Genomic DNA, 57,288 nt, shown 5'->3' with positions numbered 1-57,288 from the left:
AGGGGAATGAGTCACCACCGCCCTATCTGGATGCCTTGCCAGGCCTGGCCGAGGAGTTGTTTCATCAAGCGGGCATCGCCGGCCGGTGGCTGCATGCGCAGGGGTATCGCGGCACGGCGAGCGTGGACTTCCTCGTGGCGGTGCTTGATGAACCGGGCGCGTTTCGGGCGCATGTTTGTGAAATCAATGCACGGCTGACGGGTGCCACCTATCCTTCGATGCTGGCGCGGCATTTCCTTCCACGTGGTGCGTGGCTGATGCGCAATCTGCTGATGAAACGACCCGTGCCGGGCAGTGTCGTGCTGCAGTTGCTGGCGAAGAGCGGCGACTTGTTTCACCCTGGAATGGAGCGCGGCGTGGTGCCGCTGAATTTCAATCTCAGCGAACCCGGCCTCGTCGAAAAAGGCCAGTTCCTCTGCATCGGCCCGGTTCTCCAAGACTGCGAAGAACTGCTGCGACGCACGGAACAGCATCTGCCCATCGACTGGGATTACATTCAGGAATGATCCTCCCGTTTTACGACTTTCATGCCTTCCTCACCTCCGATCGACCGCCTCGTCACCCTCACACGTGATCTCATTGTCATTCCCAGCACCGAGAGCCGGCCGGAGGAACGGGCGCGCTGCTTCACGCTGCTGCGCAATCACCTCGAGTCACTGCCGGGCATCCAGATTCGCGAGTATCAAAGCGAGGGATTTGTCTCGATGACGGTGATGCCGCAGGGCGTTGAAAGGCCGGGCATCCTCATGGTGGCGCATCTCGATGTCATCGAGCATCCACATCCCGAAGCCTACACCTCACGCTTGGCGGACGGTCGTATCTACGGCCCGGGTTCCGGCGACATGAAGGGACAGGGCGCGATCATGCTGGAATTGTTTCGCGATCTGCAACGCCGTCATCCGGGGCTGTCGGTCGGACTTGCCTACACCTCGGATGAGGAACGTGGCGGCGAGAACGGCGTGCGTCATCTGTTTGAAGACATTGGTCTGCGCTGCGGACTCGCCATCGTGCCGGACGGCGGATCGATTCACGACGTGACCGTGGCGGAAAAGGGCATCCTGCATCTCAAGCTCAGCGCGCAAGGACGAGAGAGCCATGCCGCGCGCCCCTGGCTGGCGGCCAATGCGCTCACCACGCTTGTTCGAGGGATTCAGCGACTGTGCGATCACTTCGAAACGCTCAAGACGACCGACAGCAACGATCACTGGTATCCTACCTGCGTGCCGACGATCCTTCAGACGGCGAACCAGACCATCAACTGCATTCCCGGCGAGGCGGAGGCGTTCATTGATCTGCGCTTCCCACCACCGCATACGCGTGAATCGCTGCTGGCGCTGGTTCGCGAGGTTGCTGGGCCGGAGATTCATGTTGAGTGCACCATGGGCGCCGAGTCCACTCACCTCGCCCCGGATCCGCTCTACCTGCAGGTGACCGAGGACCTCACCGGCGAAGCCGTGCGGCTCGTGCGCGCTTCCGGCGGCAGCGACGCGCGCTTCATCGCGCAGTTTGGCATTCCGGTCGTGCTTTCCCGTCCGCTGGTGGGGAATCTGCACGGACTCGACGAATGGATCGATATCGAGTCGATGGGTCTGTACTACCGCATCTGCGAGGAGTTCATCTTGCGGAAGCTGGGAGTCGCAGGTTAGGCGAAGGCTATTTAGCGAGCGACGCGCATACGATTTCTTCATCGTTGCGCATGAAGACACACTGGTTCGCGAAGGCAGGATGCGACCACACGACGGCACGGCGCGGATCGGTGGTGGTGGGTTTGAGAATACTTGCGCGACTGATCTCTTCGTAGCCTTTCGGTGACAGCCTGGCGATGATGAGATCGCCCTGCTCGTTGGCGAGAAAGAAGCGGCCTTCGTGTTTGATGATGAAGGCGTTCGCCCAGCGCACGGGTTTGTCACCGGTTGTGGCGGCAAAGGTTTCCCACACGCGTTCGCCGGTGTCGAGCTTCAGGCAGCGAAGCTGGCCATAGCTGCACACACCGTAGATGTGACCGTCCTCGATGAAGGGCGTGCTGATGAGGCTGTGCAGCGTGTCGGTGTTCTTTTCGCTGAAGCTTTTGCCCTCCCATTGCAGTTCGGCGGTCGGCTTCGTGGTGTTCAGCTTGAAGCATTTCGAACTCGTGTAGAACGAACTGAAAAGCAGCAAGTCGCCTGACAGACGCGGGGTGGCCACCGTGAGTCCGGCGCGCACGTCCCATGGACAGGACCAGAAAATTTTGCCGGTGGCGGGATCGAGCGAGTTCACGGACTGCGGATGCCAGAGGATGAGCTGCTTCGTGCCGCCATGCTCGATCATCGTCGGTGGACAGTAGCCTGGCTCGCGGGCGTCGAGCGATCGCCAGAGTTCTTTGCCGCTGTCCTTGTCAAAGGCCATGGCCACACATCCCGGACCGCCGACGAGGCAGATCAGGCGCTGACCATCGAGCAGCGGATGACCGGCGAAGCCCCACATCGGTGTGCGGGCGCCGTAGTCGGCCTTGTAGTCGTGTGACCACAGCACCTTGCCGTTTTCGGCATCGAGGCAGAACAGATTTCCTTCCGCGCCGACCGTCCACACCTTGCCATCGCTCACCAGCGGTGTGCAGCGCGGGCCGGTCGAGTAACTCATGGTGTAGGTGCAGTCGTAGCGATGTTCCCACTGCAGCGCACCGGTTTTCTCTTCGAGGCAAAGCACGCGCTCCGTGCCGGCAATGAGACCACGGGAAAACGCATTGCCTGGTGCCCGTGTGTTCACCGCCACCTGACGGTCCATGAGATAGACTTTGCCGTTCGCGACTGCCGGTCCGGTGTAACCACCGCCGATCTTGACGCGCCAGAGCACCTTCGGTCCACCGTCAGGAAAAGTGCCGATAATGCCAGACTCACGCCAGACACTGTCACGATTCGGACCGAGCCACTGCGGCCAGTCATCGGCATGGAGAGAGGCGCAGGCAAAGAGGAGAAGCAGGGAGCGCATGCCTGAATCAAACAGAACAACCATCGACATGTTGCAGGTGATCTGAGCCGGCTGTGGGTCAGCGCTTCACTTTCAGCAGCGGCGTCGGCAGATGTTCGCTGGTGAGCCAGAGCGTGATGTTGTCGGCGTCGTAGCAGACGCCTTCGACCTGCCTCAGCAGCTCGGGTTCTATGCGCACAGGAGGCTGCTTCAGGGCTACAGCCAGCGGTTTGCCTTCCGGCAATATCCATTCATAGAGGCTGCTGTAGGTGCAGACGACCATGCGTGAACCGTCCGGAGCGAAGCTCGCACCACTGGCCATGCAATTGTCATGGGGGCGCTTGCCGGCGCGGATCAGTTCAGGAAACTGAATGTCGACGATCTTCTCCAGAACCATGCTCTCTTTGGGCTTCAACGGCTGAGGAAACGCATACAACGCGCTTTTGCCTTCTTCGCTCTTGGTCAAAATGTAGAGCCGGTTGGTTCGCGGATGAACCAGCAAGCTCTCGGCGTTGTGCCTTCCATCGGGGTAGTTCGCACGCCAAAGCTGTGGTGCTGCTGTTTCGGTTTCCGCAACAGTTTTGCCAGGCACATTGATCTCCGGTTCGGGGATCTGATAAACTTGGACCGAAGGTCGCAGAAGAAGATTGTCGCCGATGTCGCCAATGAAGAGCGCCGGAGCCCCCTTCTCATCCTTGCCCATCGCGAGCCCCTCCCAGTCAAAATTTGCAGCGTCACGCACCCGCACCTTCGCGCGGGTCTTGCCGCTGCGGTCGATGGCGAAGACACAGGGCTCGCCCCCGGAATCGTTCATCGTCCAGAAGATCGAGCGATCACGGCTGCCAAGCGCGAGGCCGGAACTTTCGTTGATACGTTTGTCGTCGAGGATCGCCACACGCTCGCTGACGCTGGGCACCGGCTTTTCGGGCCACGCGACAGCGCTCTGACCCCACACCGCCGACACGACAGTGAGCACGAGTGCGAACTGGAGAACTGCGCGTTTCATGGCTCACCCAAGTGGTGTGGCAGGTCCTGGCAACATGCGGCTGTAATGAAAATTGACGCGGTTGAGGAACCACTGCCATGTGTGGCCCGGACGTCCGCGCTCCAGCAGGAAGTGCGGACAGTCCTTGTGTGCCGGGCTTACCCCGGCGCGCGGCCAGTGGTAGTGCGGAACCACATGGCTGAGCGGAATGTCATACGCACGCATGAGATACGCGGCTAGACGCGCGGTGCGGTCGATGGTCATAGCGAGGTCGTTGCCATTGTGCTCGCACATCTCGATGCCGATGCTGTAATTGTTGCCGGGGCCGTCGAAGTCGGCGTGCTCGCCTTGCTCCCGGCAGGGCAGATGCTGGATGGCGATGTCATCCTGCACGGTGAAGTGCCAGGTGAGATAGCCGATGCGATTGCCCCCCTTGCGCTTCGGAGCGCGCAAGGCGCCACGTTTCAACGCGAGCGCATGATTGTACGCGTTGCCCGTGTAGTTCTGCGTGCTGTGGATGGTGATGTAGCGCGGCTTCATCGGCCGATAGTAGCGACGGCCCACCGTGCCGGAGGGAATGATGTCGAGCTTCACCCGTGCCTCGGCGAGCAGCTGATCCGGCGTCATGGCACCGGGAGACACTGGGCGAAATCGCGCCTCCCAACGTGCGATGCGCGAGCCGTCATAGGTGGCGCAGGCCACAACGACGAAGGCGAGAATCAACGGCAGGAATAATACGACGTTTCTGCGCATGCGTCTGTTTACTGCCTCACTGCCAAAGTTCAATGTTCAAGCTTCAAAGTTTCAGCCGCAGGGTATGGCGACCGCCCAGTTTTTCGGCCGTCAACGCCGCCTGGCGGCCGGCGACCGCCGCGCATTGTTCCACGGCATCGCCTTTGAGCCAGCCATGCAGAAACCATCCGTGGAAAACATCGCCACAACCCGTCGTGTCGGTCACAAGGCATGCGCAGGCCGGCTGATGGAAATGAGCCCCCTTCGAAGTCCAAACGTGACTGCCCCCCGAGCCGACGGTGATTACCACGATCTGCGCAGGCGGCTGCAGCAACGCCGCAGCCATCTCCTGCAAATCACTCGCTCCCGTGCATCGTTCCGCGAATTCACGAGCCACGATGCGGATATGGCTCGCATCGACGAGATCACGCAAAGATTCCCGCCATCGGCCCGCGCCACCGTCAAAGGAGATGGACACCCCGTGCTGCTGAGCGAGCCCCGCCGCATGACGTGCGGCAGCTTCGTGGCGGCCGTTGAGATGAAGCAGTCGCGCGTGAGTGAATAGCGATGCATCCACCTCATCGGGCGCAGGCTCACCCGCCGTGGACGGCACATAGACAATCTGGCGGGCTCCATCACTCTGACGCACCAGAATGCTCGCGCTCGCAGAGCGTGCTCCCGGCATCACGCGCACATGAGAGGCGTCCACTCCGAATTCCTCCAGGCCAGCACGGATTCTCCGTCCCGTCACATCGTCACCGCAGCGATCAATCAACACACAACGATGTCCGCCTGCTGCGAGCACGCACAACGCCGTTGCCACGGGACCGCCGCCTTCCTCGACGTGTGCAAGCGCCTGCGTCACGTGCTCGTCCGCGCGGAACTCAGGGACAATCGAGAGCGCATCGAGCGTGGCCGCACCGATGCCGATAACATTGAAAGAAGCGGCTGCCATGACACGGGCATGATTAACGTGATTTCGTGATTGTCATCTCCCGCCATGTCATTCAACATCCGCGCTTCTCATGAGCACTCCGACCATTCCCGACTCGAACGCGCCTTGGTACAAACAGATGAACGGCTACCATTGGTTTGTTCTGATTGTGGCCTCTGCTGCATGGTTTTTTGACTGCCTCGATCAGCGTCTGTTTTCGCTCGCACGCGTGCCCGCGCTCGTCGAACTGATGAAACTGCCTCCGACAAGCCCTGACCTGCAGGCATTCGGCAAAATCGTGACGGCCTGCTTCCTCATCGGCTGGGGCGTGGGTGGTCTGACCTTCGGTGCACTGGGAGACAAATATGGCCGGGCCAGGATGCTGACCCTGACGATTTTGATCTATTCCGCTTTCACCGGCCTGAGCTATTTCAGCCGCACTCAAACGGACTTCACCATCTTCCGCTTCCTGACGGGCGTGGGTGTGGGCGGCGTGTTCGGTCTCGCAGTGTCCTTGATCGCGGAAACCGTTCCGAATGGCGCACGCACCCAGTGTCTGGGGCTGCTGCAGATTCTCTCCACCATCGGCAACCTCGCCGCGGGCTTCGCCAAAATCGGCATCGACTCCCTTGAAGCCAGCGGCACGATTCATGCCGGATCCGGCTGGCGCTGGATGTTCCTCATCGGAGCGGCACCTGCGCTGATGATCATCTTCACCCGGAAATACCTGAAGGAACCTGACGCGTGGCAACACCTGAAAGACACCGACCAGCTTCCGAAGGGCAGCATCTTTGCACCGTATGCCGGCCTTCTCGCCAGCGCGCACTGGCGGAAGAACCTCCTCGTCGGCGCTGTCATCGCCAGCACGGGTGTCATTGGTCTCTGGGCCATCGGCGAGTACGCCGTGGACCTGCAGAAGGTCGTCTTCCGGCAGCACTTTGAAAAAGCCGGCATCGCGGCCGACCAAATCGCCGCCGAGGTCAATCATGCGATCTCCGTGGCCTATCTTTGGAACATGCTGGGAGCCGCTGTCGGCATGACCTTGTTTACCAATGTGGCCAAAATGGGCCGCCGCCTCGCTTTCTTCCTCGGCTTCAGCGCCGCGCTTGTCGTGACCTTCCTCGTCTATTGGAAGATGAGCGACCCGATCGCCGCACGCTGGATGATGTTCTTCATGGGCGCCGTGCAGCTGAGCGTGTTCGCCGGTTTCGCCATCTACCTGCCGGAGCTCTTCCCCAGCAAGCTGCGCAGCACGGGCACCAGCTTCTGCTACAATCTTGGACGCTTTGCCGCGGCCGGCGGCAGCTTCTTCTCCGCCACGCTCACCGCAGGCATCTACGGCAAGTTTGCCACACAGGATCCGGCGCTGCCGCTGCGCTACGCCGCCATGACCATGTGCGTCATCTTCCTCATGGGCATCTGCATTCTGCCGTTTGCTCCTGAGACCAAGGGCAAACCGCTGCCTGAGGATGATTGACCGGCTTCGCCGGAATGACGAACGTGGAATGCCTTCGTCATTCTAAAATCGCCCTCGTCATTTTGCCATGTCCCCCGCCGAACTCCAGGCTCTCAAAGATCCCTCGGGCCTCTCGCCCGAGGCCCACGCTCTCTGGCATGTAAAAAATGGCGACTGGGATTCCGCGCACAACATCGCACAGGACATCCACACCAAGATGGGCTCGTGGATTCATGCCCTGCTGCATGTGATCGAGGGAGATCAATGGAACGCGGACTACTGGTTCTCGAAAGCCGGCAAGCCGTCGCATGGGCCGAAGGAGATCGACAAACTTTGGGATGAGATCGCCGCAGTTGTGCTATCTTGATAGCTACGACCTTGAACAACGACCCCACCAAACCCCAGCAACGCTTCGAAGATTTGCGCGGCATCCTGCGCTACGTGCCGCAGTTCCGGCAGCGTGTTTTCGTGATCGCCTTTGATGGCGCGCTCATGACGCAGCCCGGCTTCGCCAGCATTCTCCAGGACGTGGCGGTGCTGCAGTCGCTGAACATCGAGGTCGTGCTCGTGTTCGGCGCACGCGCCCAGGTTCGTGCGCTTGCGGCCAAACGCGGCATCACGCTCTACAATGATGACGGCATGGGGCTCACCGATTCCGCGGGCATCGAGATCGCCGTGGACGCGATCATGCACCAGTGCAGCGATCTCATCGCCGATCTGACCGCGCTGGAGATGCCCGTGGCCGTTTCCAACGCGCTCGCCGTTCACCCAGCCGGGGTCATCGACGGCGTGGATCAGCAGTTCACGGGCCGCATCGAACGTGTCGATGAAGAATCGCTGCGCTCGCTGCTGAAGGCGGACATCATTCCCATTCTTCCCCCGCTCGGCTATGACGGCAAAGGCACCACGCTGCGGCTGAACTCCGACGCCGTTGCCGTCGAGGTCGCCATCGCGCTGCAGGCTGCGAAAGTCATCTTTGTCGCCGAATCCGGCCTTACGAACGCGGACGGCACGCGGCTGGCCCAGATCTCCGTGGCCGAGGCGCGGGAGATGTACAAGAAGAAGGATACGAAGCAGGATGTGAGCATGCTCTCGAAGCTGCGCTATGCCGCGCTGGCCTGCCAGGAAGGCGTGCCGCGCGTCCACATCGTCGACGGAACGCAGGACGAGGCGCTGCTGGCCGAGTTGTTCTCCAATGAAGGCGTCGGCACGATGATTCATGCCGACGACTACCAGCAGATCCGCAAGGCCCGTTCCTCCGACGTGCCCGAACTCCTCTCCATGATGCAGCAGAGCATGGATGAGGCGGCGCTCGTGCCGCGGTCACGCGATCAGATTCAGTCGAAGATCAAAGACTTCTTCGTGCTCGAGCTCGACGGCAACCCCATCGGTTCCGTGGCCGTGCACACCTACGAGGAGGACGGGCGGAAGATCGCCGAACTGGCCTGTCTGTTCGTCCGCCGCTCGCACAAGAACAAGAATCATGGCCGCAAGCTCGTGGCCTTTGCCGAGGAGACGGCGAAACAGCGCGGCTGCGAAGTCATCGTGGCTCTCAGTACACAGGCCTTCCGCTTTTTTGAGGAGAAGATGGGTTACACCGTGACCGATCCGAGCGCCCTGCCGCTCAGCCGCCGCGAAAAGTACGACAAGAGCGGCCGAAACTCGAAGGTGCTGGTCAAGGCGCTCAAGTAACGCCGGCTACTCGAGCCGCGGCACCTTGGAATAGAGCAGCGCGTTTTCGACGATCTCGATCGCCTTGTCCTGAACCTTTTCACCAATGAAACGCTGCTGGAAATCCACGCGGCACTTGCGGCCGTCCTTGGCGAAGGTCACCCAAAACTCGGTGGACTTGACGCGCTTCGAGGCGCCGGTGGCATCGGCCCACTCATAGTGAATCGTCTGTTCCTGCGTCGTCTCAGTGACTCCTTTGGCATTGACCGTCACGGAGTAGCCGAGAACCTGCCAGCCGATCCAGAGCGCGGCCACTCCGACCAGAAACAAGGCGGTCCCCAAGGTGATGAAAGGAGCGATCGCCCTGACGCGGCCGAAGAAACCACCATTGCCGTACTCGAGGGCGAAGAACTTCACCCGCGCATACATGATCTTCACCAGCATCAGGGCCGCCAGGATCAGCAACGGCCCGCCACCGAGAAGACCCCAGGAGTACATGTCACCGATCATGAGCGTGACGCCGTTGCCGGTGTCGCTGCCCTTGGTCAGGTAGGGGGAGAGGTCCAGCAGGCCGGTGACGTCGAAGGATAGGGGCAGCAGGTTCATGAGATGTCTTTATGGGATTAAACCAAGCCCCTGCCGAGAACGTCAAGGATTCGTTCCGTGACTTATGTGTTTCCGAATGAACGCCTGCACCTCGGCCACGTCAGCAGGAAGCGGCCAGGTTTGCAAAGGCTTCGACTTCAACGCTTCGAGTGTTGGATGCGTCGGCTCGCTGCCGGTGGCTTGTTTGACCACGTCGGGGAATTTCGCCGGGCTCGCCGTGGACAGCACCACGCTCACGCGATCCTGCGCCATGTCGGTGAAAGCGCAGGCGGTGTGCGGATCGAGCACATACTGCCAGTCCTGCCACATCTGCGCGATGACGCGCTCGATCTGCGCATCGTCCATGCGCGTGGAGCGCATCGAGGTTTTCGGCAGGTCGATCTTGAATGGTGCGCCCGATTTGATCTGCGTCATCACCTCGCGCACGCGCTGAGGATTCTGATCGAGGATGTAATAGAGGAAGCGCTCAAAGTTCGACGCCGCCTGGATGTCCATGCTCGGCGCATGGCTCGGATGCACGTCGCTCTGATGATAGTCACCCGAGGTGAAGAAGCGATGCAGGATGTCGTTCTGATTCGTCGCCACGCGGAAACCGCCCGCCGGCATGCCCGTCTGCTGCGCCAGCCAGCCGGCGAGCACGTTGCCGAAGTTACCGGTGGGCACGACGTATTCGGCCGTAGCCCTGACTTCTTCAGGCAGTTTCAACGACGCCCAGATGTAATAGACGCATTGCGCCAGCACGCGGGCGATGTTGATCGAGTTTACCGCGGAGAGGTTCACCGAGTTCGCGAAGGCGGTGTCGCCAAACGTGTCCTTCACCACTCGCTGCGCATCGTCGAACGTTCCGGGAACCGGAATGGCGAAGACATTGTCCGCGCCCGTGCAGGCCATCTGGCGCTCCTGCAGCGGCGCCACGCGTCCGTTGGGATACAGAATGAAAATGGTGATGCCGTCCTGCCCCATGCAGCCGTGAATCGCCGCAGAACCGGTGTCGCCGGACGTGGCACCGAGCACGGCGAGGCGTTTGCCGCTGTGCTCGACCTGACGCTTGTAAAGCAGGCCGAGCAATTGCAGCGCGAAGTCCTTGAAGGCGAGGGTCGGGCCGTGGAACAGCTCCAGCACATAAGTTTTGTCCGTGATCTTCTTCAGCGGCGCCACGTCCGGTGAATCGAAACGGCGGTAGGCCTCCGCCGTGAGCTGATGCCACTCCGCGTTGCTGATCTCCGGCGCGAACAGCGTGAAAAACTCCGCCGCGAGTTCAGGATACGTCAGCTTCGACCAGGCGGTCAGTTTGTCAGCAATGCTGGGCAGATTGTCCGGCAAAAACAGCCCGCCATCCGGCGCCAGTCCGGCTTCAACGGCTTCAGAAAACGTATGCGGCTTCGTCTGGCCGCGGGTGGAAATGTAATGCATGGGCGAAATCAATGGGGCGGACATTCATGCGTGGGATTTCGGGGGACTCAATTTGTTCTTCTGCCCTCCCAGCAACCTCACTCTTACACACGGAAAGCGACCAGGATGCAGCCGCCTCGTCTGAGGTCAGTGCAGGGCCACATTGCTGATGAGTCTGCCTGACGGTTTGAAGAGCATCTCCCTCCCCGTTCCGGGCACAAACAAAATGCAGCCGCAATTCGTGTGCCTGGGATCAATCTGGTGAACCTGCACCCGCCAAATACCATCGCTTTCCTTCGTCAGACGCGAGGCAAGCTGCGCTGACGATGGCAGATGTTTGCCGGCAATTCGTTTCGCAGCCGCCTCAATCTCAACTTCGGTGGCCCGTTGGTCGATTTGGCTGCAGGAGGCGATCACGCTCACGATGAACAGCAAACAGGTTTTCATCTCGATGGAAAAAGGCGTTTAGACGACAAAGCGGCGGACAGCCGACGGCAAAATCAAAGCTGCTTCTTCCTCGGAATAAACACATCCACCTGCTGCCCGACGTAGAGGTTTTGATCCTGCGGTTTGTCGAGCTTGTAGATGACCTGGAGCACGCGGGTGTCCACGCGTTCGGTACTCGCACCGGTGAGGGAGACCTTGGGGATGACGTAGGGCTCGATGCGGACGAACTGCACTTTAAACTTCTTCGAGGAATCGCTCTTGAGGGAAAAACTGGCATCAAGACCGGGGGCGACGCCCATGGCGTTTTGTTCATCGACATCGGCGCGCACGTGCAGCGTGGAAATGTCCCCGAGGACAAGCGCGGGCTGTTTGTTCTGCGGGGAAGCGTATTCGCCGGCGCGGATGTTCACCTGCAGGATCGTGCCGGACTTCGGGGCTTTGACGGTGAGGCGGTCGATGAGGAGCTGCGTCTGCTTCACATCCGCCTGTGCGGCGGCGAGCTGGGCCTCGGCAGCCTGCAACTGGGCCTTGGCCACCCGCTCGTCATTGGTGCGGTTGCGCAGGTCGTCCTGGCTGATCGCGCGCTGATCCGGGATGGACTTCAGGCGGTCGAGCATGTCCTGCATTTTGACCTGCTCAGCCTGCGCGACAGCCTTGTTGGCCTCGGCCACAACAACCGCGGCATTCAGCTTCAACAATGCCGCGCGCAGCTCGCGATCGTCGAGGATGAGCAGCGGATCCCCCTCCTTGACGACCTGATTGACGGCGACCTTGACCGCCTCGACCAGACCCGGAGCCGGCACGCCGATCTCGATGTTTTCATCCTTCGCTTCGAGAATGCCCGTGGCGGCGATGTTGTCAGGCGCGTCCTTCTGCGGCGGAGCGACCGGCGGCGGCGGGATGGCCGACTCCTGGCTGCGGATGGTCTGCAGCACGAACCCCATGGCAACCACGCCCGCGATGGCGAGGAGGTAGGTCGAGTAGCGGATGGCGTTGGAGACGAGGTTCATGGGCGGCAGATTAAATGACGAATCGCGAATGCGGAATGACGAATGTGCGGAGGTTTACGCCCGAAGCAGGAGCCGGGACTTCATGCTTCACCCAACGGAGCTCCGGCCTGATCCGCATCTTGCACGCGCGTGGGGGCGCTCTAGGCTGAAAGCATGGACCGACCCGCCGCCATTGCCCAGATCCGCGAATCCTGCAAAAACATCGCCCTTCAGTTCATGAAGATTCATCCCGCCGTGCCCGGACTGGCCGACGAGGAGACGCAGAAGGAATGCTTCCGCTGCGTGCATGAGATGACCGTTCTGCTGGAGACGATCAAAAAGAAGATCGGCCGCCTCGAGCGTACGGACGACAGCACACTTCTGTGACATTTGGCTTACTTGCCCGAACTTGGACCCCGCACGAGACTTTTTCATGAAACACGCCTTTTTCTGCCTCCTGTTGCTGGCCACCAGCCTGCATGCCGAGGTCAAACTGCCCACGATTTTCTCCGACGGCATGGTGCTCCAGCAGATGCAGCTCGTGCGAGTCTGGGGCACCGGCGAGGTCGGCGAAGACGTGAAGGTGACTTTCGGAGATCAAACCCACAGTTCCGTCACGGATCCCGCCGGCCAATGGTCCGTGACGCTCAACCCGATGAACGCCAACGCCACGCCCGCCGATCTCGTGGTGGCCGGTAAGAACACGATCACGATCAAGAACGTGCTCGTCGGCGAAGTGTGGATCTGCTCCGGCCAGTCAAACATGCAGTGGACGGTACAGCAGGCCGGCAAGGCCGAAGAGGAGATCGCCGCGGCCAATCATCCGCAAATCCGCATGTTCAATGTCGAACGCAGCCCGAGCATGACACCCCAGTCCGACTGCAAAGGCGCCTGGAAAGAGGCCACCAGTGCGAACGTGGGCGACTTCTCCGCCGTGGGTTACTTCTTTGGCCGCCACCTGCATCAGGTGCTGCACGTGCCCGTCGGCCTGATCAACACCTCCTGGGGCGGCACACGCATCGAGGCCTGGACGAGCCGCGAAGCACTGGAGGAGCGCCCCTGCGCCTCCGAAATGCTCGCTGACTGGAAGGACTACGTCGCGAAGTGGGACGGACCGAAGGAGCAGGCCGCATTTGAGAAGCGTCTGGCAGACTGGAAGGAGCTCGTGAAGAAAATCGATGCGGAAAATGCCAAGCTGCCCGCCGATAAAAAGAAGACGAAGCCCCAGGCTCCCCGCCCGTCTGACGATCCGACCAAGACACCGCATCATCCCAGCGTGCTGTTCAACGGCATGGTGGCCCCGCTCGTTCCCTACGGCGTCAAGGGTGTCATCTGGTATCAGGGCGAATCGAATCAGAAACGTGCTTTCCAATATCAGGAACTGCTGCCCACGATGATCAACGACTGGCGCAAGCAGTGGGTAGACGCGTTCTCATTCTACATCGTGCAGCTCGCCAGTTTTGGAAACGGCAGGCCGGCGACCACCGACGCCGGTGTCGCCGACACCTGGGCCGAACTTCAGGAAGCGCAGACGCTCACCGCACAGACGCTCGACAAATGCGGCATCGCCATCATCAATGACATCGGCGAGGAGAAGAACATCCACCCGAAGAACAAGCAGGAGGTCGGGCGTCGGCTCGCCTTGTGGGCGCTGGCGAAGGACTACGGGAAGAACGGCACCGAATTCTGCGGTCCGCTGTATCATTCCTCCGTCGTGGAAGGCGACAAGGTGCGCATCCAGTTCGAGCATGCCGGCAGCGGTTTGAAAACGCGCGACGGCGGTGAATTGAAGCACTTTCAAATCACGGGTGCCGACCAGAAGTGGGTCTGGGCCAAGGCGAAGATCGAGGGCAATGAAGTCGTCGTTTGGAACGAATTCGTGCCGCAGCCGGTCGGAGTGCGCTACGCCTGGGCGAGCTGGCCGGAAGGTGCGAATCTCGTGAACGCCGAGGGCCTCCCAGCCTCCTGCTTCCGCACCGACGACTTTCTGCCCTCCACCCTTGGAGTCGTGTCCCCTTTCAAGGAAAACGTGCCTGCGAAACCGTGACCGGCCAAGCCAAGCGTGCATCTCTTTCTCGCTGATCCCGACACTGCGCCCTTTCTCGCGGATGAACTGCGCCGTGCCGCACCCGGTTCAGCACTGCGCGACATCGACGGGCTCGGTTTCGCCGCAGATGTGAATCTCGACGGACTGCTGCTTGCCTTCGCACGTCAGACGCTCCCCGATGCCGTTGAAGTCCACGCTGCGTCGATCAATGCGTGGGCCGACCGCATCATCGAATCCGTCGCGGGCATCTTTCCCGATGACCAGCCGTGGCGTCTGCACCTCTGGCCTCAGTATGGCGAGGGAAAAGCAGGTCAAAACCGTTGTGAGTTGATTCGAGCAAGCCTGATGGAGCGGCTCAAAAAACGTCGCCGGCATATGCTGCGATCGCTGGTCGACACAGACGCTGTTTTTGATTGCCACACCTCGTTGGTGCAAGGGGTGCTCACGTCTCCCGAAACCGGCTGGCTCTCCGTAGCGCCCGCGCCGCGTGCTTATGCTTTGCGAAGTTTGATTTCGTCGTTCCCACGTGGCGAAGTACCGCTTGCTGATGACAAAAGCGCGCCTTCCCGTGCCTTCACGAAACTGGTCGAGTCCGAGCAGCGCCTCGGACGCCAGATCGAACGCGGCCAGACCTGTGTCGATCTCGGCGCATCTCCTGGAAGCTGGAGTTACGTCGCCATTCAGCGTGGCGCTTCGGTCATCGCCGTGGACCGCTCCGAACTGCGCGAGGACCTGATGCGCAACCCGCGCCTGCACTTTGAAACCGCCGACGCCTTTAAATACCGGCCGCCGCAGACCGTGGACTGGCTTGTCTGCGACGTCATCGCCGCCCCGCAGCGAAGCATCGATCTGCTGATCGAGTGGCTGCGCGAGAAGCGCATGCGGAATTTCATCGTGACGATCAAGTTCAAGGGACACGACGAGTATCCCCTGCTCGACGTGCTCAAACGCGAGGCCCAGCCTCTCTGCGCCGAGTTTCACCTCACACGCCTCTGCGCGAACAAGAACGAGGTCTGCGCGTTCGGAGTGGTTTGAAGCACGACCTACAGTAGCGCTTCGTGTGCGCGGCCGTCTTTGGCTTCGCAGTAGAGAATGAACGACTGGTTCACGACGGAGTAGCCACCGGGTGTCGGATAATCGCCGCTGAAATACCAGTCACCGTACTCGGCGCCCAAAGCGCTGTGCAGTCCGGGTATGGACTGGTAGATGACCTCGACAGTGCCGTGCCATGGCGTGTCCTCCGGACTGATCATCTGGGCGATGCGTTCGGAAATTTCCTCATCAGTGAACGGCGCATAAATCGCCTTCACCGCATTGCGCATCTGATCCTTGGGCTTCCTCATCTCAGCTTTGCAGGCCTGATAGGTCTCACGCACAATGTGGGACATGCCGCGGGAACGCAGGAGTGAAATGGCGGCCTGGAATGCGATGAACTTGCCCAGTTCGGCCATGTCGATGCCATAGCAGTCTGGATAACGGATCTGTGGCGCGGTGGAACAGACGATGATGCGCTTGGGATTGGTGCGCGCCAGGATGCGAAGCAGGCTCTTCTTCAACGTCGTGCCACGCACGATGGAGTCGTCGATGACGACGAGATTGTCCTTCTCCGTGACGACACCATAAGTGATGTCGTAGCTGCCGGAGACGAGCGCGTCACGGCCGTTTTCCTGGGCGATGAAGGTGCGCATCTTGATGTCCTTGAGTGCAATCTTCTCCGCGCGCGGCCAGTTGCGCAGCACGAGGTCGTCAAGCTTCGCCTCGTCTTCGGCGTTGAAGTGGCCTTCGCGCAGCATTTGAAGCAGCGCGTCCTTCACCACCACACGGCGGGCTTTCCGCAGGCCGTCGAGGAAGCCAAAGTACGCGGTTTCGGCGGTGTTCGGAATGAAGCTGAGAACCGTGTGCTCAAAGTCGTTGTCGATCGCCTTCACGACCTGCGGCACCAGCTGTTCGCCGAGAGCCTTGCGCTGCTGGTAAATGGCGGAGTCGTTGCCACGGGAGAAGTAGATGCACTCAAAGGAGCAGGGCTTGAACTCACGCGGTTCCGTGAACTTTTGGACGCTCATGCTGCCGTCGGCCTTGACCACGGCGACGTGGGCGGGAGGAAGCTCGCTGACGTCCTCCTCGTGCACGCCGAAAACGGACATCAGGGCGACGCGCTCGGAAGCGATGGCGAGGATCTCGTCGTTTTCGTAGTAGTGACAGGGGCGGATGCCGCTGGGGTCGCGCATCGCGAAGAGATCACCGTTGCCGATGACGCCAACGATGGCGTAACCGCCGTCCCAACGCTTCGCCGAGTCCTGGACGACCTTGGTCACATCGAGCTGTGCGCTGATGTGTGCGGGAATGTTTTCCCCCGACATGCCTGAGTCACGCAGGTCGTGATAAAGTCTGGTGTGCGCCTCGTCGAGCTGAAAGCCGATCTCCTCGAGCACGCTCTGCGTGTCCGTACCGAAGACGGGATGCTGCCCGCGCTTCATCATGATCTGGTTGAGCTCGCGGGTGTTAGTGAGGTTGAAATTCCCCATCACCATCAGCGTGCGAGTTGGCCAGGTGGTTCGGCGGATGTAGGGATGCAGGGCGCCCTTGCCAAAATCGCCGCTGGTTCCGTAGCGCAGGTGACCGATGTAAATCTCCCCCGCCATCTCGAACTCGCGTTTGATGGCCTCGGGGTCTTCCTCGAACGGCACAAACTCCTTGCCTTCCTGGTCACGCTCGTCCTTGCGCTGCTTGTCGATGCGACGGGCGATGCGCTTGAACTCCTTGCGTTCATCGTCAAAGACCTGGGCGATGCGTTCGACGCTCTCCGTGCTGCGCACGCGGAACATGTAGGGGAGGCCGGGGGCCATGTCGAGCTTGGTGCAGCCGATGCCAATGCCGTCCTGACCGCGGTTGCGCTGCTTGGTCATGATCGCCTGAAGGGCGTCAAAGCCGTAGAGGGCGTTGCCGTATTTTTGATAGAAGTATCCGAGCGGCTTTTTCAGCCGCACCACTGCTATGCCGCACTCGTGCCGGATTGGGTCGCTCATTCAGGAAGGAGCGCCCATCATTGGCATGTGGTGGGAGGAGTGCAACACGTGGAATCAGTTTATCTGGATAAGATTTTTGCGTCCTTTGTTATTCACAAAGCGTCAGCGCGTCCCTCGCTGCCACCAGCCAAGCATAAACCCGATCCCTGCCCCAAAACCAAGCCCGTGGAACAATCCCCACCCCAATTTAGCCACCATGGCGACCTGTGGCTTCGTCCAGCCCTCGATTCCAGTCCCCAAAACACCGTACATCCACTTTCCGCCGACAAAATAACCCAGCGTGTGCAGGGCAAAAAGTACCAGCGCCGCGCCCCAGAACCCCACAGGCTTTTTCAGCGCGATCCAGCACACCCATGAGAAAAACAACGTGCCCGCCGCCGCGCCGGTCCACTCACGCAATTTCATGCCCGGCGGATCTTTGATCAAAAACCACGCCAGGCTCCAGATCAGCGCATAGCCAAAGAATGCGGGCAAAAACATGCGGTAGAAGCGCCCGAGCTTGTTTTCTCCCTTCAACAACCCACACAATGCCAGACCGGCTCCACCGAGATAAACGAGAGCGATCAGCGCATACATGCCTATTTCACTGCCGGCCACGCGAGGTGCAAAGGCCCAGATCGAATAGGCTGCCACACTGACAGCGGCAAAACCCAGGCTGCCATGCAGCGTCGAGCGGATGAGAAAATTCATAGGGCGGATTAAACGCCGCATAAAGGCCGACATCTCAAGACGGCTGACTTTGACGAAACTGTGTCTCGAGCGAACTGGCGGCAGCGCTGTCTGCATGGCATGGTCCATGCGGTTCACGCAACCACCCCCAATGAAAAAAATCCCCTGTTCGAGACTCTGGCTGCCCGGCCTGACGCTGGCGGCCTTCTTTTGTGCTGACAGCTCCCGTTGTCACGCCGTTTCCGAAACCGAGGCACCGAAGGCCGTCACCGACGTGCCGGGCATCCCCCCTCTCGAAATTCCCGAGGACCAGATGCCGGGCCTCGTGCTTCGCAAGCTGGCCTTCGACCGTGAGTTTGACTCGCCGGTGATGCTGGCCACACGACCCGACGACAGCGGAGAACAGGTAGTCGCCATGCAGCGCGGTGAGTTCTGCGCCGTGCGGCTCGATGGCAGCGGCCACGGGCGGCCGTTCCTCGATTTCCGCGAAAAGATGAAGACGCTGCTGCTCTTCGAAGAAGGCGTTCATGGCATCGCCTTCCATCCGCGATTCGCCGAAAACGGTCTGTTCTATCTCAGCTACTCGCAGAACGATCCGAGACGGACGGTGATCAGCGAGATGCGCGTATCGAAATCCCCCAACCCCGTGGCGCTGCCCGAAACCGAGCGCGTAATTCTGGAGATTCCCCAGCCGCTGGCGGATCACTGGGGCGGTCACATCGCCTTTGGGCCAGACGGAATGCTCTACATCGCGCTGGGCGACGGTGGCCTGCGTGACGATCCCTACCGTCTGGCGCAGAACCCCTGGGTGTTGCACGGCAAGATCCTGCGGATCGACGTGAACAGCCGCAGCGGCGCACTGCCGTATGCGATCCCTGCGGACAATCCGTTCGCCAAAGAACAAACCGTGCGCGGAGAAATCTTCGCGCTCGGCTTTCGCAACCCATGGGGGCTCTCGTTCGACGCACGTTCCGGCCAGCTCTGGTGCGCCGATGTGGGTCAGGATCTGTGGGAGGAGATCAATCGGGTCGAACGCGGCGCGAACTACGGCTGGAGCGACCGCGACGGCCCGGCCAAAAGCTTTTTCCATGAGCATGGCTATCTGCCAAACCTGGTCACCACCGATCCCGTGCATGCCTACACTCGGATGCGGGGCGAAGGCATCTGCATCGTCGGCGGGCTGCTGTATCGCGGGAAAAAACTGCCGCAGCTCGACGGTTCGTTCGTGTTTGCCGACTGGGGTTTCGGCACCGTCTGGGCGCTGGGGATCGACGCCGCCAGCGGTCGTGCCAGCCGGCGCAGCGTGCTGTATCGCAAGAGCGCGGATCACAAATTCAATCCGACCTTGGTGGCTTCCGATCCCGAAGGTGAGCCGGTGCTGCTCTCCCAAGAGGGAACGATGTACCGGCTGGAGACGGAGGCCCCGTGAGTTGGGGTGCAAGACCCTCTTCATGACTCCGTTCAAGGCGGACCATGAAGCGCCTCCTTGCCTTTTGCCTCCTCGCCACCGCCGCTTTCGCTGCTGAATCGAAGCCGGACGTTCTGTTCATCGCCGTCGATGATTTGAACGACTGGACCAGCTACCTCGGCGGGCATCCGCAGGCGAGGACACCGAACATCGACCGCCTCGTGGCGCGCGGCACCGCCTTCACGAACTCACACTGCGCGGCGCCGGCCTGCAATCCCTCCCGTGCGGCGCTGATGAGCGGCCTGCGTCCATGGGAGACCGGTGTTTACACCAACAACGATCCGGCGCAGGGCGTGATGAAGAACATCGTCACGCTCAACCGTCACTTCCTCGCCAGCGGTTACAACACCCTCGGCGGCGGCAAGATTTACCACGGCTACGGCAGCGAGGGCCGCACGGACACCTGGACCGAGTGGGCGGGCCTTTTTCCCAGCATCAAGGAGCACGAGGAAAACATGAACGGCCTCAACCGCGGCCACTTCGACTGGGGTCCGGTCGATGCCAAACCGTCCGACATGGGTGACTACAAGGCCACCGATTGGGCAATCAACCATCTCAAGACCGCTCCGACCGACAAGCCGCTCTTCCTCGCCCTCGGTTACATCAAGCCGCACCTGCCATGGTATGTGCCGCGCGAATACTTCGACCGTTTTCCACTCGCCGACATCAAGCTCCCGGTCACCAAGGAGAACGACCTCGATGATGTGCCCGCACCCGGCAAAAGGATGGCCGCACCCGAGGGTGATCAGGCCGCGGTGGTCAAAGGCGACCAGTGGAAGAAGGGCGTGCAGGCCTATCTCGCGACCATTTCCTTCCTCGACGATCAGGTCGGCCGCCTGCTCGACGGTCTCGATCAAAGCCCGCGCAAGGACAAGACCATCATCGTGTGGTGGACGGACCACGGCTGGCATCTCGGTGAAAAGGACCACTGGCGCAAATTCACCCTCTGGGAGGAGGCCACACGCACCAGCATGGCCATCATCGCTCCCGGAATCACCAAGCCCGGCACCACATGCGCAGCACCCGTGGACTACGTGAACATGTATCCCACCCTCTGTGAACTCACCGGTCTTCCCGTGCCGGAACACGTCAAAGGCGCAAGCCTGATGCCGTTGCTCAAAGATCCCGCTGCGAAATGGGACGGCGTGGCCGTGTGCACCCACGGCAAAGGCAACCACGCCGTGCGCGACGCCAACTGGCGCTACATCCGATATGCCGATGGCAGCGAAGAACTCTACGATCACTCCAAGGACCCGTATGAGTGGACCAGTCTCGCCGGCGAAGTCGGCATGAGCGACATCAAGACCAAACTCGGCGCCGCAATTCCTCCTCCCGGATCCGAAGTTCCTTCAACCTCCGGAGCCGAGAAAAAGAAAAAAGGCGAAGGCAAAGCGAAGAAGAAAAAGAAGGCGGACGAATAATCCGGTCAGATGCCCTCCACCAAGCAAGGTGGAGATCACTGCCCTTCGCTTTCCACGTTGAAGTCCAGCCCCAGACTTTTCGCGGCTTCCGTCAGCAACGCGATGCTCCACCCCTGTGGAGCGGTCTTTTGCGCATCGACCTCCAAAGGAAGGAAATGAACAACAAGTTCTCCCTTCGCTTTGTCGATCACTTCCATTGTCACGGATTTTTTCCACCCTGCGAACAATCGGCCCACTTTCGCGGCATTCTTCGCATAACCCGGCATGCGCAGCTTCAGCGTGGCGAGGTAGGGCATGCCATGCAGCGGATAGGCCTCGCGCACCGCCTGGGCGATCTGCTGGTCGCTCACCGCTTTAGGATCAAAGGTCACATTGGCAATGGAGTCGATCAACTGCACCACCGTCACATCGGCAACACCCTTGGTCTCCGTCACCGACTGTTGCACCGCATACACGCAACTGCCGCACTCGACGCCCGAGACATAAAATGTGCGGGTCACCGGCTTCGGCTTGTCATCAGCATGAGCGAGGGACGAAAGGCAGGCAATGGTGGTGAGGATGAAGCGGAGAGGAGGCATGAGAATCAATCAAACAAGGCCGCGGATTGGCTGGCCACGAGTGAGGACATTGAGCAAGCCTGAAGGCAGGCCGTCGGTGACGCGGGCTTCGCCGACATCGACGAGCGTGTGCATGATGGTCGAGATCAAATCGGGGATCGTCACCGGTTCAGACGCCGGTTCGCCGCCATTGCGCGCCGACTGGCCGATGACGCGGCCCATTTTCAGGCCACCACCGTAAACCATGAGCGGAGCGAGGCCACCCCAATGATCGCGGCCGCCTTTTACGTTCAGCTTCGGCGAACGCCCCATCTCGCCGCAGCAGACGAGCATGATTTTCTCGCTCAGGCCGCGGGCTTCGATGTCCTCGATGAGCGCCGAAACCGCATGATCGAACGGGCGCCCGACATAGTCCATGCCTGTGCGCACCGGCACATTGTTGATGTCGGAGTGCATGTCCCACACGAAACTGGTCGTGACGGTGACAAAGCCGCAGCCGCGCTCGCACAGACGCCGCGCCATGAGCAGCAGCTTGCCGAGAGTCGCGGCGTTGTCGGCATAGTGCTCGCGGTTTCTCCACTGCGTGCTGATGCGATCCTTCGGCAGCAGCGGTGCCGTGTCGTAGCGGGCGATGAGACGTGGATCTTCTCGCGAGAGATCAAATGCATCGGAAACACCGCGTCGCAGCACATCGAAGGCCAGCGATTGAAACTCCGACATGCCTCCGACCGCTTCGCTTGCATCCATCTGCCGCTTCCACTGATCGAGCGAGGACAGCAGCATGCGCCGGTCATCGAGACGTGCTTGAGGCAGGCTCAGTGTCATGTCCGCCTGCGCACCGCCGCCGGCGCCGGGCACGAATGGCTGATAGGTCGATCCCATCTCTCCGCTGGCGGTGAAATCTCCGAATTGCTTGATGATCGGACCCGTCGTCGCATCCACGGACTGCGGAAACAGCGCCACGTTCGTCGGCATGGCGCTGCCTTTGCGCAGCGGACCGGCGATGCGCGAGTAGAGCGAGCCGAGATTCGCCTTCATCGTGTCCTTGCCGACGATGGTCTTGATGTCATGCACGGCGTCGCCGGTCACAAAGGAACGCACGATGCTGAACTTGTGCGCCAGTTTCGCCAGTCGCTCAAAGCTGCCGCCAAACGTGATGCCGGGCAGCGTGGTTTTGATCTCGCCCGTCACGCTGCGAATTTCCGAAGGCGCATCCATCTTCGGATCAAAGGTCTCAAACTGAGACGGCCCGCCGTGCATGAAGAGAAAGATGACCGACTTGTCCTTGATAAGACGCTTCTGGGACGCGGCCATCAAATCGCTCAAGGACAGTCCGCCCAGACCAAGACCGCCAATACGCAGGAAATCCCGCCGGTGTAGGCGCGAAGAATTCCGGCTCTGGTCGGAGAAGGAGAGCATGACGAGGGCAATACGCGCCGGCACCGGCAGTCCTTCCGCTTTGTCCTTGCCAATCTCCGACGGCTTCGGGATGCTCGCGCCCGTCATGCGTACCACCCATCTTCTTCTCGCCGCGACGTTGCTCTCCTCCACCGCGCTCGCCGATTCCTACGAATGCCGGCACTGCGAGAAGCACCTGCTGCCGCAGCCCGTCAAAATCATCCCGGGCCGCAAATACGCACGCGACCGCCGGGCGGACATCCTGCACTTGAAGCTTGATGTGACACCGGACTTTGCGAAGCGCACGATCGCCGGCACCGCCACGATCCGGTTCAAACCGATCGCGCTGCCGCTGACGACGCTGGAACTCGATGCGGTCGATTTGAAGATCTCAAAAATCACCGCCGAAGGGGCCAGCGTGGCCGAGCATGAGGTGACCAACGACAAGCTCATCATCACCTTTGCCAAAGCCGTCGCACCGGAAGAGGAGGCTGCTGTCGCGGTGACATATTCAGCGCAACCCGAACACGGTCTGTATTTCCGCACACCGGAGATGGGCTACAAGGAAGGCGACACTCAGGTGTGGAGCCAGGGCGAGGCGGAACTGCACCGTTTCTGGTTCCCGAGCTACGACTACCCGAACGAACGCTTCACCAGCGAGGTCATCTGCCATGCCCCGAAGGGAATGGAAGTCGTTTCGAACGGCACGCTCAAGAGTCAGACGCCCGAAGCCGGTGACCGCGTGGCCTGGCGCTGGCTGCAGGACAAGCCGCACGTGAATTATCTCATCGCGATGGCATGCGGTTACTTCCACAAGCTGGAGGACAAGGCCGGCAAACTGCCGCTCGCGCTGCTGGTGCCGCCTTCGCATGCCGCGCAGGCTGCGAATGCTTTCACGGACACGCGGAAGATCATCGAGTTCTACCAGAAGGAAATCGGTGTGCCATTTGCGTGGGACAAATACTATCAGGTCTATTGCCTCGACTTCCTCGCAGGCGGAATGGAAAACACGAGTTGCACGTTCGAAGCCGCCGACATGCTGTTCAATTCGGATATGGAACAGCTTCGGTCGTTGCACGGACTTGATGCGCACGAAACCGCGCACCAGTGGTTCGGCGATCTCGTCACCTGCCGCGACTGGTCGCATCTCTGGCTGAACGAGGGCTTCGCCAGCTACTACACGATCCTCTACGAAGAGCAGAAGCTCGGTCTCGATGCGATGAACCATTCCCTCTGGCATGAGGCGCAGCAGGTGTTTCAGTCGAACGACACGCGTCCGATCGTCTGGCGAGACTACGGCGATCCGATGCAGCAGTTCGACTCGCGGGCCTACCCGAAAGGCGCGTGGGTGCTGCACATGCTGCGCAGCCAACTGGGTGCAGACCTCTACCGTAAGTGCATCCAGACCTATCTTCAGCGGCATCGCAACGGCATCGTCCGCACCGAAGATCTGCAGGACGTGATCGAGGAGGTCAGCGGCCTGTCCTTTGATCAGTTCTTTGACCAATGGCTGTTTCACGGAGGCTTGCCGGAGCTGAAGATCGACTACTCGTGGGATGCCGGCAGCAAGCTGGCCAGGATCACGGTTCGTCAAACACAGAAGCTCAGCGATCAGGTTCGTCTCTTCCGTCTGCCGCTGCCGGTCGGCTTCACCATCGCCGGGCAAAACAAGCCGCTGCAGTTCAAAGCTGACGTCAGCAAGGACGTCGAAGACTTTTACTTCTCCCTTCCCGCCCAGCCCGAACTCGTTCGCATCGACCCGGATTACACCGTGCTGGCGAAGATCACCTTCACACCGCCGGGACCGATGCTCGACAAACAGCTGCAATCTGATGTCATCGGGCGCCTGCTCGCCATCAGCACGCTTGACCACAGGGGCATCGACAAACTCAGCAAGGCGCTGCGTGACGATGCCTTCTACGCGGTGCGATCCGAAGCCGCCAAAGCACTCGCGAAGATCGCCGAGCCCGAGGCGCGCGCCGCGCTCATCGCCGGAAGCAGCGGCCAGAAGGATGCGCGGGTTCGCAGAGCCGTTGTGCAGGCACTGGCCGCGTTGAACACACCGGACGCCAACGACACCCTGTGGAAGATGGCGCAGAGCGAAAAGAATCCTGAGATCCTCGCCAGCATCATCACCACCTGGGGCGCACGCCCTGGCGAACCGGAAATCGCGAAGGCGCTGCGCACGCAGCTCGCGGGAACGAGCTTCAACAGCACCCTTCAACTCGCCGCGATCCGCTCGTTGCGTGCTCAGGATGACGAATCCTCCGTCCCCGATGTCCTCGCACGCCTGCAGTCCCTCAATGACTTGCGCGGTCGCGACGTGGCAACCGCATTTGATTCACTGGCCTTCCTCGCACGTCGTCCCACCAACGCGCAACGCGATGCCGTGCGCGATTTCCTTGCCGAAAAGCTCAGCGATCCACGACGCGACTGGCGCGTGGCCGCTGCCAAGGCACTGGGAACGCTGCGCGACCCGAAAGCGCTGGGCCTGCTGGATTTGATGCTCGCCATCAGCGGCGGAGACATCATCGATCCCGTACTGGAAGCCGCAAAGAAGTCCACGCAGGACATCCGCGCCGGGCTCGAATCCCCCGCCGATCTGAAAAAGCTCTGGGACCGCGTGCAGCAGTTGCAAAAGAAGTCAGAGGAACAGGAGAAAGAAATCGAGACGCTCAAAAAGAAGGCGCAGCCTGCGACCAAAAAGTAATCCTCATGCGCTTCGAACGTCTTCAAACCATCGCCACCAGCGTCGTCAAATCGGCGCTGCTCTCACTGCCGGAAGAGATTCGCAACGAAGCGACCGACTGCCGGATCGAGTTCGTCGAGATGGATGCGTTGATGGACTTCGACGAAGACCTCGACCCCGATCTGCTTGGTTTGTTTGAAGGCAATGCTCGTTGCGATCCGCTGCCCGAATCACCGGACGAAATGCCGCGCATCCGGCTTTTTCTCGACAATCTATGGGACGAATGCGCGGGAGATCTGGCAACTTATCGCCATGAAGTAAAAATCACCTTCCTCCACGAACTCGGCCACTACCTGGGCCTCGACGAGGATGAGGTCGCAGCCATGGGACTGGCCTGAGCCTGAATCAGGCCTCCGGCGGCTGTCCTTCGATCACATGCGTGCCGGCCATCATATCGTGAATGCAGCGGTGATCCGCACGGAAGATGCAGCAGATATCCACAAGCGAGAATAGCGGTCCCAGCAACGGGATGGCGCCGATGATGCCTACGACAAAGGAGCGGACGAGGAAAGCCTTGGCGAAGCCCGGCTTCTCCCCACCTGGGAAGATTGCGATCCGTGTGCCAACGATCTTTTTGCCCAAGGTCTGCCCGCGCGTGCCAAGCAGAACCAGATTGTAGATGAGAAGCGCGAGCAGTCCGATGCCGCCGACCGCCATCGAGATGATCATTCCCATGGAAGGCTCACCACCGCTCTTGTTGTCCATCATGCCAGCGGGGATGATCAACGGAAGCAGGACCACGACTTGGATCAAGCCATCCAGCATCACCGCGCCGAGACGCTGGCCGAGCGAGGCCAGTGTGATCCCCTGCCCAGTGGTAGGAACTGCGACGTTGGCGATTGGAGCCGCGTAAGGGTTGAAACCCGCAGGCTGAGCCACGGCAGCAGGAGGAGCAAACGCCGGCGCACCGAACTTGCTGCTCACCGGCTGCCAGTCGGCCATTCCTTCCGCCCACAGGAGATCGCTCGCGAGAATGCTGCCCGAGGCCAGACCTGACTGAACATCCTGCTCCGAAAAAACTCCCAACTGCTGACTGTCGCGTGCGATGTGATATTGGCTCATGAGACGGCGATTTTAGACCGGATTTGTGCCTGTCCAACAGATTCGCTCCTATGAACTCAAATGAGTTCAATCCTGCACCACAATGGTCTCTCCGATGAGGTCATGCAGGCAGCGCTGGTCTTCGCGGAAGATGAAACAAACGTCCACCAAACCATAGAGAGGCACCACCTGGCCAATGATCGCATTGACGAACGAGCGCAGCAGGAAGGCCTTCACGAAGCCTGGGTTTTTACCATCAGGATGCGTCACGATGCGAATGCGCAGCCACTTCTTCGCAATGGTCTGCCCCTGCTTGGTCAGCAGGACGATGTTGTAGATCGTGAGACCGAGAAATCCGAGCCCCGCCAGAATAAAGCAGATGACAGAACCCACCGGAACGTCCCCTCCGCCACCTGCCTTGGAGTCGAGCATGGCCACACCACAGATTGCCGGGAGTCCGACCACAAGCATTCCCACCAGCCCATCCAGCAATGCCGCACCGAGCCGGCTGCCGCGGGAGGCCAGAGTGAACTGCGGCATCATGGATGGCGTCACCACGTTCGCCTGCGGTGCCGCATACGGATTGAAAGCTCCAGGCGCCGTGAAGGTCGGCGTCGGAAGCGAAGCCGCCGGAGCGCCGAAGCGTGCACTCACCGGCTGCCAGTCGGCCATTCCCTCGCTCCAACAAAGGTCGGTGGCCAGAAACCTTCCTGATGCGAATCCAGACTGAACTTCCTGCTCGGCAAAGACGCCGAGTTGCTGGCCATCGCGTGCGATGTGGTAATTCATGCCGATGCTATGAATGTTCAAAAACCTGCTGTCGAGAAATTTTATCCCATCTTCCGGCGCCCGTGCAGCGCCTGATAAAGGGTCAGCTCATCAACATGATCAAGCCCTCCACCTGCAGGCATTCCTTGCGCGAGCCGGGTGATGGCGATGCCGGCGGGGCGCAGCAGGTCGGCGATGTAGCTCGCTGTGGCCTCACCCTCAACATCTGAGCCGAGAGCGATGATGACCTCTTCCGTATGAAGATCACGCACACGATTCACCAGCGACTCCATGCGCAGATCCTCAGGAGTTACGTTGTCGAGCGGAGAGAGCCTGCCTCCGAGCACATGATACAGCCCCTGAAACGCACCCGACCGCTCCATCCGCAGCACATCAGCGGCCTGCTCGACAACACACAGCTGCTTCTGCTGGCGTCGCGGATCATGACAGAGCAGACACTCGCCGTCGCTCTCGATGAAGAACCCGCAGTCAGGGCATGGAACGATGCGTTCCCTCGCCTCCAGCAGCGAGTCTGACAGCGAGGTGATGCGCTCATCCCGCATCTGCAGCAGCCAGATCATCAGGCGCTCCGCGCTGCGCGGTCCGAGGCCGGGCAGCGATTTAAGCTGTGCGACGAGGCGCTGGATGGCGGGTGGATAATCGATGCGCACGCGAAGAGTGACGGAAAAGAATCAGGTGGCGGCGAGCTGGCGCGAATGTTTCGGCGTCTCCTTGGCGGGCGCCTCTTTTTCTTTCAGTGCCGCCTCGACACGCTCCTTGAAGTATTTGAGCGGCGCATCTTCACGATCCTCGACGGTGGCGTTGCCGAAGCTCTCGAGCGCCTGCTTCAGATCACCCTTCCGATACTGCACCACTCCCTGCCAGAAGGCGTCACGCGCACGGATGTCCTGTTCCGCAAGCGTGCCTTTTTCGGCCAGCAGCTCGTAGACTTCGCTCATCTGACTGGAGCCTGCCGCGCAGACCATTTCCATCGGTCTCACCTCGGCGTTGTCTTTCACCAGTGAATACGTGCGCGCACTCAATAGCACCTTGCTGCCGTACTCGGCGTTCAACACGCAGAGCTGCGCGGAGAAGTCGATCACATCGCCCACGGCGCTGAAGCTTTGGAAATGGTCCGTGCCATACAGGCCGCACACGCCGGGACCGGTGCTGAAGGCCACGCCGATCTGCGCTTTCTTTCCGAAGCGCTGCTCGATCTCACGCGTGAGCGTGGAGAGGTGTGTTCGCAGGACGGCGGCGACCTGAACGGCATGCAGGGCGTGATGCTCATCCGAAAGCGGGAAGCCGAAAAAGACGCGAACCTGGCGTGCGTCACAGTCATCGAGATAAGCTCCGCGGGCGATGAGAAACTCGGAGACGCTGCGCTGGAAGTGCGTGGCCAGATTCTCAAACTGCGGCGCTTCGATGCCGGTGGAGAGCTCACCATGATTGAGCAGGCGGCAGGTGAGCACGGTGATTTCCCGGCGCTCGGTCATCTTCGCGGGATTGTTCTGATCGACGAGCTCTTCAAACAGGTGTGAAGACAGGCGGCCGACAAAGTAGTCACGCATGACGTGACGGCGATAGCCGTTCACCGAGCCGCTGACCGCGATGCCGACGATGCCGGCAAACCAAAGCGCAAGGGATCCCGACACGGGTTCAAAGAGCACTCCACTCATCGCCATGAGACAGGAGAACGTGGCGGTGAGGAAGGTGCCGCCAAGCAGGAACGCAAAACGCCGCCACTGGGAGATCATCTCAATGCAGACCCACGCGCTCGTGAACGCCATGAACGTGTAGTAGCCGTACTGCAGCCAGACGATCTGCCTCAAACCGGCGGCGGGCAGGATGAAGCCGCGGGCAAACAGCATGGCAAACCATTCGGCGGTGCTTTGGAAAAAGCCAAAATGATACAGGGCCAGCAGCGGGATGCAGACGAGCACGCCAATGAACATGGCGGCGGCGTGATTACGATTCATGGGCGGGAATGTCGGGGGTGGGATCGATGACGTTGGATGGAGTCTGCTGCGGGTGTTGGCGGCAGGCGTTGACGACGAGTTCGCTGACGTACTTGTCCGGATTGGCGACTGCTTCGGAGGTCAGCGTGAACCGCGTATCACCCGTGGTGCGGGTCACGAGTTTGAGTCCGAAGGGATAGTCCTTGAAAAGCTTCTCACACATGGCGTCCACATGCATGCCTTCACGCTGCGCACGTGCGGCGACTGCGGCGATGGCAGCGCTGTCGAAATCGAGCGTAAAGCCGTGCTCGCGCTGGAAACGCTCCGCAAAAACCCTCACCTCGCCGGCATGGGCGGCGCCAAGTTCCATGACCTGGCTGGCGGCTTCGGCGCGGCATTGGACCAGCCTTTGCTCCGGATCTTTCACGAGCGCGCCGTCGATCCGCAGTTCGGGCAGGCCGAGGCTGGGCATTTCGAATTTGAAGTCGCGCAGCACGCGCTCCCATGCCGTGACGAGGCCGCGGGCGCCGGTTTTTTCATCCTCCGCACGACTGGCGATCTCGCGCAGCGCATCGTCTTCGAAGACGGCCTTCACACCGTACGCGGCAAACTCACGCTGATACTGGCGGATGAGGCTGCCCTCGGAGTTTTTCATGATCTGAAACATGTCGTCCGCGCTGAGCGGATCGCACACGACGCGCACGGGCAGACGGCCGATGAACTCGGCCTCGAAACCAAAGTCGATAAAGTCCTTGGTGCGCGATTCGCGGAACAGGTGCTCGGCGGCCGTGCTCTTCGAGTCGGAGGAGACAAAGCCGATGGATTTTCGGTTCGTGCGCTTCTCGATGATCTTTTCCAGTCCGCTGAACGCGCCGCTGACGATGAAGAGAATGTTCCGCGTGTTCACCACCTCGCGACCGGTGCGGCCTTTGCGCGTATCAAACATCATCTGCATCTGGCTGCGGATGTCGTTGGGAGCGTAGAGGGCCACCTCCGTCTCCTCCATCAGCTTGAGCAGCGCGGTCTGCACGCCACGTCCGCTCACATCACGGCCCAGGCGTTCCGGACCGCTGCTGAGCTTGTCGATTTCATCCAGATAAATGATACCATGCTCGGCGAGCTCGATGTCGCCATTCGCCTTGGCCACGAGATCGCGAACGAGGTCGTCCACATCCGCGCCGACATAGCCGGTTTCGCTGAATTTTGTCGCATCCGCCTTCACAAACGGCACGCCGATGAGATCCGCGATGTGTTTGACGAGATAGGTCTTCCCGACGCCGGTGGGGCCGATGATGATGACATTCTGCTTCGAAAACTCGAGCTTCGAGCCCGTGGACTCCGATTCACGATCATCGCGCAGCATCCGTGCGTGGTGGTAGTGGTCGCAGACAGCGGTCGCGAGCACCTTCTTGGCCTCGTCCTGCCGGATCACGAAGCGGTCAAGATAGGCTTTGATGTCCGCAGGCTTGTAGCTGAATTCAAAAGCCTTGCCGTTGTCCTGCCGGGTGGGTTCCACAGGCTTCTCACCGCCTTCCAGCGCAGGATGCCCGCCGGGGCCTTCGACGCGGGTGAAGAGCACCTGGCCGCCGAGCGTATTTTTGATGAAGTCCTCCAGCTTCCGCGTGATCTCCTCAGGCGTGCCGGGAGCTTTGGGTTTTTCAGTCTCTGGAGTTTCTGGCGTGGGGTCGCTCATGAGGACAACGACTGTGCGCGAGGCAAGGCCCGCTGACAAGCGGCACGATGAGTGCTGTTTCGGATGAGAATTGCTCTTATTTCAGGGTTGCACGGAACTGGTGACATCCCATACTCCGCCCCCCGCAATATGTCCGCACCTGTCAAAGTCGCCGTCGTTGGAGCCAGTGGATACTCTGGAGCAGAACTCCTGCGCCTGTTGCTGCGCCATCCGAATGTCGAACTCGTGGCGGTGACTTCGCGGTCACTCGCAGGAAAAGCTCTCTCCAAGGAGTTTCCGCGCTTCCGTGGCGTGGGCGTGGCGGATTCCCTGACATTTACCGCTCCGGACGCCGCCGCTCTGGAGGCCGCCGGTGCGGAAATAGCCTTCCTGGCTGTGCCGCATGGCGTGGCATCGGAATACGCGAAGCCGTTGCTCGAACTCGGCCTCAAGGTCATCGACCTGAGCGCCGACTTCCGCCTGCGGAGTCCGGCGCTGTATGAAGAATTCTACGGCCATGCGCATCCCGCGCCGGAATTGCTCGACGAAGCGGTCTACGCGCTTCCCGAAATTCGCGCCGAACAAATCAAGACCGCGCGGCTCATCGCATGCCCGGGTTGTTATCCCACCAGCATTTTGCTGCCGCTCATTCCGCTGCTGAAAGCCGGACTGCTCGCTGATTCTCCGCTTTCGGTCGCCAGCATGAGCGGTGCCAGCGGCGCTGGGCGGAAGGAAAGCATTCCCCTGCTCTTCTGCGAGGTGCAAAACAGCGTGCGCAGCTACAGCGTGCCGGTGCACCGGCATCTGAGTGAAGTCGGCCAGGAACTCGCCCTCGCGGCCGGCCGCGAAGTGAAACTCTCCTTTGTGCCGCATCTCATGCCGACGCATTCGGGCATCTGCACCACGACTTTTGCGCAGCTCGCACCGGGTGCGACGATTGACCAAGTGAGCGCCTCTCTGCATTCGGCCTACGATTCGCAGTTCTTCGTTCGTTTGCTCGGGGTGAATCAGTCTCCCGACACCAAAAACGTCACCGGTACCAACTTTGTGGACATCGGATGGTCCTTCGATGCCCGTGCGGGACAGCTCATCTTGATGAGCACGGAAGACAACATCGGCAAGGGAGCCTCCGGCCAGGCCGTGCAAAACATGAACCTCGTCTGCGGCTTCGAGGCAACCGCAGGACTGCTGAACATCTGACATGCCTCACAGCCACAAATCCCAAGACGATCCGTGCAATGGCCGGGTTCCATTTAAAGTCATCGAAGGCGGCGTGACCGCCGCGAAGGGCTTCCGCGCCAGCGCCGTGAACTGCGGCATCAAGAATCCGGAGGCGACGCGTCTCGACCTCGCGCTCATTGTTTCAGACACTCCGACGGTGACGGATGCTGTCTTCACCACGAACAAGGTGCGGGCCGCCTGCGTGCGCGTTTGCCAGCAGCATCTCAAGGAGAGCGATACCCGCGCCATCATTGCCAACAGCGGCAACGCCAACGCCTGCACCGGCGTGCAGGGCATCCAAGACGCCAAGGCCATGACGAAGGCCGTGGCGGAGGAGCTTGGCGTGAAAATGCGTCAGGTAATGGTCTGCTCCACCGGCATCATCGGCATGCCGATGCCAATCGAACGCATCCTGCCCAAGGTGCCAGCCGCCGTTGAAAAACTAAGCGATCAAGGCAGCGAGGACGCCATGCGCGCCATCATGACGAGCGACACTCGACCGAAGACGTTTGCGGTCGATGTGCCCTGCGGCAAAGGCAGCTTCCGCATCGGCGGCATCGCCAAAGGCGCAGGCATGATCTGCCCGAACATGGCAACCATGCTCTGCTTCATCACCACCGATGCGAAGATTGGCAAGGATGAACTCCATCGCTCGATGCGCTACGCTGTGGAGAAGAGCTTCAACTGCATCACCATCGACGGTGACACCAGCACGAACGACACGGTGATCGTAATGAGCAACGGCCAGTCCGATGTGCCGACGATCCGCAAGAATTCGCCCGAGGCGGAGCTGTTCCGCTGTGCGCTGCACAAGGTGATGCTCGAACTCGCCAAGATGATCGTCTGCGACGGCGAGCGCGTGACCAAGTTCGTCGAAATCCGCGTGCGCAATGCCCGCACGCTAACTGATGCCCGCAAAGTCGCCGAAACCGTCGCGAAATCTCTGCTGGTGAAGTGCTCGTTCCATGGCTGCGATCCAAACTGGGGCCGCATCATTCACGCCGTCGGCTACTCCGGCGCGCGCATCCGTGAAGAGCTCATCGACATCTACTTCGGCGGTCTCCAGGCCTGCAAAGGCGGACTGGCCACCAAGACGCCGATCTCCGAAATGGAAAAGGTCGTGAAGGAGCCCAAGTTCACCGTCACCATCGACCTCAACCTCGGCACCAGCGGCTACACGGTTTACACGAGCGACCTCTCCGAGGAGTATGTGGACTTCAACAGCGCGGAATACTCCGCCGCCATCCACGCGAAACGCCAGAAGGGCTTTGCCTGATCGGCACGCGTATCTTTTTCATCGCGATGAATCCTCTCGACGCCCAAATCACCAAATCCGCCGTACTTCTCGAAGCCCTGCCCTACATGCAGAGCTTCCGAGGCTGCACGTTTTTGATCAAGGTCGGCGGCAGCGCCATGGAAGATCCGGTGCAGGTGGATTCGTTCCTGCGTGACGTCGTGTTCCTCGAAGCCGTGGGCATCAACCCCGTCATCGTGCATGGCGGCGGCAAGGCAATCTCCAAGGCAATGAACGAGTCCGGCCTGCAGGCCAAGTTCATCAATGGCATGCGCGTCACTGACGACGAAACAATCAAGATCGTCGAGGAGACGCTCGCCCGCGTGATCAACCCGGAAATCGTGAACAAGATCAACGCCTTCGGCGGCAAGGCCGTCGGCATTCCCGGCACGGAAGTCTTTCTTGGCGACAAGATGAAGGGTGATCTCGGCTGGGTCGGCGAAGTGAATGACTGCCGGACCGGCTTGATCCAGGCCGCCGTGGCCGGTGAATTCGTGCCTGTCGTCTCCCCTGTCGCACGCGAACTCGCCTCCGGCAAAACGCTCAACGTGAACGCAGACCTCGCCGCGTGTGCGCTCGCGAAACGCCTCAAGGCCACGAAGCTCATCTTCCTCAGCGACGTGCGCGGCGTGATGCGTGATCCGAAGGATGACGCGACCCTCATCCCGAGCCTCGACGAAGCCAGCATCGCGAAACTGAAGACCGAAAACGTGATCAGCGGCGGTATGATTCCGAAGGTGGATTCATCGCTCGATTCGCTGCGCGGCGGCGTGGGCAAGGTGCATCTGATCGACGGCCGCCTGCCGCATGCGCTCATTCTCGAAATCTTCACCGACGGCGGCATCGGCACGGAAATCCATTTGTAACCGAGGATGAAGACGAGTGATCAACTGATGCAGGAGTACGTCCTGCCAAACTACGGCCGTTACAACGTCTGGCCCGTGCGTGGCGAAGGCCCGTATGTCTGGGACCGCGACGGGAAGAAGTATCTCGACTTCGCAGGCGGCGTCGCCGTCTGCCCGCTCGGCCATTGCCCGCCGACCGTCGTGAAAGCGATGACGGAACAGGCGAACACGCTCATTCACGTTTCGAACTGGTACTGCATCGACAAGCAGGCCGAACTCGCACGCATTCTCGTCGAGGAATGCGTCGGCATCGCCGGCAAGTGCTTCTTCTGCAACAGTGGCGCGGAGGCGAACGAAGGCCTGCTCAAGCTCGCCCGCAAATACGGCCAGCAGACCGGCGGCCGCTACGAGATCATCACTTTCAGCGGCTCGTTCCACGGCCGCACGTTTGGTGCGATGACCGCAACGGCGCAGGAAAAGATTCACGGCGGCTTCGGTCCGTTGCCTCCAGGGTTTGTCTATTCGACCTTCAACGACGTCGCCGCGCTGGAAGCCGCGATCACGGACAAAACCGTCGCCATCCTCCTGGAGCCTATTCAAGGCGAGAGCGGCGTGAATCCCGCCACGCCCGAGTTCCTGCGTGCTGCGCAGCGTTTGTGCCGCGAAAAGAATCTGCTGCTGTTGCTCGACGAAGTGCAGGTCGGCTTTGGCCGTGCCGGCGAGATGGCTGGATGGCGCAGCATCATTCCCGGTGACGAAATCCAGCCCGACGGCATCAGTTGGGCCAAGGCAATCGGCAGCGGCTTCCCGCTCGGCTCGTTCTGGGTCAACGATCGTCGCGATCTCAGCAAGACGCTCGGCCCCGGCACGCACGGCACCACGTATGGCGGCTCGCCGCTCGCCAGCGCGGTCGGCATCGCCACACTGCGCACGATTTTGGATGAAAACCTCTGCGACAACGCCAAGGAACGCGGCGCGGCGATTTCCACCGCTGCGCGCACGTGGAATCACCCGCTGATCAAAGAAATCCGCCAGCTCGGCCTCTTCATCGGCTGGGAACTCAATGCCGAAGCCTTCAAATCGAAGGCCGGTGACAAACCTGCCTCCATCTTCCTCGCGCAGAAGCTGCTCGACGCCGGCATGATGGTCACCCCCGCCGGTCCAAACGTCGTCCGCTGGCTCTCGCCGCTGAACATCACCGAGGCGCATGTCGCCGAAGGCCTGACCCTCTTCAAGAGCGTGCTCGACCAGCTCGCGTCATCCGCCAACTCATGAACCACCTCCTTTCAATCGAAGAACTGACTCAGGAACAAATCGAGAAGCTTGTCGATCTGGCCTGCGTGCTGAAAAAAGATCGCAAGGCTTCGCCGCAGGTGCTCACCGGCCAGCAATGGGCCCTCATTTTCAGCAAGTCCTCGACACGCACGCGTGTGAGTTTTGAAGTCGGCATCCGTGAGCTGGGCGGCCAGGTGATGTTTCTCTCCAGCGCAGACATCCAGCTCGGCCGTGGTGAACCGATCAAGGACACCGCCCGCGTGATGGGCCGCATGATTCACGGCGCGGTCATCCGCACCTTCGCACAGCAGGACGTGGTGGACTTCGCGCAATACAGCGGCATTCCCACCATCAACGCGCTCACCGACGACGAGCATCCCTGCCAGGTGCTGGCCGACTTGCAGACGATCAAGGAACGTCTTGGCGGCTGGCAAGGCAAACGCGTGTGCTTCCTCGGCGACGGCGACTGCAACATGGCCCGTTCCTGGATCTGGGCGTCCGTCCATCTCGGATTCGAGCTCGTCATCGGTGCTCCGAAAGCCTTCCAGCCGCAGGAGAGCTTCATGCGCAACGTGCCGTCGAAGACCATCCGAATCGTCGATGACCCCGTCGAGGCCGCGAAAGGCTGCGACGTGCTCTACACCGACGTCTGGGTCAGCATGGGCAAGGAAGCCGAAAGCTCCGACCGCATCGAAATCCTGAAGCCCTGGCAGATCAACGACGCGCTGCTTAAGCGCGCCAACCCCGGCGCCCTCGTGATGCACTGCCTCCCCGCCTATCGTGGCAAGGAAATCACCGAAGAAGTCATGGAAGCCCACGCCGATCTGATCTTCGACCAGGCCGAAAATCGTCTGCATGCGCAGAAGGCGGTAATCGTGGAGATTACGCGGAAATAAGGGATGCTCAGTCCCCACGAAGCACCCTGGAGAGCCACGACAGTTCCTCGTCCAATTCCTCCGGAGTTTCGACCGTTAGCGCGACTTCCTCACGTAGCATTTTGCCGAATCGACGGCGCAGGCGAAAGACTTGGAGACGCAGGGCGGCTTCGGAAACGTTGAGCTGTGTGGAAAGCTCACGGTAAGGTGTGGCCTGTTCATCCAGGGAAAGACACCCGTGCAGGAGCTCAAAAATTTCGGCTCGCTTTGTCCGAGTATAATGCGCACGAAGCCTCTCACGCACGCGGTCGATCAATTCGCGTGCCCACGCCGCCAGATAGAGCGATTCTGGATCACGGTGATCGATGAGATCGCGCTCATAGCGCTCCTCCGATGTGTGGCATTGCAACGGCAGCACGATGGCGCGCCCGCCGCGTTTTTCGGCATTTTCACGTCTCAGATGATCCGTTAGGTGGCGGCTCAGGGCGCCGAGGAGGAACGAGCGCAGACGCCCGCGGGTTTGATCGGCATTTTTGACGAGACCTTCTGTGACGGCACGCAGGAAGAAGCTCTGGGTGATGTCCTGCGCATCCGGCCGTGGAAAGCCGCGACAGCGCAGGTAGGCATAGATGGGATACCAGTAACGGCTGCACAGCTCATTGAGCGCCCGGGCCGCTTCAGCGCCATCTTTCTGCGCTTGAAGCACCAGACTCCATTGTGTGGTGGGAAAGGCGACTCCCAGCAGCGTGTCACGGCTACGAGGGTCATCACTGGTGGGGGTGGGTGGCATGAAGGGGCGCGCGACCAGAGTCTGGGAGATTTATTTCACGGCAAGTGAAACACGGCCGGAATTCTTTCGAGAGATTGACGGGCGGGAGTTGCCGATCAGCACCCCCAAACCGCCACAAATACATCGGTGTCCACATTAAAAAAAGCTTGTTAAACACGCGTCCAATTATGATCATCCCCCCCATGAAGGCGATAAATACTCGTCTGCTGGCTGTTGCGGGCCTGTTTTTGCTCGCACCTGCGGCGCCGAGTCATGCCGCAAACGTGGTGGTGGATTTCGCCGCGAGTTACAATGATCCGACCCCGGTGCCGTTCTCGAGCAACAACGACCCGGCCGAGGTCACCCAGGCAACCGGGCCGCTGAGCGGGTCTTTGTCCCAATACACCACGACGGCCACCGCCACGGCAGACTTTGGCAGTTTGCTGGTTTCCAGCATCACCAATACGACGATCGGTGACGCGTCAGCCAGCACTTCAGCCAAGGCAGGCTGGGTGGACTCGCTCACCATCGTGGGAGGATCAGGTCTCGGATCACTGAAGCTCTATTTTTCCCTTTCGGGATCGCTGGCCGCCGCAAACGGCGGTGACTCCTCGAATGCCCAGGCCAATTATGTTCTCAGTGGCGCCGTGAACGGGAATTCATTCAGCCGCTTCGGTCAGGAGATCTCCAGTCCTGCCTCCTCGGGTTTCCTCGGTGACGCAATGACCGACTTCAACGTCTCCGGTCTAAACTTCACGTTTGGCACGCCCTTCGATCTCAATTTCAGCTTGGAAGCCTACAGCAGCTATTCTGGCAGCGTGGCAGCATCCAGCGGCTCCGCGAGTGCCAGCAATCTCCAACTCACGCTCACCGGCATCGAGGTCTATGACCAGTTCAACGGACTCGTCAGTTCGCCAGGTATCGGCAGCGATTCGGGCATCGCCTATGGTGTGCCCGAGCCATCGCGGGTTCTGCTGCTGGCATCTGGTACGACCTCGCTGCTGTTCCGTCGTCGCAAAGCATCCGCACCTACGACCTGAACCATCTCCTCTCTATGAAAACCCAGCCCAGCCTCCTCATACCCCTCATTCTGACAGTTGCGTTAGCGCTCTCAGAACTGGCCGCTTCTGCCGCCGTCTTCACCTACAACTTTGAGAGCCTTACTAGTGGCAACAATCTCGCAGGACAGGACAACTGGACGGGATTGGGAGGTGATGCCTTCATCGTCAGCACCGGCAGCGGCACTAACACCAGCACTGTTGTCGGCACGGCAGGGAGCACAGGCAGTAATTTTGCCGGACGCAGCAACGATGGTACCTTCTCCTTCGGTAGCCTTTCAGGGGTGACCTCGCTCACACTGGGCTTTGACACCCGTTACGTAGACGGCGGCAACGGTGGCGTGAACAACCAGTCGCTCTTCTACCTCAACTCCTCTCCCATTGCCTCGACGCAGTCGGCTTTCTTCGGCTTGAATGGCAATGGTCTGGTCATCAACGGCTCGGGACCGGTCCTTCCGGGCACGCTGAACTTCGACGACTGGATCAGCTTGCAACTGGTGATGGATCTTACCGCCAACGGCGGAGATGGCAGCGGCAGCCTGTTCTACAAGAATCTCACCGATGGGGATCTCGGCTACTCGGCGGTCTCCGGTCTTCAAGACATCAACTTGAATCTTACCTCAGGTCAAGACCCTACCCAGTGGAACCGCATGATGCTGCGCACCGGCCTTTACGAGGGCAACAAGATCGACAATCTTTACATCGAGACCACCGCAGCACCCGAGCCCTCCCGCACCCTGCTCGCCGCGCTCGGCATCTGCGGGATCATCCTGCGCCGCAAACGCTGACCTAATCGAGCCGCGGTATCCGTGTAATCCGATGCTGCCACTGGCAAACGGGCTAAAAAGACTGCCCCCATCCTCGACTGGGAATGGAAACCGGTCGTGACATTCACAGCGAGATCAGAGCCGGCCATCTGCTTTGACTGCTGACGCTACGGGGTCTTGGCATCGCCGAGCGCGCGATATTCGATCTTGTCGATCAGCCCGCCGGTGACCTGCAGCTTGCCATCGGGGAAAGTGCCATCCTGAACGGAGCCGCGCGTCTCTCCGTCCACCAGGAGTGTGAGAACATCGCCCTGTGCGCGAAACTCAAAAACATGCCTGACGCCTTGGTCGTAACCGGGAGACTCAGCGTAGTCGGCGAGCGTGGTCTTCTGTCCGTCGATCGCTCGAACGATTTTTGCCCTGCCATTATTCCAGAGGTTCGCCTCATAGAAATTGCCGCCCGCTTTTTGACTGCGCTGTATGATGTTGATCGCTGCGCCACCACCATGACGGCCCGTGTAGCGCACTGCTACGTTGGCTCTTCCTTCGACAGGAAGTTTTGATCCCAAGTACACCCCGCTAGGCCCCACAAAGCGCCAGGCATTTCCTTCCTGCTTCAGCGGTCCTGTGGTGCCATCGGCCTGAGAAGCCAGAAACTCGGCGAGGCCGTCGATCCAGCCGTCACTCGATGCGGCAATGGTGCTCGCGGAAGGAGCGGGTTTCGGTGCCTGAGTCGAAACGGGTGTTGGATTGGGCTTGGGTGCCTCGGCCGTTTTGGCAGGAGGTTTTGAAGCCTGCGAAGCAAACGCAGTGTCAGGCTTGGGCTTGCCTCCGCTGAGCATGAACGCGATCCCGCCGACCACAAGGAGTACGGCCGTGATGCCGAGCCACAGACCCGGCGGCGACTTCCTGGCAGGAGCGCTCACATTTCTGTCCGCTGCATGGTCTGTGCTCCCCTGCGGAGGCTTTGGCCCTCTTGTGCCGGGTTTCACCGCAACGGCAGAACGTTTGCCCGGCGTCTGGTCCACGGCCTGCTGCGGCACGGCGGCGACAGCCTTGGAAGCATCCTGTTTGATGTGCGGCGTGCTCAGGATCACGTCGAGTGCACGGCGCAGATCCATCGCCGTCTGGTAGCGCGACTCACGATCTGTCTGCATCGCCTTGCTGATGATGGCGTCGAAGCGCGGATCGGTCTCGCCATTGGTGCGGATGTTCGGCATCTGAAACAGGCCGCGCGGAACTTCGCCGGTGAGCATCTGATACAGCATGACCCCCACGGCATACAGGTCGGCACGTCCGTCGATGCTGCTGCCCATGATGAGCGCCTCGGGCGAGACGTAGTCCGGTGTGCCCATGGCGTAGCCCGTTTTTGTCAAACCGCTCTGGGTGGGGTCGTCGATCTTGGCCAGACCGAAGTCGGCCACCTTGATCTGCCCCTGCATGTTGATGAGGATGTTCGCGGGCTTGATGTCGCGATGCACCACGCCGTTCGCATGCGCGTAGCCCAGCGCATCACAGACATGGGCCGTGATGGCCAGCGCATAGTCCTGCGGCAGCTTGCCGCTGGACTGGATCATCTTCGCCACATCGGTGCCGTCCACATACTCCATGATGAAGTAGAGTTGGCCCTCCGCCGTCTCGCCGAAATCATACACGCTGACGATGCCGGGATGATTCAGCTTCGCCATCGTGCGCGCCTCGTTCTGAAAGCGCTCCACAAATTTCGCGTCGTCATTGTCCAGCCCCGGCGGGAGGATTTTGATGGCCACGACACGGTCGAGCGACTTCTGCCGACCTTTGTAAACCGCCCCCATGCCGCCATGACCGAGCATCGAAACAATCTCGTATTGCGGCAGCAGAGCCTGCAGTTCTTCGACCGTGGGAGGAGTCCAGCCACCACCGGGCTTTGAACCGGCATGAGAGGATGAAGGGCGTGAATCAGTGCTCATGCGTTGCTCGGTTTCTCGATTAAATACTAGCGCGGTCTCCGCCCCGCTGGCGATGGAAATCTGCGTAAGAGGTGCTTGATGTTTCAGAATACACGCGATGCGTTTTATCTAGGGTTTCCGAGCCGGCGGGCGAGTTCCTGGCTCTCCGCAGCCAGTTTGGCCAGAGGCACCTTGAACGGCTTCCCGGCACGAGTCAGCAGCACATCCTCGCCATCCAGACGGACAAATTGCGCCTCGATCTCCCGCCCATCAGTGCTTTTCCAACGCTGGGCTGGAATGGTCCCGGGCGCGCTGAAGCGCAGTCCGGCGGCACCCCATTTGTCCAGCTTCAGCATCAGGATGCCGGTGCTGCTGTCCTGACTGCTCTCATCAAAAACAGACGTGATCTCACAGCCCTTGGGAAAGCCCTTCACCTCGATGACGAGCGTGCTGGCGGTGTCGTTCGTGAGAAAGAGGTAACGTGAGGTGCCGTAGGCCAGTTCAGCACTGGAGAAGGCGGGAAACTTTTCCGTCAGCTTGCGGCGGTCCTTGGCGGAGATGTCAGCGGCCTCTAGGCCGCGTGCCTTGCCGAGCAGAAGCTCCACAGCGGGCGGTCCGGCTGTTTGCGTGAGCACGAGCGACTTTCTCGGTTCGCCAAACAGGAAAACCTGACCAAGGGCTTTCGACCCGGTGAGTTCCTTCGCCACAGTCGAGTACGCGGTCATCCACGCCTCATGCGTCTTCGCCACTTCCGGCCGTTTGAAGAGCGAATAAACCACCACGCCCTTGCAGCCGTTGATCAGTCCAGCATAAACGTCGTGCCGTGCCCATATGGGAATGAGCGGCTCGTCAGCAGGCTCGGGATCGACGATCAGTTCCGGCATCACGAGAGCGAGACCATTCTTCCGTCCCAGCTTTTTCAGCGCTGCAGTTTCCTGCTCCGCCGACCATCGGATCCACACACGGTCGTCTTTAAATCCAGCTAAGTTGGCGTAGAACCCCTTGCCCACGATGTCCTGGTGCTTTCCCGTGAGAGCGAGCGCGTTTGCATCACGATCATTGGGCTCATACATCCACATCGGCCGTTGCTGTGGGTCGGCTGACAGGGCTTTCTTCGCCGCTTCCAGGTAATCCATCTCCGATGGGATCCAGTAACGCAGTTCCTCCGGCGTCACATACCACCAGCACACAGCCGGGTCGGTCATCGCTGCGGCGGCCTGCTTCGAGATCGCCTCGCGCACGGCATCCGGCTTCATCTGCACCGGCTGCGAGCCGTTTTTGCCGAGAAAATTCATCTCCAATCCCACTTTGAAGATAAACGGCAGACCGGCGGCCTTTGCCTCCGCCAGCGCCTCCATCTGGCGTGCCTCATCACCATAAACCGGACCGTGGACGGTGTAACCATTCTCCCTCTGCCACTTCGCATTTCCCGAAAAGCCGATAAACGGAAACACACGTCCGCTTGGAAAAACCTTGTCCGCGGGCAGTGCTTCCGGCGGAGGTGCAGGTGGCACGAAAAAAGCCTGAGCATGCAACAACGAAGCGCTGGCGAAAAAGGCCATGAAGAATGAAGCGTGCATGAGAGGGCGTGGCTGCCATCTTTTTCGTAATCGAACCGATTTCGTTTCACTCAGGAGTAAAAAAGCTGCTTGGCAGTCCCTGAACATGCCGCCATTCATCCCACTTCCCATCCATGAGCACCACCGTCACCGCCAACAGTCCCCTCGGCGTCTTTGACTCCGGCGTGGGTGGTTTGACGGTCGTGCGGGCGCTGCGGGATTTGCTGCCGAATGAGTCCATCGTCTATCTCGGCGACACGGCACGCGTGCCGTATGGTTCGAAGTCGCCGGACACGATCCGGCGCTTCTCGATGGAGGACACGCAGTTCCTCGTCTCGCACGGCGTGAAGGCGGTCGTCGTGGCGTGCAACACGGCCACGGCGCATGCGCTGCCGCTCTTGCAGGCCACGTTTCGCGTGCCGGTGATCGGCGTGCTTGGACCTGGCGTCGAAGCGACGCTGTCAGAACCGAGCTGCGAACGCGTGGGCATCATCGGCACCGCCGGCACGATTCGCAGCCATGCGTACCAGCATGAGATCGCGATGCGCCGTCCCGACGTGATGATCGAGGCGAAGGCGACGCCGCTGCTGGTTCCTTTTGTGGAGGAAGGCTGGATCGATCATCCGGCGCTCAAATCCGTGCTGCGCGACTATTTGAAACCGCTGCTCGACAAGGGCATCGACACGCTGGTGCTGGCCTGCACACACTACCCGCTGCTCATTCCCGTGCTGAAACGCATGCTCGGCCACAAGGTTCGCCTCGTGGACTCCGCCAGCACCTGTGCAGCTCATGTGAAGGCGCAGTTGGAAGAAAGCCGCCTTCTGCGCACGACCAAGTCGAAACCAACGCTCGACGTCTATCTCACCGACCATTCCGAACAGGCCGAGAACCTCGCCCGACGCTTCCTCGGCACCGATTTCGGCAAGGTGAAGAAGGCGGTGGTGTGAAGCCTTATGGCAATCTCAAATTGCCCGACGGAGACATCTCGCTAGCCTCGCGATCACATGTTTCCCCGCATTTTTGACCGCTACCTCGGCCGCCAGGTTGGATCAGCCACGCTGATCGGCGTGGCCCTGCTCAGCGGCGTGATGGTACTCGGGAATGTGTACAAGAAACTCGATGAACTGCTCGGCAACACCGAGCTCCCCATCTCGGTGGTGCTTGAGTTTGTGATGCTGGTCATTCCGTTCTCGCTCATCTTCACCATTCCCTGGGCCTTCCTGACCGGCATCCTGCTCGTCTTTGGCCGGCTCTCGGCTGACAACGAACTGGTCTCTCTCCGAATGACCGGCATGTCGATGCCGCGAATCTGCGCCCCCGTTTTCGTCCTGGCCCTGGTCCTCAGCGGCCTCTGCCTGTGGGTGAACGTGAGTCTGGCGCCTGCGGCCAAGAACCGCATGAAACGGCTGTTTTATGAAGTGGCCGTGCAGAATCCCGAGTCGCTTTTTCAGGAAGGCCAGGTGCTGGAGCGCGTGCCAGGATACCGCATCTACACCAGCAAACGGGATGACAAGGTGTTGACCGACCTGCACATCATCACAATCAAAAATGCCGAGGCCCAGACCTACGTTCACGCCAGGAAGGCCACCCTGCACACCACCCCTGGTTCGATCGACCTGGTGCTGCAGATGGAGGGCATGACGGAGGAGTCTGTCCCATCCGGCCCCCAGAGCAAACCGGGCGGGTTTGCCACGTCGGAATCCTGGCTGAAACTTCCTCTCTCTGACATGCAGGAGGACGCCGTGCGTGTGAATGCGAGTATGAAGACCACCAGCGCCCTGGAGACGGAAGTAAGCACCTGGAAAGACACATTTACCGGCGAGCCGCTCACAGAAGTGACCCGTTCGCTCTCGCGCACCGAGCTCAACAAGCGATACAGCTTCTCGCTTGCCTGCTTCACCTTTGCCCTGGTCGGCATACCACTGGGCGTCACGGCACAGCGCCGCGAAACCTCATCCGGATTCGCGTTGAGCCTCATCACGGCCACGGTGTACATTGTTTTCATCATTCTGGCGGACACGCTCAATGACAAGCCGGCGGCCATGCCGCATCTCATCATGTGGCTGCCGAACGTGATCTTCCTAGGCATCGGCGGCTGGCTGTTTTACAAGCTGAGCCGGAAGTAGCAGCAGAAACGGTCACTTCATGAGGCCGATCACAGCCGATGCCATCGCTTTCACGCCGGTCTCGATCGTGGGTTCCGGCACCGGTTTGAAGAACGGCGAGTGGAGCGAGGGCAGCGTGGTGCCCTTCGCCGCAGCTTCGGCCACCACCTCAGGAGGCTGTGTGCCGAGCCAGAACATGCACAACGGCACTTTCTCCTTCGTGAGGCCGTACTCAGAGAAATCCTCCGCACCCATCACGGGCTCGCGTGTGAGCACATTGTTCGCACCGATCGCTGCACCGATGCGTTTCCGCACCTCTGCGCACAGGTCGGGCTGATTGTAGAGCGCGTTGGCGCTGTCGTCGGAGACGATGACCTCGGGAATTTTGTCGGCAGGCATGTTGGCAGACTCCGCCTGCGCTTTTACGATGCGTTTGATGGATTCAATGAGGTGTTTGCGCGTTTCGGTCTTGTAGCTGCGCAGCGTGAGCTGCAGACGAACTTCGTCGGGAATGATGTTGCTCTTGGTCCCGCCATGAATGCTGCCGACCGTCACCACGGCTGGATCGCCCGGCTTGACCTCCCGGCTGACGATGGTTTGCAGCGCCAGCACTATCTGCGAGGCGAGCACGATGGGATCCTTGCTCAGGTGTGGCATCGACCCGTGTCCGCCGACGCCTTTGACGACGATTTCGACGCTGTCTACATTCGCCAGCGCAAAGCCTTCGACGATGCCCACCTGACCATGCGCCATGTCAGACGAGCAATGCAGCGCGATGGCCTTCTGCGGCGTCGGAAACTTGGAAAACAGCCCGGCACGCAGCATGAAACGCGCTCCCAGCACACGCTCCTCCGCCGGCTGACCAATCATGACGACCGTGCCCTTCCACTGATCCTTCAGTTTCGCCAAAACACGCGCTGTGCCGATGAAACTGGTCATGTGGATGTCGTGGCCGCAGGCGTGCATGACATTCACCTCACGCCCGAGATCATCCTTCACAATCTTCGTGCTCGCGTAAGATGCGCCCGTCTGCTCCTTCACGGGCAGAGCATCCAGATCGGTGCGCACGAGGATCACGGGGCCCTCGCCATTCTTCAAAACGCCGACGATGCCGTGGCCGCCCACTTTTTCCACGACCTCCAGACCGGCCTCGCGCAGTTCTTTGGCCACGCGGGCCGCCGTTTCGGTCTCATGCAGCGAAAGCTCGGGATTCGCATGCAGTTCCTTGTAGAGCACGACAAGCGACGGCAGTTCGGCTTTCGTGAGTGAAGCCACATCAGCGGCGACAAGAGATGCAGGAACAAGAAGCGAGACGAGGAGCGATTTCATAAAGCGATTACGAGGCAACACGCCAAGTTTCGACAATCAGGCTTCATTCGCCATTCGTCATTCTGATTTCGTCATTACCCCACGGTCTTCTTTGCCCGCACCAGCAGAAATCACGATGGCAGATTGTTTCAGCAAGCCCTTTTCGAGGACATTGATGCCGAAACAACGCGTCTGGCACAAACCGCAGCCAACACACTTGTCGGCAAGAACGACGGGCGCCACGAAGCCGGTGCCTTCGACAGGATCGCCATTCACGTCGGTTTTCGTGTGGACCTGAATGAACTCGATGGCGTTGTAGCCCGCTGCGGCGCAATCATCGACGCAAAGCTGGCACGCCTCTTTGCCAGCATGCGGCAGACAGGTTTGCAAATTCACCTCCGCCAAAGCCATGCGTGTCATCTTTTTCACCTCGAGCGGCAACGGTTGAATCGCTCCCGTTGGGCAAACCTGGCCGCAGGCGTTGCAACTCGACTCACAGCCGGCCCAGTCAGCCTTCACCATCGGCGTCCACAGACCTTCAAAACCCTGCTCGAATCCCTCGGCATGCAGCACGTTGTTCGGGCAGGCCTTGAAGCACTCGCCACAACGGATGCACATCTGCAAGAATTCCTTCTCCGACACGCTGCCCGGTGGCCGCACCGGGCGAAATGCCTGCGGATTGTCCAAATCGGCTCCCCACAGGCTTGTCGCAGCTTTCGCGGTCACACCGCCTGTCACAGCGAGCGCACTGCCGGTGGCGAGTGAAACAAAACCGCGTCGGCCGATCGGCGTCTCGTGCGTGGGTGGGTCGTTTTCCTTTTTCAGACTCATCACGTCCCAGCGGTCGACGAACTTGATCGAGAGCGTCGGACACACGCCGCCGCAGGTCTGGCAAAGCGTGCAGTCGGTGGTGCGCGTCGTGAAGTCCGGCTTGATCGCGTCGAAGGGGCAGATGTCCACGCACTTGCGGCATTTGATGCACGAGTCCTCGACCTTGCGCTCGCTCACGCGGAACAGATTCGCGACGGAAAACACCGCGCCGCTCGGGCAGACGTATTTACACCAGAACCGCGGCCGCAGCAGCCCTAGCGCCAGCACACCGACGAACAGCAGCAACGAAATCACATGGCCGATGTGAAATGGCACAACTAGATGCCAGCCCCGCAGAAAACCCGTCTGCACCGGTTCGCCGAGAAACAAAAGACCGCGCGTGATCACGGGAATGGCAGAGAAAAAGCCGCTGATCAGCACGCCGAACGCCGCGGCGATCAGCGTGCCGAGCAGGATGTAGTATTTGATGTGAACCCACCACCCGTCCTTGGCGACGCGAAAACGCTTCACTCGTCGGCCGACCACCCAGTCGAACAAATCAATCAGTGTTCCCAGCGGACACAAATAACCGCAAAATCCACGCGGGATGAAAATGCACACGAGCAGGATGATTCCGGCGCTCACCAGCGAGTAAACCCAGCTCCGTGATGCGATCGACGTGCTCAAACTCACGAGCGGATCGATACGCAGGAACAAATCCGCCGGAACAACCTCCTTCTTCACCAAATCGTCCGCGTAGTGCGATGGCCATGGCTTTTCTCCCGCCAGCAACGCATCCAGCGCTGCCTCGGTGGCCGGAGTTTCTGCCGTAGAAGCAGGTCTGGCGGTGTAAGGCCAGCAGATGTAAAAAAACGACACCAGAAACGTGATAAAGCACACCGTCTGGATCACGCGTCGCAACGGCGCTGAAGCCATCGACGGCCCGATGCGCTCCAACACTCGCCGAATCTTCCCCGGCGGATTGCGATCCGCCTTGTTCGCCCGCTTGAGCGTGGGGAGATAGTGGTCGATCCTCATTTGGCGCCTTGGGCGAGCGCTTTCGCGGTGGCGTTGATGATGGCTTCGCCGGTAATCGTGGCGCGACTGGTCGCATCCACACCTTTTACGCTTTGTTTGGCGATGATCTGCGCCGGGACGTCCGTGATCGAGGAATAGTACTGCTTCTCCCGATGCTTGGTGACCTTTACGTCCTCGATCTTTTTCCCACGAACAGTAACGCTGACCTCCACCTGCGCCTCGTAGCCGAGACTGCTGGCCTTGTAAGTGCCGTCGGCCACTTTTGACACATCGGCGAGTTCAAACAGCTTGATGGCATCCAGGTTAGCCTGCGCGCGGTTTTGAGTGCGCTTGAGGCGGTTGGGGTTCTGCCCGTCACCGGGCGTGTCGACGACCTTTTCGTAAAACGCCTGCGCCTCCGTCAACCGTCCCGCCAGACGGCACGCATCGCCGCCGAGGAGCCAGGCGTCGTGGTCGTCGTAATACTCCGCCATTTTCACGGCGCGGTCGGTTTCCCCCATGTCTCCGAGAAGCTTGATGGCATCGAGGTAGACGAGTTCCGTCTGGTTCATGAAATCGAGCGCCATCTGCTTGCTGCCGAGCCGCCAGTAGCACTCGGCAAGATGGAATGCGGGGCCGTCGTCGATGGTGGTGCCCGCCTGCTGCCACCACCACGCCGCACGGGCGTAGTCCTGGAAGAAACGGAAGTACATGTTCGCCATCTCGTTTTGCGCCCGCTTCTGAATGGTGGGATCACTCTTGTTCACGTCGAGTACGTGTCCGACAAACTTGGTTCCCTCACGCCAGCGGCTGGAGTTGGGATTGATGATGTCCCAGATGAACTGGCCGACGTTAACCTGGTTGTTCCACTTGTTGCCCTGTGCTGGCGGCGCCCAGGAGAGGTCGAGCGTCTTCGGGTAGTTGAGCTTGGTTGATTTGAACCAGTCAGGGTCTGTGGGACCGACTTTCGCGATGAGCGCCTGCACTTCCGCCGGAGTAAGCGTGGTCGACTTTTGTTCGGCGAGAACGGTTCGTGTGCCGTTGACCGTGATGGCCTTCACGCTGGCGTAAGGCACGGTGCGCTTTGTGACGGTGCCGCCGAGGTTGAACTCGACGGTGAGTTGCTTCGCCTCGGCATTGTTTTCGAGAACCTTGCCCTCGACCTTGTTGCCGTTGGCCAGCTCAATGGTGTCCGCGTGAGCCAGTGCGATCGCAGCGAGGAAAATCAGGATGCGTGACGTCACCATAAGTCATGCGGCGAGGGTGAAGCCTGCGGTGGCCATGCGACGACCGTCTTTGAGAATGAGCAGCGCATCCGTGTTCGTGTAGTGGCGCAGGAACTCCATCCCGCGCTTCGCACCCAGTACAAACAGCGCGGTGGAGAGCGCGTCTGCCGCCATCGCGGTCAGTGCGAGCACAGAGACGCTTGCCAGTTCACCCGGCGATTCGCCAGATCGCGGATCAAGGATGTGATGACGACTAAAATCGTCGCTAAACGCCGTCTCGTAATCACCCGAGGTGGCGAGACAGCGGTTTTCGAGCCGCGTGAGGGCCGCGAAGGCATCACGTTCCCGTGGATGCTGGATGCCGATGCTCCACGGTGCGTTTTCCGCGTTGTTGCCATGCGCGCTGAACTCGCCCGCGTCGATCAGCGCATTCTCAATGCCATGCGCCCGCATCACACGCATCGCCGCATCAGCAGCGAAGCCTTGCGCGATGCCATTCAGCGTGATCGCCATGCCGGGAGCAAGTTTGATGCGCTTCTCTTCCAACTCGAGCTTCCGCCAGTCCACGAGCGCGAGCGTGGCCGCATCCGGTTGCGCACCCTTTAGCGCCCAAAGCGGCTGCACGGTCACATCGAAGGCACCACCGGACTTTTTCGCCACCTCGGCCGCAAAACGGAGCACCTCGACGAGCAAGGCGTCCGGGTTTTCGAGCAAACCGTCGCGATTCAACCGCGAAATCTGGCTCTCCGACCGGTAAAGGCTCATCACGCTCTCGATGCGCTCCAGTTCCGCAAAGGCCGCGCCGAGGGCTGCATTGGCCGTGGGCTCGTCCGTGTGCACCGCCGTCATTGTTACCTTCGCGCCAAGCGCTTTGGAGGACTGGGAGAACTTCCGCATACCGCTTTGGCGGGAACAACTGGTCACCCACGCCCCGCATGTCCCGGCGGCTAGGGCGAAGAAACGGCGGCGGTTGTTCGGGGAGGGCTTCTGAGAGTTCATGGATGGGTTCGGGAGAGTTTGGGGATAACGCATACTATCCTCCACAGCTTATGCGAAAGCGTCGCTGAGATGTCATCTCATCAGTGAGCTCGATCCTTGGACTGTCCCTGGAGGAGAAGTTCGCGCTCGGCTTCGAGTTCCAACTGTTCTCTTTTCAGGTTAGCCAGCAGATTCTTGTCTTGCTCAGTCAATTTCGCTTTCGATCCAACGTAGCGATCAAACTGAGCTTTGCGCTGTGCGATCGCCTCATTGAGTCGCTCAATGGTCGGCAGCCATCCCATCTCGGCCATCCATTCCGTGCAGCGCTGCGGCCAATCGTTGATGGGGTTTCCAGCCTTGCGCATGCCAAAACCGTGACCGCCTTTGGTGAAGAGGTGGAGTTCGCAAGGGATGCCGCGTTTCTTGTATTCGAGGTAGAGCATTGCGGAGGCGATGGGGTTCTGACCGTCGTCATGGGCACAGGCGATGAACATGGGTGGCGCATCGGCAGGCACGGAGAAGCCCTCCTTGAACTTCGTCGGCTCTTTGAAGTCCACAAAACCGCCACCGTAGATCATGATGCCGAACGTGGGGAGGCTGAATTTGATGTCAGTCGCTTTGGCAGGCTCACTGAGCCAGTCACGATCACAGGCGAGATGCGCAAGCAAGTTGCCACCGGCGCTGAAGCCGAGCAGGCCCACTCGAGCCGGATTGAGTCCCCACTCTTCCGAGTGCTTACGGACGAGCAAGATCGCACGAGCGGCATCTTGAACGGGCTTTTCGTGCGGAGCGGTTTCGTCGCGGGTTGGCGTGCGGTATTTGAGCAGGATGCCGGTGACGCCAATCGTGTTGAGCCATTCGCAGACCTGTGTGCCTTCGTGAACGGCGGAGAGGAAGACGTAGGCGCCGCCGGGCGCGACGATGACGCTGGTGCCGTTGGGTTTTTCGGGGCGATACACCGTGATCGTGGGATCGGTGATGTCGGTGATCGTGCTTTTGCCGGCCTTGGTGCGCAGGAATTCGTCTGTAGCCTTGGAGTGCGGCTGCATCTGGCCAGGAGCGCCGTCGGGCCAGAGCTTCAACTCGATGGGATCAGCGGCAGCGAGGGGCAACGCGGTGAGGAAGATGAAGTACACAGCTTTCATGAGATGCGGCGGATGATGATGGAAAGGCGCGGGTTTGTCACTCGTAGAGATGAGCGCTCCATGGATCCGCTTGAAGCCAGCCACCTGCATCTGACCCGCCGTTCCCTGTTTGGGAAAGCGGCCATGGGCCTGGGTGGTGCGGCGCTGGGATCGCTGCTGACACGCGACGGGTTCGCGACTCAGATGCCGGATGCGATGGCTCCGGCGCTGCCGCATTTCGCGGCGAAGGCAAAACGCGTGATCTATCTGCTACAGAACGGCGCGCCGTCGCATGTCGATTTGTTCGACTGGAAGCCGATGCTCAAAAAGATGCACGGCACGCAGATTCCGGACAGCATCGTGGGCGGGAAGCGCTTCAGCACGATGACCGGCGGTCAGACGGAACGGCCGGTGCTCGGCGAGATCACGAAGTTCGCCCGTCATGGTCGCAGCGGCGCGACGGTGAGCGATTTCATGCCGCACATCGCGGGGATCGCAGACGATCTGTGCTTCATCAAGTCGATGCACACGACGCAGGTGAATCACGCACCGGCGATCACGTTCTTCATGACGGGCAGCGAGCAGGCGGGGCGTCCGGCGATCGGTTCGTGGCTGAGCTACGGTCTAGGCAGCGACTGCGACGATCTGCCGGCCTTTGTGGTTATGACGTCACGCGACAAGGAGGCAAGCTGCGGCCAGATCTTTTATGACTTCTACTGGGGCAGCGGCTTTCTGCCGTCGAAGTATCAGGGCGTGAAGTTCCGCGGCAGCGGTGATCCGGTTTTGTATCTGAGCAATCCAGACGGCATGAGCCGCGAGGTGAAGCGCACGATCCTCGACGGCATCGCGGGCCTGAACGAGATGAAGCTGAAGGACTACGGCGATCCGGAGATCGCCACGCGCATCGCGCAATACGAGATGGCCTACAAGATGCAGGCCAGCGTGCCGGAACTGACGGATTTCTCCAACGAGCCGAAGCACATCCTCGACATGTACGGCCCGGACGTGATGCGGCAGGGCAGCTACGCCTATAACTGCCTCATGGCTCGCCGACTCGCCGAACGCGGCGTGCGTTTCGTTCAACTCATGCACGCGGGCTGGGACCAGCATCGCAATCTGAATACGCAGCTCAAGATTCAGGCCACCGACACCGATGCGCCAAGCGCCGCGCTGGTGAAGGACTTGAAGCAACGCGGCCTGCTGGAAGACACGCTGGTGATCTGGGGCGGTGAATTTGGCCGCACACCGTTCCTGCAGGGCAAGATCGAGGATACAAAGCAGTGGGGCCGCGATCATCATCCGTATGTGTTCACGATCTGGATGGCCGGCGGCGGTGTGAAACCAGGCATGACCTACGGCGAGAGCGACGAGTTCGGCTTCAACGTGGCGAAGGACGGCGTCCACGTTCACGATTTCCAGGCGACGCTGATGCACCTGCTCGGAATCGACCATGAACGGTTCACGTTCCGGTTCCAAGGCCGGCAGTTCCGCCTGACGGACGTGCATGGGAGTGTGGTGAAACCGGTGCTGGCCTAGAACTAGATGGCGGTTGCATACCGGTGCCGCCGCGTGTTTGAATCGACCGATGCTGTTTCTCCGACTCGCCCTCGTCCTCTCGCTATGCGCCTGCGCAGTGGCGTGCGAGCGCACCCAGGAGAAGACGGCGAAGAAGCCGGATGCGGCGGCGTTTGTCGCTGATGGCGGCGGAGACGGCAGCGTGTGGGTCGTGGACGGGCCAAACGGCGGCCGGCTCTTTCTCTGTGGGACGATTCACATCCTGCGTGATGAGGACTACCCCCTGGCCCCGGCCTACGAGGCGGCCTACATGTACTCGAACAAGCTGGTGCTTGAGCTCCCTCCCGGCGCGGCGTCAGGACCAGAGCTGACGAGCCGGATGTCGCAGCTCGGCATGTATTCAGCGGATGCCTCGCTGGAAAAGAACGTGAGCCCGGAGACATGGGCGGCCGTGCAGAAGTGGTCCGAGAAGCACGGGCTGGAGCGGTCGTCGATGAACCGGTTCCGCCCCTGGTTCGTGGCGCTCATGATCACCTCGATGGAATACGCGGCGCTGGGGGCGAATCCGGACAAGGGCGTAGATTCGTATTTCGAAGACCGCGCCAAAAAGGACGGGAAGCCTGCCGAGGGGCTCGAAACCGTGGAGTTTCAGATCCAGCTGTTTGCGTCTCTGAGCGACAAGCAGCAGCGTGAGCTTCTGGAGCAGACGCTGGGCGAGATCAGCTCCGTGGAGGCCGAGTTCAAGAAGATGATCAAGGCCTGGAAGAACGGCGATCTGGACGAACTCAAGGAGATGCTCTTTCGCGAGGCGGAGAAGTATCCCGACCTGATGGACCTCTTCCTCACCGCCCGCAACCTCAGGTGGATGGACCGTCTCGAACAGATGCTCAAGCAGGGCGAGAAGGTGATGGTTCTCGTGGGCACGGGGCACCTGACTTCCGACACCGGATTGATCGAGCTGATGCGCAAGCGCGGCTATCGCGTGCGGCATTATCGTGAAGTGACGGACTTCTGAAGTTCCAAGTTTAAGCGTTAAAGTTTCAAGCTGGTCAGGTTTGCCTCTTGAAACCTGTCACTTGAAACTTTGAACTCAAACAAGCCGCAGCCGTGTGAGGTCCTGTGTATCGACCATGCCGACTGGCCTGCCGGCGTCGTCAATGACGACGAGATCATCGACGCGGCATTTTTCCAGCGTGGCGAGGACTTCCGCAGCAAGCTTGTCGGCCTGAATGCTGATCGGGCTCGGGGTCATGAATTCGTGCACCGGCCTGTCCGCGATGGCGTTGTCCTTCTGGAAAGCACGGACGAAGTCACCGTGGGTGAACACTCCGGCGAGGGTGCCGTCTGGATTCACCACCACTGCGGCGCCGCTGCGCGCCTTCGTCATGGCCTGGAGGGCCTCGCGCACCTGCGTCTCCGGCTTGATCATCGCGAGCTGCTCACCGCTGCGCATGACGTCACTGACACGTGTGAGCAGGGCGCGTCCCAGCGAACCGCCGGGATGCAGTTTGGCGAAGTCCTCGGACTGAAACCCCCGTGCTTCGAGCAGGGCCATGGCCAGCGCATCGCAGAGCACCAGCATCGTCGTCGTACTGGAGGTGGGGGCCAGGTTCAGCGGACAGGCCTCCTGGGTAACGTGCACATCGAGCACGACATCGGCGTTCTTGGCCAGCGTGGACTGCAGCCCGCCGGTGATGGCGATGATCGGGATGCCGAAGCGTTTCACGTGCGGCAGCAGATTGAGCAGTTCGGAAGTCTCCCCGCTGTAGCTCAGCATGATGGCGACATCGCCTGGACCGACGACTCCGAGATCGCCGTGCAGGGCGTCGCCCACATCGAGCAGCACGGTCACGGCCCCGGTGCTGTTGAGCGTGGCGGCGAGCTTGCGGCCGATGTTGCCGCTCTTGCCCACGCCGCAGACGATCAGTTTGCCTCGGCTGCGAACGCCGGTGAGCAGCAGGTCGATGCCCCGGGCGAAACTCTCGTCAATGCGCGCATGCAGCCGCTGCAACTCATCGATTTCGAGCTGGATGACGCGACGGGCTTTTTCCGGGTAATTCATGGGTGGCCGGGAACGTAGGCGGCGCACGAGTTGCGGCAACCAAGTGCTTGAGTCTGAAGAAAATCCCGGCCAAAGTGACTCCTCCCGCCAATTGACTCTCCGCCAATGACTTCCGGTTCCATCGGTTCCCACCGCGCCTTCATGGGTGTCTGCATCACCCTGTGCCTCTGCCTGGTGCTGACTCTCCTCGTGGGGTGGAGGTGGTACTTTGAAAGCCTCTCCAAACGACATACCCTGATCGAGCTGGCCGAAAAAAATGAGAAACGCGACCAGGAGTTGGGAAACCTGGGCCTCTCGCTCCAGGCGGGGAAGACCGAGGTGCCGCCTGCATCCGTGCTCCCCAAGGTGACGGCACCAGAAACAGCGACGGCTTCTGCCATCACCTCCTCCCCTCCTTCAGGCAGCGTTTCCACGGAACCGCCTCCGAATATCTCCCATCCTGCCGAGTCCAGAATCAAAGTGCTGTCCCTGGATGAATCAGGGGAAGATGTGGTTCAAGCCCTGGCACTGCTGGACCGCTATTGGCAAACCGAAAATTGGAAAGATCGCGTGCCTCTGGTGGCCCATTCGGAACGTGTCGCCGCTTTGATGAAGGATTTTTATGAGACCCAGGGAGGTCAGGATCCGGAGCCCGGAGGCTTGGTGAGCAAGGCACGTTACCAGATCGACGACACGGAGATTCTCTACTTCAGCTACACCAGCAACCGCCCGACCGGCTCGCTCGAAGTGGCCATGCTGCGCGGTCCGGACCAGAAGTTTCTGATCGATTGGGAAAGCCTCATTGGCTACGGCGAGATGTCCTTCCGGGATTTTCGCGCCAAGCGTCCCACCGAACCGGTGACCATGCGGGCCTACGTGAGATTGTTCGAGTATTACAATTACGAGTTCTCAGACTCCAAAAAGTACCTCTGCATCAAGCTGACTTCGGAAAACGGGGAAAGCTCGGTCTATGCCTACTGTGACCAGCGCACCGAACTGGCCCGCTGGCTCGACCGGGATCTCGCCGCCACAGGTCCCTCCGGTTTCAAAGGGTACACGATGCTCGTCTCCTTCCCGCCGGACGCCCAGTCCAACCAGTGCGTGATTTTGAACCGGGTGATCGCTCCCCGCTGGCTCACGCTTCGCTAAAAAGGACTCGTTTACTCTTCGCCGTCGCGGCCGATCGCCTCCACCGGGCAGCCGGTGAGGGCTTCTTCGCAAAGCGCACGCTCATCATCCGACTCAGGCTGCTTGTAGAGGAAGGAATGACCGCCGTCATCGTCACGCTTGAAGTTCGCCGGTGCGGTTTCGCGGCACAGGTCGCAGTCGATGCACTGATCATCGACATAGTAGGCTCCGGGTGCGTTTTGGGCGTATTTGTTTGCTGCGTCGGCCATGGGGGTCTGGGGAAGTGAGGGCCGCGATTGTAGTTCCCGGCCCCTAGGTTTCAAACGGTTTTTTGGCGGGCTGGGCCAGCCCGGACATCTGATTGACAGAGTCTTTACAATAAAAGCTCGCCTCTGCCGTGATGCTCGCCGCATCATCCTTCCAATCTCTGCCATTGGCCATGAAAACACTCGCCCTTGCCCTTCTGCTGCCCCTCGCAGCCCTCGCCGAAAACGAAATCGGCTTCATCGAGCGCTTCGCTCTCGCCGCCGACCGGGAAAAAGCCCTCGGTGAGCTCGTTCCCGGTTCTGAGGAGTATTACTTTTTCCACGCCCTGCATTATCAGAACATCCGCGACACCGCGAAACTCAACGATATCCTCAACCAATGGCGTCAGCGTGTGCCGAACGAAAACGGGTCACGCCGCGTCATCCTGAACCGCGAAGCCATCACCAACTATGAGCGTGATCCGCAGGCGACGCTCAAATACCTCATCGAACGCCTCGGTGTCCGCCACGACCACCAGCAGGAGGTGCGCGACCAGAAGCCCGACCTGCCCACCAGCCTCGATCAGGCCCGCATCGCCCGAGATGTCTTTCTTGAAGACGCACTCAACAATGACCGCGGCCTGCAAAGCCTCTCCCAAGACGCCCTCGCCGCGCTTATCCGCGATCAGGTGCCCCTCACGCCGGATCAACGCCGCGCCGTGCTGCAAAAGCTGCAACGCCCCGATGTGCCCAATCTCGTCGCTGCTCTGAATGCCGACTTCAAAGCGGAGCCGAGCATCGGATTCGGCGATCTGCCGATTCATCGCCAGCTTTTGATCTCGCAGCTTGATGAACTGAAGGCCGACCACGGCAGGAGCACCAGCTTCATCTACACCTACCTGCGCAAACTGGCCCCCAGCGCCGATGTGAACCTCGAATACGATGAAGCGGAGCGCGAGGCCTGGCTCGACCGCGTGTGGGCCTTCGCGCAGGACGTCTCATCGCACAAAACCATCAAATCGCGCATCCTGTATCTCCGCCTCGATCACGATCGCAAAAAAGGCGTCTATGACCGCGAGCGCTTCCTCACCTACCTGAAACTCCCGCGCCGCCTGCCCTACATCAACGAGGAGTTCCTGCGCACCTACAACTCCGACTGGTGTGATCTCACTGCCGACCTGAGCGATCCGTTGCTCAACTCGCCACCGATCCAAAACGACGAAGAGCTCGTCCGCGACTACTTCCTCCACCTCTTCGCCAAAGCTGCC

Annotated in this window: 52 protein-coding genes (1 of these 52 only partly in view); 25 read left to right on the top strand and 27 right to left on the bottom strand. The window is 60.4% G+C overall.

The features are described 5' to 3' along the window. Positions 1-506: the 3' end of a hypothetical protein gene (locus tag KDL09_RS18215; RefSeq protein ID WP_294388348.1), read on the top strand. 904 nt of this gene lie to the left of the window's left edge; 506 of the gene's 1,410 nt are visible here — the last part of the coding sequence; its start codon lies off the left edge, out of view; the stop codon is at positions 504-506. Between the two features lie 21 nt (positions 507-527). After that, positions 528-1,646, top strand: a complete 1,119-nt coding sequence (locus KDL09_RS18210; RefSeq protein ID WP_294388342.1) for a M20 family metallopeptidase — start codon at positions 528-530, stop codon at positions 1,644-1,646. Positions 1,647-1,653: 7 nt separating this feature from the next. Here the strand turns inward: KDL09_RS18210 and KDL09_RS18205 are convergent, their stop codons facing one another. From KDL09_RS18205 to KDL09_RS18190, 4 genes are read right to left on the bottom strand one after another with little or no spacing between them, the layout of a single operon-like run. Then, positions 1,654-2,967, bottom strand: a complete 1,314-nt coding sequence (locus tag KDL09_RS18205; RefSeq protein ID WP_294388339.1) for a PQQ-binding-like beta-propeller repeat protein — start codon at positions 2,965-2,967, stop codon at positions 1,654-1,656. Positions 2,968-3,025: 58 nt separating this feature from the next. Next, complete coding sequence (locus tag KDL09_RS18200) at positions 3,026-3,952, bottom strand: hypothetical protein (protein ID WP_294388335.1); 927 nt, start codon at positions 3,950-3,952, stop codon at positions 3,026-3,028. A gap of 3 nt (positions 3,953-3,955) precedes the next feature. Continuing rightward, positions 3,956-4,684 (bottom strand): N-acetylmuramoyl-L-alanine amidase, encoded by a 729-nt coding sequence (locus tag KDL09_RS18195; protein ID WP_294388332.1) that lies wholly within the window; start codon positions 4,682-4,684, stop codon positions 3,956-3,958. Between the two features lie 43 nt (positions 4,685-4,727). After that, entirely contained in the window at positions 4,728-5,618 is an 891-nt protein-coding gene (locus tag KDL09_RS18190) for a PfkB family carbohydrate kinase (RefSeq protein WP_294388330.1), read from the bottom strand. A 70-nt stretch (positions 5,619-5,688) separates the two neighbouring features. On the opposite strand from KDL09_RS18190, the gene KDL09_RS18185 reads away from it, so the two are divergent. From KDL09_RS18185 to argA, 3 genes are all read left to right on the top strand, one after another. Then, positions 5,689-7,074 (top strand): MFS transporter, encoded by a 1,386-nt coding sequence (locus tag KDL09_RS18185; protein ID WP_294388328.1) that lies wholly within the window; start codon positions 5,689-5,691, stop codon positions 7,072-7,074. Positions 7,075-7,141: 67 nt separating this feature from the next. After that, positions 7,142-7,420 (top strand): hypothetical protein, encoded by a 279-nt coding sequence (locus tag KDL09_RS18180; protein WP_294388326.1) that lies wholly within the window; start codon positions 7,142-7,144, stop codon positions 7,418-7,420. Between the two features lie 11 nt (positions 7,421-7,431). Then, a complete protein-coding gene (gene argA / locus KDL09_RS18175; protein WP_294388324.1) occupies positions 7,432-8,745 on the top strand; it encodes an amino-acid N-acetyltransferase in 1,314 nt (437 codons plus the stop codon). Between the two features lie 6 nt (positions 8,746-8,751). Here argA and KDL09_RS18170 read toward each other — a convergent pair whose 3' ends face one another. The 4 genes from KDL09_RS18170 to KDL09_RS18155 all read right to left on the bottom strand — a co-directional run bounded on the left by KDL09_RS18170 (position 8,752) and on the right by KDL09_RS18155 (position 12,179). Further along, positions 8,752-9,330, bottom strand: a complete 579-nt coding sequence (locus tag KDL09_RS18170; protein ID WP_294388322.1) for a hypothetical protein — start codon at positions 9,328-9,330, stop codon at positions 8,752-8,754. Between the two features lie 42 nt (positions 9,331-9,372). After that, entirely contained in the window at positions 9,373-10,743 is a 1,371-nt protein-coding gene (gene thrC / locus KDL09_RS18165; RefSeq protein ID WP_294388320.1) for a threonine synthase, read from the bottom strand. Positions 10,744-10,869: 126 nt separating this feature from the next. Further along, a complete protein-coding gene (locus KDL09_RS18160; RefSeq protein WP_294388317.1) occupies positions 10,870-11,169 on the bottom strand; it encodes a hypothetical protein in 300 nt (99 codons plus the stop codon). A gap of 53 nt (positions 11,170-11,222) precedes the next feature. Further along, positions 11,223-12,179, bottom strand: coding sequence for an efflux RND transporter periplasmic adaptor subunit (locus tag KDL09_RS18155; RefSeq protein ID WP_294388315.1), 957 nt, complete (start codon positions 12,177-12,179; stop codon positions 11,223-11,225). Between the two features lie 153 nt (positions 12,180-12,332). Here KDL09_RS18155 and KDL09_RS18150 point away from each other — a divergent pair, with 153 nt between their 5' ends. Genes KDL09_RS18150 through KDL09_RS18140 form a run of 3 tightly spaced genes read left to right on the top strand, consistent with a single transcriptional unit; the run spans position 12,333 to position 15,240 of the window. Further along, positions 12,333-12,545: a hypothetical protein gene (locus KDL09_RS18150; RefSeq protein ID WP_294388312.1), complete on the top strand. Its 213-nt coding sequence runs from the start codon at positions 12,333-12,335 to the stop codon at positions 12,543-12,545. 46 nt (positions 12,546-12,591) lie between these two features. Next, a complete protein-coding gene (locus tag KDL09_RS18145; protein WP_294388311.1) occupies positions 12,592-14,205 on the top strand; it encodes a sialate O-acetylesterase in 1,614 nt (537 codons plus the stop codon). A 15-nt stretch (positions 14,206-14,220) separates the two neighbouring features. Then, complete coding sequence (locus tag KDL09_RS18140) at positions 14,221-15,240, top strand: SAM-dependent methyltransferase (RefSeq protein ID WP_294388308.1); 1,020 nt, start codon at positions 14,221-14,223, stop codon at positions 15,238-15,240. Positions 15,241-15,248: 8 nt separating this feature from the next. Here KDL09_RS18140 and KDL09_RS18135 read toward each other — a convergent pair whose 3' ends face one another. Together KDL09_RS18135 and KDL09_RS18130 are read right to left on the bottom strand one after the other, a co-directional pair. Next, positions 15,249-17,231 carry an amidophosphoribosyltransferase gene (locus KDL09_RS18135; RefSeq protein WP_294388305.1) on the bottom strand — a complete coding sequence of 661 codons (1,983 nt, stop codon included), beginning with the start codon at positions 17,229-17,231 and terminating at the stop codon, positions 15,249-15,251. 102 nt (positions 17,232-17,333) lie between these two features. Further along, positions 17,334-17,921, bottom strand: coding sequence for a hypothetical protein (locus tag KDL09_RS18130; RefSeq protein WP_294388303.1), 588 nt, complete (start codon positions 17,919-17,921; stop codon positions 17,334-17,336). Between the two features lie 130 nt (positions 17,922-18,051). On the opposite strand from KDL09_RS18130, the gene KDL09_RS18125 reads away from it, so the two are divergent. Together KDL09_RS18125 and KDL09_RS18120 are read left to right on the top strand one after the other, a co-directional pair. Beyond that, positions 18,052-19,329, top strand: a complete 1,278-nt coding sequence (locus KDL09_RS18125; protein WP_294388300.1) for a PQQ-dependent sugar dehydrogenase — start codon at positions 18,052-18,054, stop codon at positions 19,327-19,329. A gap of 44 nt (positions 19,330-19,373) precedes the next feature. Continuing rightward, complete coding sequence (locus tag KDL09_RS18120) at positions 19,374-20,789, top strand: sulfatase (protein ID WP_294388297.1); 1,416 nt, start codon at positions 19,374-19,376, stop codon at positions 20,787-20,789. Positions 20,790-20,824: 35 nt separating this feature from the next. Here the strand turns inward: KDL09_RS18120 and KDL09_RS18115 are convergent, their stop codons facing one another. Further along, a complete protein-coding gene (locus tag KDL09_RS18115) occupies positions 20,825-21,367 on the bottom strand; it encodes a cation transporter (protein WP_294388293.1) in 543 nt (180 codons plus the stop codon). Between the two features lie 9 nt (positions 21,368-21,376). Beyond that, entirely contained in the window at positions 21,377-22,852 is a 1,476-nt protein-coding gene (locus KDL09_RS18110; RefSeq protein ID WP_294388290.1) for a DUF1501 domain-containing protein, read from the bottom strand. Between KDL09_RS18110 and KDL09_RS18105 the strand changes: the two genes are divergently transcribed. Further along, positions 22,851-25,454 carry a M1 family metallopeptidase gene (locus KDL09_RS18105; protein ID WP_294388287.1) on the top strand — a complete coding sequence of 868 codons (2,604 nt, stop codon included), beginning with the start codon at positions 22,851-22,853 and terminating at the stop codon, positions 25,452-25,454. The genes KDL09_RS18110 and KDL09_RS18105 overlap by 2 nt on opposite strands. Positions 25,455-25,459: 5 nt before the next feature. After that, positions 25,460-25,831: a metallopeptidase family protein gene (locus tag KDL09_RS18100; RefSeq protein WP_294388285.1), complete on the top strand. Its 372-nt coding sequence runs from the start codon at positions 25,460-25,462 to the stop codon at positions 25,829-25,831. Positions 25,832-25,838: 7 nt separating this feature from the next. Here KDL09_RS18100 and KDL09_RS18095 read toward each other — a convergent pair whose 3' ends face one another. The 5 genes from KDL09_RS18095 to KDL09_RS18075 form a co-directional block, all read right to left on the bottom strand. Continuing rightward, on the bottom strand, positions 25,839-26,555 hold the full coding sequence (locus KDL09_RS18095) for an RDD family protein (RefSeq protein WP_294388283.1): 717 nt from the start codon (positions 26,553-26,555) through the stop codon (positions 25,839-25,841). A 66-nt stretch (positions 26,556-26,621) separates the two neighbouring features. After that, positions 26,622-27,323: an RDD family protein gene (locus KDL09_RS18090; protein ID WP_294388281.1), complete on the bottom strand. Its 702-nt coding sequence runs from the start codon at positions 27,321-27,323 to the stop codon at positions 26,622-26,624. 41 nt (positions 27,324-27,364) lie between these two features. Then, positions 27,365-27,973, bottom strand: a complete 609-nt coding sequence (gene recR, locus KDL09_RS18085) for a recombination mediator RecR (protein ID WP_294388278.1) — start codon at positions 27,971-27,973, stop codon at positions 27,365-27,367. Between the two features lie 21 nt (positions 27,974-27,994). Then, positions 27,995-29,281: a hypothetical protein gene (locus tag KDL09_RS18080; protein WP_294388275.1), complete on the bottom strand. Its 1,287-nt coding sequence runs from the start codon at positions 29,279-29,281 to the stop codon at positions 27,995-27,997. After that, positions 29,271-30,953, bottom strand: a complete 1,683-nt coding sequence (locus tag KDL09_RS18075; protein WP_294388272.1) for an AAA family ATPase — start codon at positions 30,951-30,953, stop codon at positions 29,271-29,273. The genes KDL09_RS18080 and KDL09_RS18075 overlap by 11 nt, the downstream gene beginning before the upstream one ends. A 129-nt stretch (positions 30,954-31,082) precedes the next feature. Between KDL09_RS18075 and argC the strand changes: the two genes are divergently transcribed. The 5 genes from argC to argF are packed head-to-tail and all read left to right on the top strand — an operon-like array spanning position 31,083 to position 36,463. Then, positions 31,083-32,132, top strand: coding sequence for an N-acetyl-gamma-glutamyl-phosphate reductase (gene argC, locus KDL09_RS18070; RefSeq protein ID WP_294388270.1), 1,050 nt, complete (start codon positions 31,083-31,085; stop codon positions 32,130-32,132). Between the two features lies 1 nt (position 32,133). Continuing rightward, positions 32,134-33,429 (top strand): bifunctional glutamate N-acetyltransferase/amino-acid acetyltransferase ArgJ, encoded by a 1,296-nt coding sequence (gene argJ / locus KDL09_RS18065; protein WP_294388267.1) that lies wholly within the window; start codon positions 32,134-32,136, stop codon positions 33,427-33,429. Between the two features lie 26 nt (positions 33,430-33,455). Further along, on the top strand, positions 33,456-34,313 hold the full coding sequence (argB, locus tag KDL09_RS18060; RefSeq protein WP_294388265.1) for an acetylglutamate kinase: 858 nt from the start codon (positions 33,456-33,458) through the stop codon (positions 34,311-34,313). A 6-nt stretch (positions 34,314-34,319) separates the two neighbouring features. Beyond that, positions 34,320-35,567, top strand: coding sequence for an acetylornithine transaminase (locus tag KDL09_RS18055; protein WP_294388263.1), 1,248 nt, complete (start codon positions 34,320-34,322; stop codon positions 35,565-35,567). Beyond that, a complete protein-coding gene (argF, locus tag KDL09_RS18050; RefSeq protein ID WP_294388261.1) occupies positions 35,564-36,463 on the top strand; it encodes an ornithine carbamoyltransferase in 900 nt (299 codons plus the stop codon). Before KDL09_RS18055 ends, argF begins: the two co-directional genes overlap by 4 nt. A gap of 7 nt (positions 36,464-36,470) precedes the next feature. Here argF and KDL09_RS18045 read toward each other — a convergent pair whose 3' ends face one another. After that, positions 36,471-37,232 carry a hypothetical protein gene (locus KDL09_RS18045; RefSeq protein ID WP_294388258.1) on the bottom strand — a complete coding sequence of 254 codons (762 nt, stop codon included), beginning with the start codon at positions 37,230-37,232 and terminating at the stop codon, positions 36,471-36,473. 167 nt (positions 37,233-37,399) lie between these two features. Here KDL09_RS18045 and KDL09_RS18040 point away from each other — a divergent pair, with 167 nt between their 5' ends. Both KDL09_RS18040 and KDL09_RS18035 read left to right on the top strand, forming a co-directional pair. Continuing rightward, positions 37,400-38,251 carry a PEP-CTERM sorting domain-containing protein gene (locus tag KDL09_RS18040; RefSeq protein WP_294388257.1) on the top strand — a complete coding sequence of 284 codons (852 nt, stop codon included), beginning with the start codon at positions 37,400-37,402 and terminating at the stop codon, positions 38,249-38,251. Positions 38,252-38,265: 14 nt separating this feature from the next. After that, on the top strand, positions 38,266-39,057 hold the full coding sequence (locus KDL09_RS18035; protein ID WP_294388255.1) for a hypothetical protein: 792 nt from the start codon (positions 38,266-38,268) through the stop codon (positions 39,055-39,057). Positions 39,058-39,203: 146 nt separating this feature from the next. On the opposite strand, the gene KDL09_RS18030 is transcribed toward KDL09_RS18035, so the two are convergent. Next, a complete protein-coding gene (locus KDL09_RS18030) occupies positions 39,204-40,985 on the bottom strand; it encodes a serine/threonine-protein kinase (protein WP_294388253.1) in 1,782 nt (593 codons plus the stop codon). 104 nt (positions 40,986-41,089) lie between these two features. Next, the gene (locus KDL09_RS18025; RefSeq protein ID WP_294388250.1) at positions 41,090-42,544 is read right to left on the bottom strand and encodes a hypothetical protein; all 1,455 of its coding nucleotides are present in this window, start codon (positions 42,542-42,544) and stop codon (positions 41,090-41,092) included. Positions 42,545-42,657: 113 nt separating this feature from the next. On the opposite strand from KDL09_RS18025, the gene murI reads away from it, so the two are divergent. Beyond that, entirely contained in the window at positions 42,658-43,470 is an 813-nt protein-coding gene (gene murI, locus KDL09_RS18020; RefSeq protein WP_294388246.1) for a glutamate racemase, read from the top strand. Positions 43,471-43,527: 57 nt separating this feature from the next. Beyond that, on the top strand, positions 43,528-44,649 hold the full coding sequence (locus tag KDL09_RS18015) for an LptF/LptG family permease (RefSeq protein WP_294388243.1): 1,122 nt from the start codon (positions 43,528-43,530) through the stop codon (positions 44,647-44,649). A gap of 12 nt (positions 44,650-44,661) precedes the next feature. Here KDL09_RS18015 and KDL09_RS18010 read toward each other — a convergent pair whose 3' ends face one another. The 5 genes from KDL09_RS18010 to KDL09_RS17990 all read right to left on the bottom strand — a co-directional run bounded on the left by KDL09_RS18010 (position 44,662) and on the right by KDL09_RS17990 (position 51,112). After that, positions 44,662-45,957, bottom strand: a complete 1,296-nt coding sequence (locus tag KDL09_RS18010; RefSeq protein WP_294388242.1) for an amidohydrolase — start codon at positions 45,955-45,957, stop codon at positions 44,662-44,664. A 57-nt stretch (positions 45,958-46,014) separates the two neighbouring features. Next, the gene (locus tag KDL09_RS18005) at positions 46,015-47,784 is read right to left on the bottom strand and encodes a 4Fe-4S binding protein (RefSeq protein WP_294388239.1); all 1,770 of its coding nucleotides are present in this window, start codon (positions 47,782-47,784) and stop codon (positions 46,015-46,017) included. Next, positions 47,781-49,010, bottom strand: coding sequence for an FMN-binding protein (locus tag KDL09_RS18000; protein WP_294388236.1), 1,230 nt, complete (start codon positions 49,008-49,010; stop codon positions 47,781-47,783). Before KDL09_RS18000 ends, KDL09_RS18005 begins: the two co-directional genes overlap by 4 nt. A gap of 3 nt (positions 49,011-49,013) precedes the next feature. After that, the gene (locus tag KDL09_RS17995; RefSeq protein ID WP_294388234.1) at positions 49,014-49,988 is read right to left on the bottom strand and encodes an FAD:protein FMN transferase; all 975 of its coding nucleotides are present in this window, start codon (positions 49,986-49,988) and stop codon (positions 49,014-49,016) included. Positions 49,989-50,068: 80 nt separating this feature from the next. Then, positions 50,069-51,112: an alpha/beta hydrolase gene (locus KDL09_RS17990; protein ID WP_294388231.1), complete on the bottom strand. Its 1,044-nt coding sequence runs from the start codon at positions 51,110-51,112 to the stop codon at positions 50,069-50,071. A gap of 60 nt (positions 51,113-51,172) precedes the next feature. Here KDL09_RS17990 and KDL09_RS17985 point away from each other — a divergent pair, with 60 nt between their 5' ends. Together KDL09_RS17985 and KDL09_RS17980 are read left to right on the top strand one after the other, a co-directional pair. Further along, positions 51,173-52,627, top strand: coding sequence for a DUF1501 domain-containing protein (locus tag KDL09_RS17985; protein WP_294388229.1), 1,455 nt, complete (start codon positions 51,173-51,175; stop codon positions 52,625-52,627). A gap of 49 nt (positions 52,628-52,676) precedes the next feature. Continuing rightward, positions 52,677-53,621, top strand: coding sequence for a TraB/GumN family protein (locus KDL09_RS17980; protein ID WP_294388227.1), 945 nt, complete (start codon positions 52,677-52,679; stop codon positions 53,619-53,621). 75 nt (positions 53,622-53,696) lie between these two features. On the opposite strand, the gene KDL09_RS17975 is transcribed toward KDL09_RS17980, so the two are convergent. Further along, the gene (locus KDL09_RS17975) at positions 53,697-54,668 is read right to left on the bottom strand and encodes a KpsF/GutQ family sugar-phosphate isomerase (protein ID WP_294388224.1); all 972 of its coding nucleotides are present in this window, start codon (positions 54,666-54,668) and stop codon (positions 53,697-53,699) included. Between the two features lie 105 nt (positions 54,669-54,773). On the opposite strand from KDL09_RS17975, the gene KDL09_RS17970 reads away from it, so the two are divergent. Next, positions 54,774-55,796 (top strand): hypothetical protein, encoded by a 1,023-nt coding sequence (locus KDL09_RS17970; protein ID WP_294388221.1) that lies wholly within the window; start codon positions 54,774-54,776, stop codon positions 55,794-55,796. An 11-nt stretch (positions 55,797-55,807) separates the two neighbouring features. Here the strand turns inward: KDL09_RS17970 and KDL09_RS17965 are convergent, their stop codons facing one another. Next, positions 55,808-56,044: a ferredoxin gene (locus tag KDL09_RS17965; RefSeq protein WP_294388218.1), complete on the bottom strand. Its 237-nt coding sequence runs from the start codon at positions 56,042-56,044 to the stop codon at positions 55,808-55,810. Between the two features lie 170 nt (positions 56,045-56,214). Between KDL09_RS17965 and KDL09_RS17960 the strand changes: the two genes are divergently transcribed. After that, a partial coding sequence (locus KDL09_RS17960; protein ID WP_294388216.1) for a hypothetical protein occupies positions 56,215-57,288 on the top strand: 1,074 nt, incomplete at its 3' end.

It is taken from the genome of Prosthecobacter sp. (genome assembly GCF_020439865.1).
In the GTDB taxonomy this organism is placed as follows: domain Bacteria; phylum Verrucomicrobiota; class Verrucomicrobiia; order Verrucomicrobiales; family Verrucomicrobiaceae; genus Prosthecobacter.
The sequence above is the reverse complement of the archived record's forward strand: the minus strand, read 5'-3'. Positions and strand labels throughout refer to the sequence as shown.

Excerpts from the sequence above, each read along its gene's own strand:
- KDL09_RS18210 (WP_294388342.1), top strand. The coding sequence starts at position 528 with ATGCCTTCCTCACCTCCGATCGACCGCCTCGTCACCCTCACACGTGAT.
- KDL09_RS18205 (WP_294388339.1), bottom strand. The coding sequence starts at position 2,967 with ATGCGCTCCCTGCTTCTCCTCTTTGCCTGCGCCTCTCTCCATGCCGAT.
- KDL09_RS18200 (WP_294388335.1), bottom strand. The coding sequence starts at position 3,952 with ATGAAACGCGCAGTTCTCCAGTTCGCACTCGTGCTCACTGTCGTGTCG.
- KDL09_RS18195 (WP_294388332.1), bottom strand. The coding sequence starts at position 4,684 with ATGCGCAGAAACGTCGTATTATTCCTGCCGTTGATTCTCGCCTTCGTC.
- KDL09_RS18190 (WP_294388330.1), bottom strand. The coding sequence starts at position 5,618 with ATGGCAGCCGCTTCTTTCAATGTTATCGGCATCGGTGCGGCCACGCTC.
- KDL09_RS18185 (WP_294388328.1), top strand. The coding sequence starts at position 5,689 with ATGAGCACTCCGACCATTCCCGACTCGAACGCGCCTTGGTACAAACAG.
- KDL09_RS18180 (WP_294388326.1), top strand. The coding sequence starts at position 7,142 with ATGTCCCCCGCCGAACTCCAGGCTCTCAAAGATCCCTCGGGCCTCTCG.
- KDL09_RS18170 (WP_294388322.1), bottom strand. The coding sequence starts at position 9,330 with ATGAACCTGCTGCCCCTATCCTTCGACGTCACCGGCCTGCTGGACCTC.
- thrC (WP_294388320.1), bottom strand. The coding sequence starts at position 10,743 with ATGCATTACATTTCCACCCGCGGCCAGACGAAGCCGCATACGTTTTCT.
- KDL09_RS18160 (WP_294388317.1), bottom strand. The coding sequence starts at position 11,169 with ATGAAAACCTGTTTGCTGTTCATCGTGAGCGTGATCGCCTCCTGCAGC.
- KDL09_RS18155 (WP_294388315.1), bottom strand. The coding sequence starts at position 12,179 with ATGAACCTCGTCTCCAACGCCATCCGCTACTCGACCTACCTCCTCGCC.
- KDL09_RS18150 (WP_294388312.1), top strand. The coding sequence starts at position 12,333 with ATGGACCGACCCGCCGCCATTGCCCAGATCCGCGAATCCTGCAAAAAC.
- KDL09_RS18145 (WP_294388311.1), top strand. The coding sequence starts at position 12,592 with ATGAAACACGCCTTTTTCTGCCTCCTGTTGCTGGCCACCAGCCTGCAT.
- KDL09_RS18135 (WP_294388305.1), bottom strand. The coding sequence starts at position 17,231 with ATGAGCGACCCAATCCGGCACGAGTGCGGCATAGCAGTGGTGCGGCTG.
- KDL09_RS18130 (WP_294388303.1), bottom strand. The coding sequence starts at position 17,921 with ATGAATTTTCTCATCCGCTCGACGCTGCATGGCAGCCTGGGTTTTGCC.
- KDL09_RS18125 (WP_294388300.1), top strand. The coding sequence starts at position 18,052 with ATGAAAAAAATCCCCTGTTCGAGACTCTGGCTGCCCGGCCTGACGCTG.
- KDL09_RS18120 (WP_294388297.1), top strand. The coding sequence starts at position 19,374 with ATGAAGCGCCTCCTTGCCTTTTGCCTCCTCGCCACCGCCGCTTTCGCT.
- KDL09_RS18115 (WP_294388293.1), bottom strand. The coding sequence starts at position 21,367 with ATGCCTCCTCTCCGCTTCATCCTCACCACCATTGCCTGCCTTTCGTCC.
- KDL09_RS18105 (WP_294388287.1), top strand. The coding sequence starts at position 22,851 with ATGCGTACCACCCATCTTCTTCTCGCCGCGACGTTGCTCTCCTCCACC.
- KDL09_RS18110 (WP_294388290.1), bottom strand. The coding sequence starts at position 22,852 with ATGACGGGCGCGAGCATCCCGAAGCCGTCGGAGATTGGCAAGGACAAA.
- KDL09_RS18100 (WP_294388285.1), top strand. The coding sequence starts at position 25,460 with ATGCGCTTCGAACGTCTTCAAACCATCGCCACCAGCGTCGTCAAATCG.
- KDL09_RS18095 (WP_294388283.1), bottom strand. The coding sequence starts at position 26,555 with ATGAGCCAATATCACATCGCACGCGACAGTCAGCAGTTGGGAGTTTTT.
- KDL09_RS18090 (WP_294388281.1), bottom strand. The coding sequence starts at position 27,323 with ATGAATTACCACATCGCACGCGATGGCCAGCAACTCGGCGTCTTTGCC.
- KDL09_RS18080 (WP_294388275.1), bottom strand. The coding sequence starts at position 29,281 with ATGAATCGTAATCACGCCGCCGCCATGTTCATTGGCGTGCTCGTCTGC.
- KDL09_RS18075 (WP_294388272.1), bottom strand. The coding sequence starts at position 30,953 with ATGAGCGACCCCACGCCAGAAACTCCAGAGACTGAAAAACCCAAAGCT.
- argC (WP_294388270.1), top strand. The coding sequence starts at position 31,083 with ATGTCCGCACCTGTCAAAGTCGCCGTCGTTGGAGCCAGTGGATACTCT.
- argJ (WP_294388267.1), top strand. The coding sequence starts at position 32,134 with ATGCCTCACAGCCACAAATCCCAAGACGATCCGTGCAATGGCCGGGTT.
- argB (WP_294388265.1), top strand. The coding sequence starts at position 33,456 with ATGAATCCTCTCGACGCCCAAATCACCAAATCCGCCGTACTTCTCGAA.
- KDL09_RS18055 (WP_294388263.1), top strand. The coding sequence starts at position 34,320 with ATGAAGACGAGTGATCAACTGATGCAGGAGTACGTCCTGCCAAACTAC.
- argF (WP_294388261.1), top strand. The coding sequence starts at position 35,564 with ATGAACCACCTCCTTTCAATCGAAGAACTGACTCAGGAACAAATCGAG.
- KDL09_RS18045 (WP_294388258.1), bottom strand. The coding sequence starts at position 37,232 with ATGCCACCCACCCCCACCAGTGATGACCCTCGTAGCCGTGACACGCTG.
- KDL09_RS18040 (WP_294388257.1), top strand. The coding sequence starts at position 37,400 with ATGATCATCCCCCCCATGAAGGCGATAAATACTCGTCTGCTGGCTGTT.
- KDL09_RS18035 (WP_294388255.1), top strand. The coding sequence starts at position 38,266 with ATGAAAACCCAGCCCAGCCTCCTCATACCCCTCATTCTGACAGTTGCG.
- KDL09_RS18030 (WP_294388253.1), bottom strand. The coding sequence starts at position 40,985 with ATGAGCACTGATTCACGCCCTTCATCCTCTCATGCCGGTTCAAAGCCC.
- KDL09_RS18025 (WP_294388250.1), bottom strand. The coding sequence starts at position 42,544 with ATGCACGCTTCATTCTTCATGGCCTTTTTCGCCAGCGCTTCGTTGTTG.
- murI (WP_294388246.1), top strand. The coding sequence starts at position 42,658 with ATGAGCACCACCGTCACCGCCAACAGTCCCCTCGGCGTCTTTGACTCC.
- KDL09_RS18015 (WP_294388243.1), top strand. The coding sequence starts at position 43,528 with ATGTTTCCCCGCATTTTTGACCGCTACCTCGGCCGCCAGGTTGGATCA.
- KDL09_RS18010 (WP_294388242.1), bottom strand. The coding sequence starts at position 45,957 with ATGAAATCGCTCCTCGTCTCGCTTCTTGTTCCTGCATCTCTTGTCGCC.
- KDL09_RS18005 (WP_294388239.1), bottom strand. The coding sequence starts at position 47,784 with ATGAGGATCGACCACTATCTCCCCACGCTCAAGCGGGCGAACAAGGCG.
- KDL09_RS18000 (WP_294388236.1), bottom strand. The coding sequence starts at position 49,010 with ATGGTGACGTCACGCATCCTGATTTTCCTCGCTGCGATCGCACTGGCT.
- KDL09_RS17995 (WP_294388234.1), bottom strand. The coding sequence starts at position 49,988 with ATGAACTCTCAGAAGCCCTCCCCGAACAACCGCCGCCGTTTCTTCGCC.
- KDL09_RS17990 (WP_294388231.1), bottom strand. The coding sequence starts at position 51,112 with ATGAAAGCTGTGTACTTCATCTTCCTCACCGCGTTGCCCCTCGCTGCC.
- KDL09_RS17985 (WP_294388229.1), top strand. The coding sequence starts at position 51,173 with ATGGATCCGCTTGAAGCCAGCCACCTGCATCTGACCCGCCGTTCCCTG.
- KDL09_RS17980 (WP_294388227.1), top strand. The coding sequence starts at position 52,677 with ATGCTGTTTCTCCGACTCGCCCTCGTCCTCTCGCTATGCGCCTGCGCA.
- KDL09_RS17975 (WP_294388224.1), bottom strand. The coding sequence starts at position 54,668 with ATGAATTACCCGGAAAAAGCCCGTCGCGTCATCCAGCTCGAAATCGAT.
- KDL09_RS17970 (WP_294388221.1), top strand. The coding sequence starts at position 54,774 with ATGACTTCCGGTTCCATCGGTTCCCACCGCGCCTTCATGGGTGTCTGC.
- KDL09_RS17965 (WP_294388218.1), bottom strand. The coding sequence starts at position 56,044 with ATGGCCGACGCAGCAAACAAATACGCCCAAAACGCACCCGGAGCCTAC.